This window comes from Salinisphaera sp. LB1 (assembly GCF_003177035.1).
Classification (GTDB): Bacteria; Pseudomonadota; Gammaproteobacteria; order Nevskiales; family Salinisphaeraceae; genus Salinisphaera.
Genome location: NZ_CP029488.1, coordinates 1,775,255 through 1,832,294, shown reverse-complemented (window position 1 = coordinate 1,832,294; position 57,040 = coordinate 1,775,255). Strand labels below are relative to the sequence as shown.

54 protein-coding genes and 3 pseudogenes (2 of these 57 cut by a window edge) are annotated in these 57,040 nt (G+C 64.1%); 29 read left to right on the top strand and 28 right to left on the bottom strand.

The window, feature by feature from the left end; translation table 11 throughout:
• Window positions 1-319 carry the 3' portion of a CopD family protein gene (locus tag SALB1_RS08285; protein ID WP_109993433.1) on the top strand. The gene continues 110 nt to the left of window position 1, outside the view, so only the last 319 of its 429 coding nucleotides appear in the window; its start codon lies off the left edge, out of view; its stop codon occupies window positions 317-319.
• Window positions 320-400: 81 nt separating this feature from the next.
• On the opposite strand, the gene bfr is transcribed toward SALB1_RS08285, so the two are convergent.
• From bfr to SALB1_RS08270, 3 genes are all read right to left on the bottom strand, one after another.
• On the bottom strand, window positions 401-898 hold the full coding sequence (gene bfr, locus SALB1_RS08280) for a bacterioferritin (RefSeq protein WP_109993432.1): 498 nt from the start codon (window positions 896-898) through the stop codon (window positions 401-403).
• Window positions 899-1,042: 144 nt separating this feature from the next.
• Window positions 1,043-1,264: a (2Fe-2S)-binding protein gene (locus SALB1_RS08275; RefSeq protein WP_109993431.1), complete on the bottom strand. Its 222-nt coding sequence runs from the start codon at window positions 1,262-1,264 to the stop codon at window positions 1,043-1,045.
• A gap of 115 nt (window positions 1,265-1,379) precedes the next feature.
• A complete protein-coding gene (locus tag SALB1_RS08270) occupies window positions 1,380-1,865 on the bottom strand; it encodes an RNA pyrophosphohydrolase (RefSeq protein WP_109993430.1) in 486 nt (161 codons plus the stop codon).
• Window positions 1,866-2,060: 195 nt separating this feature from the next.
• Between SALB1_RS08270 and SALB1_RS08265 the strand changes: the two genes are divergently transcribed.
• Window positions 2,061-2,738, top strand: coding sequence for an HAD family phosphatase (locus tag SALB1_RS08265; protein WP_109995345.1), 678 nt, complete (start codon window positions 2,061-2,063; stop codon window positions 2,736-2,738).
• 21 nt (window positions 2,739-2,759) lie between these two features.
• Here SALB1_RS08265 and SALB1_RS08260 read toward each other — a convergent pair whose 3' ends face one another.
• The 5 genes from SALB1_RS08260 to SALB1_RS08240 form a co-directional block, all read right to left on the bottom strand.
• Window positions 2,760-3,569: an inositol monophosphatase family protein gene (locus SALB1_RS08260; RefSeq protein ID WP_255414527.1), complete on the bottom strand. Its 810-nt coding sequence runs from the start codon at window positions 3,567-3,569 to the stop codon at window positions 2,760-2,762.
• A gap of 87 nt (window positions 3,570-3,656) precedes the next feature.
• Window positions 3,657-4,544: a regulatory signaling modulator protein AmpE gene (gene ampE, locus SALB1_RS08255; RefSeq protein WP_109993429.1), complete on the bottom strand. Its 888-nt coding sequence runs from the start codon at window positions 4,542-4,544 to the stop codon at window positions 3,657-3,659.
• Window positions 4,535-5,113, bottom strand: coding sequence for a 1,6-anhydro-N-acetylmuramyl-L-alanine amidase AmpD (gene ampD / locus SALB1_RS08250; protein ID WP_199678734.1), 579 nt, complete (start codon window positions 5,111-5,113; stop codon window positions 4,535-4,537). The genes ampE and ampD overlap by 10 nt, the downstream gene beginning before the upstream one ends.
• Window positions 5,113-7,041, bottom strand: a complete 1,929-nt coding sequence (locus SALB1_RS08245) for a DUF4105 domain-containing protein (RefSeq protein ID WP_158590683.1) — start codon at window positions 7,039-7,041, stop codon at window positions 5,113-5,115. Before SALB1_RS08245 ends, ampD begins: the two co-directional genes overlap by 1 nt.
• A 197-nt stretch (window positions 7,042-7,238) precedes the next feature.
• Window positions 7,239-7,562 carry a hypothetical protein gene (locus SALB1_RS08240; RefSeq protein WP_109993427.1) on the bottom strand — a complete coding sequence of 108 codons (324 nt, stop codon included), beginning with the start codon at window positions 7,560-7,562 and terminating at the stop codon, window positions 7,239-7,241.
• A gap of 93 nt (window positions 7,563-7,655) precedes the next feature.
• Between SALB1_RS08240 and SALB1_RS08235 the strand changes: the two genes are divergently transcribed.
• Both SALB1_RS08235 and SALB1_RS08230 read left to right on the top strand, forming a co-directional pair.
• Window positions 7,656-7,982 carry a DUF2007 domain-containing protein gene (locus tag SALB1_RS08235; RefSeq protein ID WP_109993426.1) on the top strand — a complete coding sequence of 109 codons (327 nt, stop codon included), beginning with the start codon at window positions 7,656-7,658 and terminating at the stop codon, window positions 7,980-7,982.
• Window positions 7,973-8,419 carry a tRNA (cytidine(34)-2'-O)-methyltransferase gene (locus SALB1_RS08230; RefSeq protein WP_109993425.1) on the top strand — a complete coding sequence of 149 codons (447 nt, stop codon included), beginning with the start codon at window positions 7,973-7,975 and terminating at the stop codon, window positions 8,417-8,419. The genes SALB1_RS08235 and SALB1_RS08230 overlap by 10 nt, the downstream gene beginning before the upstream one ends.
• Before the next feature lie 11 nt (window positions 8,420-8,430).
• Here the strand turns inward: SALB1_RS08230 and SALB1_RS08225 are convergent, their stop codons facing one another.
• From SALB1_RS08225 to SALB1_RS08205, 5 genes are all read right to left on the bottom strand, one after another.
• Window positions 8,431-9,087, bottom strand: coding sequence for an HAD family phosphatase (locus SALB1_RS08225; protein WP_158590682.1), 657 nt, complete (start codon window positions 9,085-9,087; stop codon window positions 8,431-8,433).
• Window position 9,088: 1 nt separating this feature from the next.
• The gene (locus SALB1_RS08220; RefSeq protein WP_158590681.1) at window positions 9,089-9,703 is read right to left on the bottom strand and encodes a CDP-alcohol phosphatidyltransferase family protein; all 615 of its coding nucleotides are present in this window, start codon (window positions 9,701-9,703) and stop codon (window positions 9,089-9,091) included.
• 434 nt (window positions 9,704-10,137) lie between these two features.
• Window positions 10,138-11,145, bottom strand: coding sequence for an NAD(P)H-dependent glycerol-3-phosphate dehydrogenase (locus SALB1_RS08215; protein WP_109993422.1), 1,008 nt, complete (start codon window positions 11,143-11,145; stop codon window positions 10,138-10,140).
• Window positions 11,146-11,171: 26 nt separating this feature from the next.
• A complete protein-coding gene (gene secB / locus SALB1_RS08210) occupies window positions 11,172-11,666 on the bottom strand; it encodes a protein-export chaperone SecB (protein WP_109993421.1) in 495 nt (164 codons plus the stop codon).
• Window positions 11,667-11,698: 32 nt separating this feature from the next.
• Window positions 11,699-12,124: a rhodanese-like domain-containing protein gene (locus SALB1_RS08205; RefSeq protein ID WP_109993420.1), complete on the bottom strand. Its 426-nt coding sequence runs from the start codon at window positions 12,122-12,124 to the stop codon at window positions 11,699-11,701.
• Between the two features lie 158 nt (window positions 12,125-12,282).
• Between SALB1_RS08205 and SALB1_RS08200 the strand changes: the two genes are divergently transcribed.
• Together SALB1_RS08200 and SALB1_RS08195 are read left to right on the top strand one after the other, a co-directional pair.
• Window positions 12,283-13,443 (top strand): murein hydrolase activator EnvC, encoded by a 1,161-nt coding sequence (locus tag SALB1_RS08200; RefSeq protein ID WP_109993419.1) that lies wholly within the window; start codon window positions 12,283-12,285, stop codon window positions 13,441-13,443.
• Between the two features lie 149 nt (window positions 13,444-13,592).
• Window positions 13,593-15,203, top strand: coding sequence for a S41 family peptidase (locus SALB1_RS08195; protein ID WP_109993418.1), 1,611 nt, complete (start codon window positions 13,593-13,595; stop codon window positions 15,201-15,203).
• Between the two features lie 79 nt (window positions 15,204-15,282).
• On the opposite strand, the gene ubiB is transcribed toward SALB1_RS08195, so the two are convergent.
• From ubiB to ubiE, 3 genes are read right to left on the bottom strand one after another with little or no spacing between them, the layout of a single operon-like run.
• Window positions 15,283-16,920, bottom strand: coding sequence for a ubiquinone biosynthesis regulatory protein kinase UbiB (gene ubiB, locus SALB1_RS08190; RefSeq protein WP_109993417.1), 1,638 nt, complete (start codon window positions 16,918-16,920; stop codon window positions 15,283-15,285).
• Window positions 16,920-17,546, bottom strand: a complete 627-nt coding sequence (locus SALB1_RS08185) for an SCP2 domain-containing protein (RefSeq protein ID WP_109993416.1) — start codon at window positions 17,544-17,546, stop codon at window positions 16,920-16,922. Before SALB1_RS08185 ends, ubiB begins: the two co-directional genes overlap by 1 nt.
• Window positions 17,543-18,316: a bifunctional demethylmenaquinone methyltransferase/2-methoxy-6-polyprenyl-1,4-benzoquinol methylase UbiE gene (gene ubiE, locus SALB1_RS08180; protein WP_109993415.1), complete on the bottom strand. Its 774-nt coding sequence runs from the start codon at window positions 18,314-18,316 to the stop codon at window positions 17,543-17,545. Before ubiE ends, SALB1_RS08185 begins: the two co-directional genes overlap by 4 nt.
• Window positions 18,317-18,706: 390 nt before the next feature.
• On the opposite strand from ubiE, the gene dsbG reads away from it, so the two are divergent.
• The 3 genes from dsbG to SALB1_RS08165 all read left to right on the top strand — a co-directional run bounded on the left by dsbG (window position 18,707) and on the right by SALB1_RS08165 (window position 22,481).
• Complete coding sequence (gene dsbG / locus SALB1_RS08175) at window positions 18,707-19,516, top strand: thiol:disulfide interchange protein DsbG (RefSeq protein WP_109993414.1); 810 nt, start codon at window positions 18,707-18,709, stop codon at window positions 19,514-19,516.
• 240 nt (window positions 19,517-19,756) lie between these two features.
• Entirely contained in the window at window positions 19,757-21,280 is a 1,524-nt protein-coding gene (gene lnt, locus SALB1_RS08170; protein WP_158590680.1) for an apolipoprotein N-acyltransferase, read from the top strand.
• 85 nt (window positions 21,281-21,365) lie between these two features.
• Complete coding sequence (locus SALB1_RS08165; RefSeq protein WP_109995342.1) at window positions 21,366-22,481, top strand: aromatic ring-hydroxylating dioxygenase subunit alpha; 1,116 nt, start codon at window positions 21,366-21,368, stop codon at window positions 22,479-22,481.
• Between the two features lie 93 nt (window positions 22,482-22,574).
• Here SALB1_RS08165 and SALB1_RS08160 read toward each other — a convergent pair whose 3' ends face one another.
• Window positions 22,575-23,555, bottom strand: a complete 981-nt coding sequence (locus tag SALB1_RS08160) for a DMT family transporter (protein ID WP_109993412.1) — start codon at window positions 23,553-23,555, stop codon at window positions 22,575-22,577.
• A gap of 101 nt (window positions 23,556-23,656) precedes the next feature.
• On the opposite strand from SALB1_RS08160, the gene SALB1_RS08155 reads away from it, so the two are divergent.
• Complete coding sequence (locus SALB1_RS08155) at window positions 23,657-24,565, top strand: LysR substrate-binding domain-containing protein (RefSeq protein WP_109993411.1); 909 nt, start codon at window positions 23,657-23,659, stop codon at window positions 24,563-24,565.
• Between the two features lie 9 nt (window positions 24,566-24,574).
• Here SALB1_RS08155 and SALB1_RS08150 read toward each other — a convergent pair.
• From SALB1_RS08150 to SALB1_RS08110, 9 genes and pseudogenes are all read right to left on the bottom strand, one after another.
• Window positions 24,575-25,387: pseudogene (locus tag SALB1_RS08150) on the bottom strand (acetyl-CoA C-acyltransferase); the annotation flags it as partial.
• 26 nt (window positions 25,388-25,413) lie between these two features.
• Entirely contained in the window at window positions 25,414-26,451 is a 1,038-nt protein-coding gene (locus SALB1_RS08145; RefSeq protein WP_109993068.1) for an IS630 family transposase, read from the bottom strand.
• Window positions 26,452-26,495: 44 nt separating this feature from the next.
• Window positions 26,496-26,858 (bottom strand): annotated as a pseudogene (locus tag SALB1_RS08140) (beta-ketoacyl synthase N-terminal-like domain-containing protein); the annotation flags it as partial.
• Window positions 26,851-27,498: a CoA transferase subunit B gene (locus SALB1_RS08135; protein WP_109993409.1), complete on the bottom strand. Its 648-nt coding sequence runs from the start codon at window positions 27,496-27,498 to the stop codon at window positions 26,851-26,853. The pseudogene SALB1_RS08140 and the gene SALB1_RS08135, both read right to left, overlap by 8 nt.
• A 1-nt stretch (window position 27,499) precedes the next feature.
• Window positions 27,500-28,201 carry a CoA transferase subunit A gene (locus SALB1_RS08130; RefSeq protein ID WP_109993408.1) on the bottom strand — a complete coding sequence of 234 codons (702 nt, stop codon included), beginning with the start codon at window positions 28,199-28,201 and terminating at the stop codon, window positions 27,500-27,502.
• 38 nt (window positions 28,202-28,239) lie between these two features.
• Window positions 28,240-29,172 (bottom strand): 3-keto-5-aminohexanoate cleavage protein, encoded by a 933-nt coding sequence (locus SALB1_RS08125; protein ID WP_109993407.1) that lies wholly within the window; start codon window positions 29,170-29,172, stop codon window positions 28,240-28,242.
• Window positions 29,173-29,184: 12 nt separating this feature from the next.
• Entirely contained in the window at window positions 29,185-30,129 is a 945-nt protein-coding gene (locus tag SALB1_RS08120) for a 3-hydroxyacyl-CoA dehydrogenase (protein WP_109993406.1), read from the bottom strand.
• A gap of 10 nt (window positions 30,130-30,139) precedes the next feature.
• The gene (locus SALB1_RS08115; RefSeq protein ID WP_199678733.1) at window positions 30,140-30,922 is read right to left on the bottom strand and encodes an SDR family oxidoreductase; all 783 of its coding nucleotides are present in this window, start codon (window positions 30,920-30,922) and stop codon (window positions 30,140-30,142) included.
• Window positions 30,923-31,190: 268 nt separating this feature from the next.
• Window positions 31,191-32,186: a LacI family DNA-binding transcriptional regulator gene (locus tag SALB1_RS08110; protein WP_109993404.1), complete on the bottom strand. Its 996-nt coding sequence runs from the start codon at window positions 32,184-32,186 to the stop codon at window positions 31,191-31,193.
• 374 nt (window positions 32,187-32,560) lie between these two features.
• Here SALB1_RS08110 and SALB1_RS08105 point away from each other — a divergent pair, with 374 nt between their 5' ends.
• The 12 genes from SALB1_RS08105 (at window position 32,561) to SALB1_RS08055 (ending at window position 45,162) form a co-directional block, all read left to right on the top strand.
• A complete protein-coding gene (locus SALB1_RS08105; RefSeq protein ID WP_109993403.1) occupies window positions 32,561-33,808 on the top strand; it encodes an ABC transporter substrate-binding protein in 1,248 nt (415 codons plus the stop codon).
• An 11-nt stretch (window positions 33,809-33,819) separates the two neighbouring features.
• Window positions 33,820-34,695, top strand: a complete 876-nt coding sequence (locus SALB1_RS08100; protein WP_199678732.1) for a branched-chain amino acid ABC transporter permease — start codon at window positions 33,820-33,822, stop codon at window positions 34,693-34,695.
• Window positions 34,692-37,178, top strand: a complete 2,487-nt coding sequence (locus SALB1_RS08095) for an ATP-binding cassette domain-containing protein (protein ID WP_109993402.1) — start codon at window positions 34,692-34,694, stop codon at window positions 37,176-37,178. The genes SALB1_RS08100 and SALB1_RS08095 overlap by 4 nt, the downstream gene beginning before the upstream one ends.
• 37 nt (window positions 37,179-37,215) lie before the next feature.
• Window positions 37,216-37,989 (top strand): SDR family NAD(P)-dependent oxidoreductase, encoded by a 774-nt coding sequence (locus tag SALB1_RS08090; protein ID WP_199678731.1) that lies wholly within the window; start codon window positions 37,216-37,218, stop codon window positions 37,987-37,989.
• A gap of 29 nt (window positions 37,990-38,018) precedes the next feature.
• Window positions 38,019-38,555 (top strand): carboxymuconolactone decarboxylase family protein, encoded by a 537-nt coding sequence (locus SALB1_RS08085; RefSeq protein WP_109993401.1) that lies wholly within the window; start codon window positions 38,019-38,021, stop codon window positions 38,553-38,555.
• Window positions 38,549-39,343 (top strand): SDR family NAD(P)-dependent oxidoreductase, encoded by a 795-nt coding sequence (locus SALB1_RS08080; RefSeq protein WP_109993400.1) that lies wholly within the window; start codon window positions 38,549-38,551, stop codon window positions 39,341-39,343. The genes SALB1_RS08085 and SALB1_RS08080 overlap by 7 nt, the downstream gene beginning before the upstream one ends.
• A 47-nt stretch (window positions 39,344-39,390) precedes the next feature.
• Window positions 39,391-40,710, top strand: a complete 1,320-nt coding sequence (gene hisD / locus SALB1_RS08075) for a histidinol dehydrogenase (protein WP_109993399.1) — start codon at window positions 39,391-39,393, stop codon at window positions 40,708-40,710.
• A gap of 48 nt (window positions 40,711-40,758) precedes the next feature.
• Complete coding sequence (locus SALB1_RS08070; protein WP_109993398.1) at window positions 40,759-41,784, top strand: LacI family DNA-binding transcriptional regulator; 1,026 nt, start codon at window positions 40,759-40,761, stop codon at window positions 41,782-41,784.
• Window positions 41,785-41,851: 67 nt separating this feature from the next.
• Complete coding sequence (locus SALB1_RS08065; RefSeq protein WP_158590679.1) at window positions 41,852-42,604, top strand: SDR family NAD(P)-dependent oxidoreductase; 753 nt, start codon at window positions 41,852-41,854, stop codon at window positions 42,602-42,604.
• A 351-nt stretch (window positions 42,605-42,955) separates the two neighbouring features.
• Window positions 42,956-43,426: an IS1595 family transposase gene (locus tag SALB1_RS08060; RefSeq protein ID WP_370453235.1), complete on the top strand. Its 471-nt coding sequence runs from the start codon at window positions 42,956-42,958 to the stop codon at window positions 43,424-43,426.
• 39 nt (window positions 43,427-43,465) lie between these two features.
• Window positions 43,466-43,606, top strand: coding sequence for a transposase (locus tag SALB1_RS19175; protein ID WP_222843063.1), 141 nt, complete (start codon window positions 43,466-43,468; stop codon window positions 43,604-43,606).
• 101 nt (window positions 43,607-43,707) lie between these two features.
• Complete coding sequence (locus tag SALB1_RS08055; RefSeq protein ID WP_109993395.1) at window positions 43,708-45,162, top strand: aminoacyl-histidine dipeptidase; 1,455 nt, start codon at window positions 43,708-43,710, stop codon at window positions 45,160-45,162.
• 25 nt (window positions 45,163-45,187) lie between these two features.
• On the opposite strand, the gene SALB1_RS08050 is transcribed toward SALB1_RS08055, so the two are convergent.
• Window positions 45,188-45,646, bottom strand: a complete 459-nt coding sequence (locus SALB1_RS08050; protein WP_145961281.1) for a hypothetical protein — start codon at window positions 45,644-45,646, stop codon at window positions 45,188-45,190.
• A gap of 206 nt (window positions 45,647-45,852) precedes the next feature.
• Between SALB1_RS08050 and SALB1_RS08045 the strand changes: the two genes are divergently transcribed.
• From SALB1_RS08045 to pgaD, 7 genes are all read left to right on the top strand, one after another.
• Window positions 45,853-47,565: a thiamine pyrophosphate-dependent enzyme gene (locus SALB1_RS08045; RefSeq protein ID WP_109993393.1), complete on the top strand. Its 1,713-nt coding sequence runs from the start codon at window positions 45,853-45,855 to the stop codon at window positions 47,563-47,565.
• Window positions 47,562-48,047, top strand: a complete 486-nt coding sequence (locus tag SALB1_RS08040) for a GNAT family N-acetyltransferase (RefSeq protein WP_109993392.1) — start codon at window positions 47,562-47,564, stop codon at window positions 48,045-48,047. The genes SALB1_RS08045 and SALB1_RS08040 overlap by 4 nt, the downstream gene beginning before the upstream one ends.
• A 59-nt stretch (window positions 48,048-48,106) precedes the next feature.
• Entirely contained in the window at window positions 48,107-49,579 is a 1,473-nt protein-coding gene (locus SALB1_RS08035) for an AMP nucleosidase (protein WP_109993391.1), read from the top strand.
• A gap of 1,327 nt (window positions 49,580-50,906) precedes the next feature.
• Window positions 50,907-52,856: a hypothetical protein gene (locus SALB1_RS08030; RefSeq protein ID WP_109993390.1), complete on the top strand. Its 1,950-nt coding sequence runs from the start codon at window positions 50,907-50,909 to the stop codon at window positions 52,854-52,856.
• Window positions 52,856-54,970, top strand: coding sequence for a poly-beta-1,6-N-acetyl-D-glucosamine N-deacetylase PgaB (gene pgaB / locus SALB1_RS08025; RefSeq protein ID WP_109993389.1), 2,115 nt, complete (start codon window positions 52,856-52,858; stop codon window positions 54,968-54,970). The genes SALB1_RS08030 and pgaB overlap by 1 nt, the downstream gene beginning before the upstream one ends.
• Window positions 54,970-56,253, top strand: a complete 1,284-nt coding sequence (pgaC, locus tag SALB1_RS08020) for a poly-beta-1,6-N-acetyl-D-glucosamine synthase (protein ID WP_109993388.1) — start codon at window positions 54,970-54,972, stop codon at window positions 56,251-56,253. Before pgaB ends, pgaC begins: the two co-directional genes overlap by 1 nt.
• A 12-nt stretch (window positions 56,254-56,265) precedes the next feature.
• Window positions 56,266-56,772 (top strand): poly-beta-1,6-N-acetyl-D-glucosamine biosynthesis protein PgaD, encoded by a 507-nt coding sequence (pgaD, locus tag SALB1_RS08015; RefSeq protein ID WP_158590678.1) that lies wholly within the window; start codon window positions 56,266-56,268, stop codon window positions 56,770-56,772.
• Window positions 56,773-56,891: 119 nt separating this feature from the next.
• Here pgaD and SALB1_RS08010 read toward each other — a convergent pair.
• Window positions 56,892-57,040: pseudogene (locus SALB1_RS08010) on the bottom strand (IS3 family transposase) (it continues 780 nt past the right edge of the window).

The window sequence follows — 57,040 nt, the reverse complement described above, 5'->3', positions numbered from 1 at the left end:
GGCCGACCGCGGTCGATTCAGCGCGCTGGAACGTCAGCTATCGATGCTGATGTCGATTGCCGCACTGGGAACGATTGCGTTCGGTGTCTGGATGCTGGCGATGCTGGGCGGCGGCTGGATCGCCGCCAATGGCTGGTTCCACGCCAAGCTCGCGCTGGTCGTGGTGTTGATCGGCTACCACGGCTGGTGTCAGGTCCAGGCCAAAAAGCTGCGTGAAGAGCGGGCCACCGGGACACCGGCGTTCTATCGCATGATGGGCGCGGTGCCGGCGGTCATTCTGCTGCTGATCATGCTGCTGATCTTCATCAAGCCGTTCTGAGCGCCGCTGCCGACATGAAAAAACCCGCCGCGAGCAACCCGCGGCGGGTTTTCTGCCGGGCCGGCAGAGCCATGCCGTCGCTTATTCGGCGTCCGGCGTCTGGTTGATGTTCGCACCGGTCTGAGACTGCAGGAAGTTCGCTTCACCCATGCTCTTGATCAGGTCGAGCTGAGTTTCGATATAGTCGATATGTTCCTCCTCATCGGAGAGAATCTCGACGAACAGATCGCGCGTGGCGTAATCGCCCGCTTCCTCGCAGACCTTGATGGCCTCCTTGTAGTGGGCGTGGCCCTCGTATTCGGCGGCGAGATCGCATTCGAGCATTTCCTGCGGCTTCTCGCCGATGCGCAGCTTGCCCAGGTCCTGCAGGTTGGGCAGGCCATTGAGGAAGAGGATGCGCTTGATGAAGCGATCCGCGTGCTGCATTTCCTCGATCGACTCGTTGTACTCGTGCTTGCCGAGCTCGAAGAAGCCCATGTCCTCGTACATGCGCGCATGCAGGAAATACTGGTTGATCGCGGTCAGCTCCAGCTTGAGCGCATCCTGCAAGTACTTGATTACGGTCGCATCGCCTTTCATTGCTCGTCCTGTGTCGGCCTGAACTCCAGTCAAGGTTAGCGGAGGTCAGGTTGGCATACAAACGAAGCACGTGTTCGCTGCCGGCCGCCGTGGCGTTGTTGCGATCCGTGCCGGGCAGCCGGCAGGCGTTCCGAAGACGATGAATCAGGCGGTCGCGGCCGCGGGCGCTTCGGCGGCGGCAATGGCCTCCGCGCGGTCGCGCTCCTGGCGACATTCGACGAGCAGGTCACGTGCGCAGGGCGCACAGCGGCCACAGCAACCGGCCACGCCGAGTTTCTGGCGCAGCAAGCGCATGCTGCAGGCGCCTTCGCAATAGGCTTGGCGAATCTGGCAGTCAGTGACCGCGTTGCACACACAAACGTACATGAGCGTTACCTCCGACGCGCAGTACAACGCTAATGAGAATTATTGTCAACTACGAATTTCGGCCCCGTCGCTGCCAGGCGATTTCCCGCCCGCGTGGGATTCGCTGTCGCCCCGGTCAGGAAGCTGCGCCCGTATTCAGATAGCTGGCCAGTTCGTCCAACGCGCGGCGGTAAACCTGGCGTTTGAAGAACACGACTTCATCGACCGGGTGCCAGTAATCGACCCAGCGATAACCGTCGAATTCCGGTTTTTCCGTGGCATCGAAGCGCACGCAGGACTCGGGCGCAAGCAGTTGCAGCATGAACCACTTCTGCTTCTGGCCGATACATAGTGGCTGTCGATGGCGCCGGATATAGCGCTTGGGCAGGCGGTAACGCAACCAACTGCGGGTCGCGCCGACGATCTCCACGTGCTCGGGCCGCAGCCCGACCTCTTCTTCCAGCTCCCGATACAGTGCCGCCCGCGGCGCTTCACCTTCGCGGATACCACCTTGAGGGAATTGCCACGACTGCTGGCCGATGCGCTTGGCCCAGAACACCTTGCCTTGCTGATTGCTCAAGATGATGCCGACGTTCGCTCGGAACCCTTGTGCATCAATCACGACGCCACCCTCGGTAAAACTACTGAATCAATTCTTTCATAAAATCGCAAGAAACGAAAAAACACAGGCTGAATCGACGGAAGCCATGCTTGGCCGGGCGCAATTCTATTGTGCTCTACTTCGGTCGCTTCCCACGGCTCCATGCAGGCGTCATCATTGGATGTCTGCCATTTCATTTCCAGCCGGGGCGCCGACGTGCGACTGACCTTTTTTGATCTCGACAATACGCTGCTCGCTGGCGACAGCGATTATGAATGGGGCCGTTTCCTGGTCGACGAGGACGTGGTCGACCAATCGACGTTCGCACGCGCGAACGACACTTTCAGGGCCCAGTACGAGGCCGGCGTACTGGATATCCATGCGTATCAGCGCTTCGTGCTGCAACCGCTGATCCAGGAGTCGGCGACGCGCATGGCCGCGCTGCGCGAGCGCTTCGTGGCCAGGCGAATCGCGCCGATCGTGGCTCGTCATGCGGCTTCGGCGATCGATTTTCACCGCCAGCGCGGGGATCTGATCGCGATCATTACCGCCACGAATCGATTCGTCACTGAACCGATCGCGCAATTGCTGGCGGTCGAACACCTGATCGCAACCGAGCCGGAGATCGTCGACGGCGCGTATACCGGCGCCATCGCCGGCACCCCGTCTTATCGCGAGGGCAAGATCACGCGCGCCCGCAGTTTCCTGGCGGCGCTGTCCATTCAACCCGAGCACGTGACCTTCTACTCCGATTCACACAACGACCTGCCGCTGATGCGGTGGGCCGACCGCGCGGTCGCGGTCGACCCTGACGAGCGGCTCGCGGCGGCGGCGCATGAAGCCGGCTGGCCGGTGATCAGTCTGCGCGGCGAGACCATGCCGACGCTCGCCTGAGCAGACCTGCCGGTGGACCGATCAACCGCCCGGCGCGTCGCGCTGTTCGTCCCACGCGGCCAGGTAGGGCACAAGCTGCGGCCGGAGCTGCCGATTGGTCGCCATGACAGTGCACGACTCCAGATCGATCGGGCCGCCGCCGAGTTCGGTGACATCGCCCCCCGCCTCGCGCACGATCACGGTGAGCGCGGCGATGTCGAGGATGTTGAGATCCGACTCGATGATCGCGTCGATCGCGCCACTGGCCAGCAAATGGTAGTGGTAGAAATCGCCGTAGCCCCGGATGCGATGGGCGTCGCCGGCCAACTCGCCAATCTTCGCCCAGGCCGGCGACGCGCCGAGCGCGGCGATGTTGCCCAGCGACAGGCTGGCTTCGGCGATCTCGTCGACGGCCGACACATGGATCGGCTCGCCGTTGAGGAACGCACCCTGCCCGCGCGCCGCCCAGGCCATATCGCCGTTACCGAAGGCCGGTGCATTGGATACGCCCACGATCAGTTCGCCCTGGTGCCGCAGCGCGATCTGGGTCGAGAAGAACGGATAACCACGCACGAAGCTCTTGGTGCCGTCAATCGGATCGATCAGCCAGACATAATCGGCGTCGATCGACTCGCGGCCGAGTTCCTCGCCATAAAAGCCATGATCCGGAAACGCGTCCGACAACACGCGCTTGATGGCGCGCTCGCACTCCACGTCGGCGATGGTGACCGGCGATGCATCGGCCTTGCGTTCGACCTCGAAATCGCCGTGATAGTACCGATTGATCACGGCCTCAGCGGCGCGCGCCGCCTCGATCGCGGTCTCCAGATAACGGCTCAGATCCTCAGCCACGGTCTCTCCTTGGTTGAATATAGGGGGCTTATGCTAGGGCTTGGTGCCGTTTCGTGCGACCGACCGACGCGCGCCAGCTGCCGCGCCCTAACGCAGGACGCCCGCCAGCGTGAACGCGGCAAATACGGCGAGCAGAATCAGCACTGCCCGCGAGATCAACGACAGCGCATCGATCAGGGCCTGGTTGAAGCGCTCAGCCGGCATGCCCGCGGCGTCGGTGCCGGTTTCGCCCAGGGCGCCACGCCCCACCGCAGCCAGCAGCCGCCAGCTGGCCACGCCACTGACATGCGTCGTCGCGCGCGCCGTCCGCCAGGCGGCGACCCCGTGCCGCGTCTGGCCGGCGATGGCATAGATCACGGCGACGATGCGCGCGGGGATCCAGGCGGCAATGCCGTGCACGTATTCAGCGACGCGGGCGGTGGCCCGGGTTGCTGGATCGCGCGCAGCCAGGGCCGGCAGCTCGCGCACCAGCCGATAGAACAGCGCCCCGGTCGGCCCGGCAACGAAGAACCACAGCAGCACACCAAGCACGCGTTCGTGCCCCTGCACCAGCACCGCGCCGAGAATGGTCGGCGCCGTGACATCGGCGGAACGGCGCCCGGTCGCCCGTCGGCACAGCGCGATCGCACGCGCCTCGGCTTCGTCGTGGGCCGCCTGGGTGCGCGCGTGGGCCAGCGCATACACGTCTTCCCACAGATCTCTCGGGCCCAGGCTGATCAACAGGCCGGCCAGTCCGAAAAGAAGCTGGGCGCCCAGCCAGAGATGGGTATCGACCGCCCATTGCGCTGCGCCGACGACGATCAGCGGCGGCAGAATGACCGCCACGCCAGCCGGCCGCGCCAGCCAGAGCCGCCCGATGCGGGTGCGCTCGATCAACCGCACGTAGGCCGCGAACGCATTGACCTGCCGCCAGCGCGTGAGCTGGCCCAGCGTGCGCTCGATGAGCAGCGCGACCACGATCACGATCAGATGCATGCGCGATCCAGTAAACGGTTGAAGGCGGCCCAGTCGAATGCCGGCCCGGGATCGGTCTTGCGACCCGGGGCGATATCACCGTGGCCGACGATGCGCGAACGATTCATGCCCGGATAATGAAGCAAAAGCGCGGCGGTGACAGCCGCCAGCCCGCGATACTGGGCGGGCGCGTAGGGGCAGGCGTCGGTCCCCTCCAGCTCGATACCAACGCTGAAATCGTTCACGCGCTCACGGCCATCGAATCGCGACAGGCCCGCATGCCAGGCCCGATCGTCGAAACCAACGTACTGAGTCAGCCGGCCGGTGCGCTCAACCAGCAGGTGCGCGGACACCTGCAGATGCGCAATCCCGGCGTAGAACGGGTGTGCAGCCGGATTCAACGTGTGGCTGAACAGTGCATCGACCTGGCCATGGCCGAAGCGCCCGGGCGGCAGGGTGATCCCGTGGACCACCAGCGTATCCACAGCGATGCCCGCCGGGCGTGCGTCGTGGTTGGGCGAGGCCACACGGCGTACGCCGCACAGCCAGCCGTGCTGGTCAATCCGCAGTCGGGTGCCGGGTTTGTCCATCAGAAATAAGCCTGAATGCCGAAATCCACGCGCAGACCATCACTTATCCGGGTGTTTTCATAGCCGACGGTGGAACGAAAAGCGAAATTATTCACGATCGGCACCTGTGCGCCGAGCGTCGCCCAGCCATAGTGCCCATCCGCGCCGGCGGCGTATTGCAGCCAGCCGGCCTCGGCCTTGAACTGGACAGCCGGCACGGGATAAGCCAGCAGTCCGGCGCTGCCGCCGGCGCCCAGCGCCCACGCCGGCTGCAATCCCGGATTGGCGTCGAAGGACATCAGGCCGAAGGTATAACCGATCAGATCGCGCCCGCCCCAGGCCAGCCCCGGCCCGCCCTGCAAGTAGTAACCGAGATCATTGCGCGCATCGGTGAACACATGGGCCGACGGCCGGCGCCGCAGGCCGGTATCGACCGTGAACGAGACCGGTTTGAACCAGGCATTGCGCGGTGACAACGAAGTAATCGACAGCAAACGCATGTCGTCGAGCCGGACGCGACCGTCGCTCGGATCCAGGCGCAGCCCGATGTCGGCGAAATCGATCGCCGCCCCGCGCGTGTAACCGCCCGGATTGTCGAGCAGATCGTGATAGGCGGGCCGGATACGAAAGCCGAGCGAAAAACGGCCGTCGGCATACACGCCCGAGGCATTCACGCGCAGCGAGCGATGCCCGTCCTCGGGCGAGATCTTCGGCGCCGGCACGCGTCCGAATGGCGAACGACGCGGAATCGAGGCGCGCACGGCGAGAATGTGATTGGCATAGTCGCGCCCGGACCGGCCGGGCACCGCCGCCTTCACTTCCTTGCTCGACAACTGGTAGTTCAACGCGTCGTAGGCGACTTCCAGCACCGCCGCCCGACGTTCCGGCTTCAGCGCCTGCACGGCCGGCGCATCCGGCGCGAGTTCGCGCCGCGAGATCCGGCGCGCCAACGCCTGCGCCGCCGGCGAGAGTTGCTCGGTCTCCCAGCGCAGCGTCGTTTCCATCGACGGCCGATAGGTCGCCGGCCCCATCAGACCGGGGACATCCGCCAGCGACCGGATCGTATCGGATGGAATCGCATACCAGTTGTACTGGCGCGTCAGATGCAGATGCGGCCGGGCGACATCGAGCAGGCTCAACAGCTGGTAAGCGCAGTTCTTGTTCAGGAAGTAGTAGACGAAATGGACGTGGTCCATCTCCCAGACATGGTCGACCAGACGCGACAGCTGCGCCCGGGTCAGGTTCAGCGGATACGACCAGACATCGCGATTCTCGATCCAGGCGTATTGCTTGACCTTCTTGTAATACGGAAACAGGCCGAACACACCGGGATAGCCACCGGTCAGCCCCTTCCAGACGAACCCGAGGCCACGCTTGCCCTGCGGCGCGGCCGCCGCGAAATTCACCGCGTACGACAACAACTCGGTCCCCGGGCCCTTGCGGGACGAATCGATGCGCAACAGCGTATGGCCGAACATCGACGAGGGACTGTTCGGAAACGCGGTGGGAAAAACCAGGCTCGCCGAAGACGGTGCGATCAAGGCGCGCCAGCGACGATAACCGGGGCAGTCGTGGACCGGCAGATGCGAAGTATCGATATCCAGCGCCTTGACCAGGAACTTGCGGCGCGCGACGAACAGGCAGTACGCCGGCAACTGACGCGGGCCGATCGGCCGCTTCGAGAACAACCCGGCCAGCGTGGCGCCGAGTTCCGCCGCCGGGTCGGTGCGGCCGTCGGCGGCCAGAAAGAACCAACTGGAGGCCACTTCGCTGTGGACGCCGCCGTGCAGCCAGTTCGGTTCGTAATGCAACAGCGCATGCCATTCGTCGGTCGCCGCCAGGTGCGCGCTCGCGGCGCGCGCCTGGAGCCGTTGCAGTTCGCCGCCCGGCACCTGCGCGGCGACGGTGCCGGCAACCAGTGACAGCACGGCAAACAGCGTCGCTGCCACGCCCTGCCGACACCGCCGCCCGAGGCGCACCGCAGTCGTCACTTTCAACCGACCGACCGCCGATCGATCGAGCGCTGAAGCCGGCGGACCACAGCGCACCATGCATCCGCTTGGCGCGTTCGCGGGGCGACGCGCGGCGGATCGCGACGAGTCGGGGGTGGCGCGCGATGCCGCGCCGGCAAGGCCGGCAACAGGCCCTAGTCGTTGCCCGGGGTCTGGGCGTCGAAATCGCCCAGCGGCCGGGTAAAGGTATACTTGGCCGGCTCAGCGACCAGACGTTCGCGTGCCTTGTCGGTGTTATGCCCGAGCAGCGAGAACGGCAGGGAGACGATGAACAACCCGGTGCCTGCCACCGTGGCCACCAGACTCAACGGGCGTACCACCGCAGCGTCGAAAGTCATGGCGGCGGCCGAGGGTGTGGCGGCATCATCGTTGCCCGCCGCCAACGCTGGGGTCGCGACCACCAGCGACAGGGCGACGACGCTTGCGACAAACGCGCGCCGGATCAGGAGAATAGACATGTGGCGACCCCCGGAGTGCTGCACAACTGGAAGATTAGGCGCTGGTGCCATTTCATACAAGCCCGTCAATTCGATCGAGCCTTGGGATCCCTCATGACCGCGCGCGAAGTCTATCTGGCCGCCGATCCAGTCAACGCCGAGATCGTCAAGGACATGCTCGTTGATCGGGGGATTCCCGCCCACGTTCGTCGCCAGCATCTCTGGGGCGGCATGGGCGAGCTGCCGGCCAACGTCTATCCCCAGGTCTGGATCGATAACCCGGCCGATTTCGAACGTGCGCGTGCGCTGGTGACCGCGTTCGAGCGGGGCCCGGTGGAGGGCGGTCGGGCATGGCACTGCCCTGGCTGCGGCGAAACCGTCGAGGGCCAGTTCAACGCCTGCTGGCACTGCCAGCATCCTCGCCCGCACCCATGCACCTGATCCTGCATCGACCCGAGATCCCGCCCAACACCGGCAACGTGATCCGGCTTGCCGTCAATATCGGCGCCGAGCTGCATCTGATCCATCCGCTGGGATTCTCGATCGACGACAAGCATCTGCGCCGCGCCGGGCTGGATTATCGTGAACGCGCCGTGATTCGCGAATGGCCGGACTACGACAGCTGGCGCACCGCCCATCCCGACAACCGCGTGTTCGCCGCCACCAAGCGCGGCAACATGCGCTACGACCGCCTGCGCTATCGCGCCGACGACGCGTTGTTGTTCGGCTGCGAAACCAAGGGGTTGCCCGCCGAGCGAGTGAACGCCGCGGATGCCGCGATCTATCTGCCCATGCAGCCCGGCAATCGCAGTCTGAACCTGTCGAACAGCGTCGCGGTGATCGCCTTCGAGGCCTGGCGCCAGCTCGGCTTCGCCTGAGCGGTCGCGCCTCAGGCCTTCGCGCCCGGGTCCAGCACTTCCCAGCCGGCGTTGTCCGCCTCGGCCGAGAGCTTGCGGTCGGGCGCGACCGCCACTGCCTGCCCCACCATGCGGAACAGATAGGCATCGTTGATCGAATCACCGAAGGCGACGGCGTCGGCCAGCGGCAACCCGGCCCGGCTCGCCAGGGTCTCCGCCGCGTCGATCTTGGTCGGCCCGTAGGGGTGGCGCCGCGGCGGCGCCGGGGTGAAGCGGCCATTCCGGGTACAGCAGGCCGCCCCGATGCAGAGTTCGATATCGAGCGCTTCGCCGAGTGCGTCGGCCAGAAACTGGGGCGTACCGGACAGCAGCACCACGGTGTCGCCGGCCGCCTGATGCGCCTTGAGGCGCTCGACCGCCGGCGCATGCAGCACCGGCACGAGCACGTCGGCCACGAACCGACGTGCGAGTTCGACAATATGCCCGTATTCGTGGCCCGAGAGATAGGCCTTGTTCTTCTGCATCACATGCTTGCCGAAGCGCGGCAGGTAACGCAGCGCGAACCCGGCGAAGGCCAGCAACTGGCGCGGCCCGAGTGCGCCCACCTGCCAAAGATAGCGCGCAAAGCGCATCTCCGAAGAGGCCCCCGGCACGAGCGTGCCATCGATGTCGAAGATGACCAGACGCATGTCAGCCTCTTTGTGCGGCAGGCCGCTCATTCACGCAGAACTCCACGATCACCGGCAGACCGCGGGCGACGCAGATCGCCGCCGAGGCCCAGGCCAGCACCAGACCGGTCGCCGACAGCGCACCGCCCCAGGCTGCCCAGAATTCGGGCGCAATCGCCGGGAACGGCTGCCAGAGCAGTATCCAGGCAAAGGTCACGGCCTTGAGCACGGCATAGAAGCCGCGCATGAAACGCCCGGCGACCAGGAAACGACCGATGGGCGACTGCATCATGTCGAACGCCGCCGTGCCGCTCGCCGCCCCCTTGCTGCGGATGGCGTCGACCAGGTTGCCGCGAATGATGAACAGCAGCGGCACCCAGACCCCGATGAAGCCCAGATGCGCAAGCACCACCCACAGCACCGTTTCCACGATGCGATCGATGGCGATATCGAAAGTGGCGCCGAACAGCGTTTCCTCGTTGAAACGCCGTGCGACCCAGCCATCCACGCCGTCGAGCGCGATGATCAGAATCGTGAGCGGCGCATTGACCAGCTGCAACGCGGGAACGCCCGAGTAGACGATGCCCAACAGCAGGAACAGCAACAGAAAACGCCCGAAAGTGACCCAGTTCGCCATATGCCCGTTTATGTCTCGCCGGGACTGGTCGATATATTGCACCGTGCCGTTGGGGCGAGGGCGCATCGACCGCCCCCGGGGCGGTGCTTCGTTTTCGATTCCTCGGCCATGCCCGCGCTGAACGCCGGCCGCACGATTTCACGATCCTGTCATACATATTCTACATGAGCGGCGCGTGCCAAGGGTTAGCACGGCTGCCTCCGAATCGGCGTGCGTACCGGCGTCAGCACCAGACGCGGGCGTCGAACGCGACCGAATCGCCGTGCCGACGCCCGCTGCCGGCCCATCGCTGTTCCGGGGCGTTCATCCCGGCAGATTGCGCCCGGGTCCGCTCCCGGAGCCCGGCGGCACCCGGCCATCTCGATCACCGGCAGCAACGCGGCAGCGGCACTGGCGCTGGCCCTCGACCGCCATATGGCGACGGCCGTGCGCCCCTATTCGGCCTCGGATCGAGACGGGCGATCGGTCAGCCGGCGCGCCGCGGCCTGCGGCGAATCGCCTTCGTGGAGCACGCGATACGCCTGCGCCGCGATCGGCATGTCGATGCCGTGCGCCTGGGCCATGCGGTGCACCTCGCGTGCCGCCCGCACGCCTTCGACCACCTGGCCGATCCGCGCCTCGGCCGTGGGCACGTCATCGCCGGCCGCCAGCGCCAGGCCCATGCGACGATTGCGCGACTGATCATCGCTGCAGGTCAGCAGCAGATCGCCCAGACCGGCCATGCCGGTCAGCGTATCGCGGCGGCCGCCGAGTTCCACGCCCAGGCGCATCATCTCCGACAGCCCGCGCGTGATCAGCAGTGCGCGGGCGTTGGCGCCGTAGCCCAGGCCATCCGACATGCCGACCGCGATCGCCAACACGTTCTTCACCGCGCCGCCCACGCCGACGCCGATCACGTCGCTCGAGGTATAGACCCGGAACACGCCGTCGTGGAACGCTCGCGCCATGTCGGCGGCCAATGCCGGGTCGGCCGAGGCGATGGTGACCGCGGTCGGCAGGCCCCGCCCCACCTCACCGGCGAAGCTCGGCCCCGACAGCACGCCGGTGGCGCGGGCAGCGCCCAGCACCGCGGTGGCGACCTCGTGCGGCAACAGGGCCGTATCGGGTTCCAGCCCCTTGGTCGCCCAGAGCACGCGCTGGTGCGGGGCCAGGCATGGCGCCAGCGCTTCCAGACCGGCCCGCAGCGCATGGCTGGGCAGCACGACCACGACATCGTCCGCGCCGTCGATCGCCGCGGCCAGATCGGCCACCGGCTCCAGCGTGGGCGGAAACGTCACATGGGGCAGGTAACGCGCGTTGATGCGCGTCCCGGCCATGGTCTCGATCGCCGCGGCGTCGCGGCCCCACAGGCGCACGGCATGGCCGCGCCGTGCCAGCTGGACCGCCAGCGCCGTGCCCCAGGAACCGGCGCCGACGACGGCGAAACAACGCGGCAGAGCCACCGACACGATCAGGCCTGCAGAAACGCCTAGTGCGTCGCCTGGCTGGCGTCGCTGGGCGTGCCGTCCTCGCTCGCCCGATGCTGGGCATACAGCAGGTCGAAGTTCACCGGCTGCAGCAGGAAGTGCGGAAAGCCCGCACGCTGCACCATGTCGCCCACCGACTCGCGGATATAGGGAAACAGGATCGACGGGCAGTAGGCGCCGAGCACATGATCGCGCTCATCGTCGGCCGAAAAGCCCTCGAGCTGGAACACGCCGGCCTGCTGCACCTCGACGATATAGGCCGTGCGCTCGCCCTGCTTGGCGGTGACCGTCACGGTCAGAACCACCTGATGCGTCTCCTCGGACAGAGACTGAATCTGCGTGTTCAGATCGACGTTGACCTCGGGGTTGTACTCCTCGGTGAACACGCGCGGGCCATCCGGCACCTCGATCGAGGCATCGCGGATGTATATCTTCTGCAGACCGACCTGGCGCTGGGCCTCGGTCTGTTCGGTCTGGCTGTCATTATCTTCGGCCATGATCCCTCCTGTGGGGCGCGAATGCGCGCCGCTTATTTACTGGTGACCGGCAGACCGTCGGCCCGCCAGCCGTTGATGCCACCCTTGAGCGCATAAACCCGGGTATAGCCCTTGGCCCGCAACTTGGCCGCAGCCGCCGGCGCCGCATTGCCGGCGCCGCAATAGACGATAATCGGCTTGTTCGGGTCGCGCGAGATTTCCTTGGCACGCTCGGCGATGCCGGCGGCGGGCACATGCTTGGCGTTGAGAATATGATGCTTCTTGTATTCCGACGACGAGCGCGTATCGACCACGACCGCGTCGTCACTGTTCATCAGCCGTACCGCCTCTCCTGACGAAATCGGCCCGCTGCCGGACAACGCCCGCCAGACCTCATTCGCGATGAAGGCGATGACGATGACGCCCAGCGCGGCCCAGAGAAACGGATGATGGACGACGAATTCCAGCAACTGATTCATAAACGATGTGCCGAGTCTCAATATATGCGTGCCCGAGGCGCGCGGACGGCGGGCCCGCGCGGGGTGAAGATCGCCCGGAACCCGGGCGTCGGCCGGGGATTATTGCATAGTCCGCCGCCCCCTGACCCGCACGCGGCCGCTTGTCTTACAATCGCCCGATGCGGTTGACCCACGTGCTCGGCGCACTATTGCTTGCGCTGTCCATTCTTGCCCCGGCGGCCGGCCTGGCCGACGGCGACTCGCGCGCCGCCCATGCCCGCGCCGAACTCTCGGCCTTGCGCGATCGCATCGCCAAGGTGCGCAAGCAGATCGCCTCCGACTCGAATCAGCGCAGCGACCTGTCGGACGCGCTGGCCAAGGCGCAATCGCGCATCAGCGCGACGCGCAAGCGGCTGGACACGCTCGACCACGCCATCGCCGAACACAAGAAACGCATCGCCCGCCTGAAAAAACAGCGCGACGCCGAACGCGACAATCTATCCGGCGAACTCGAGACGCTGCGCGCCCAGGTGCGCTCAGCCTACGAGACCGGCCGCATGAGCCGGATGCGCCTGCTGCTCTCGGGGGCGGCGCCCGATCGCATCGGCCGCATGCTGAATTACTACCAGTATTTTTCCGATGCGCAGAGCCGGCAGGTCGCGCACCTCAAGACCGTGCTCACGCGCCTCGCCTCGAAGCAGCAATCGCTGGAAAACGAACGCTCACAACTCGCCGACCAGCGCGCCGAGCGCGCCCGGACGCTGGATTCGCTGGAAGCCACCGAAAAGAAACAGAAGGCCACGCTGGCCGCGCTCGACCGACAGCTGTCATCGCACAAATCAACCCTGTCGGACATGCGCGACCAGGAACACCAACTCAAGAAACTGCTCGATTCGGTGCAGAACCAACTGTCGAACCTGCCACCGGTGCCCTCGGGCGTGCCCTTCTATAAACTCAAGGGCCGCATGCATCCGCCGGTGGCGGCCAAATCCGTGCTCGCGCGCTACGGCCAGACCAAGAACGGCGGCCCGCTGCACTGGCAGGGCGATTGGTTCGCCGCCGCGCAGGGGACGCCGGTGCACGCGGTCGCCGGGGGCCGGGTCGTCTACGTCGGTTACATGAAAGGCTATGGCCTGATCGTGATCATCGATCACGGCCACGGCTATTATTCGTTGTACGGGCATGCCGCGGCGAGTTATGTCGACGTCGGCGACGCGGTATCCACTGGCCAGCCGATCGCCACCGCCGGGCATAGTGGCGGCCACGACAAGAACGGCATCTACTTCGAGATCCGCCACGGCCAGGACCCGGTCAATCCGAGCCGCTGGCTGGCGGGCTGATTGGCGCGAGACCGCCGTATGCTATCGTCGACAGCCGTCGCCGCAGGCCGAGCCCGGCACCGGACCGAACCGACCGACCCGAGCCTGTCGAGCGCCTGACCGAACGCCTTCGGCAGCCGGAACCGACTGACACGACACTGGAAAAAGACATGGACCCCAAACTGCGCGGCGCATCCCTGATCGTGCTCGGCGTGATCGTCGGCACGGTCATCACGATCGGAGAGAACAGTTTCGCCGACAGCGCGCCCGGGGCGGCCGATGTCCAGAGCCTGCAAAAGGCCAGTGATGCCAGCCAGGCCAATCAGAAGCTGCCGTTGTCGGAACTGCGCAAGTTCGTCGCAATCATGCACCAGGTCAAACAGGGCTACGTCGAGAAGGTGTCGGACAAGACACTCCTGGACAACGCCCTGCACGGCATGGTCGACCGACTGGACCCGCACTCGGCCTATCTCGATCCGGACCAGTACAAGCAGCTCACGGTGTCCACCTCCGGCCAGTTCGGCGGGATCGGCGTGAAGGTGCAGATGGAAAACGGCTATCTGCAGGTGATCTCGCCGATCGACGACACCCCGGCTTCCCGGGCCGGCATCCAGCCCGGCGACATGATCATTCGCATCGACGACAAGCCGGTCAAGGGTATGTCGATGATCGACTCCGTGCACGCGATGCGCGGCAAGCCGGGCAGCAAGATCTCGCTGACCATTCTGCGTGATGGCCACGACAAACCGATCCATCTGCACCTGCAACGCGCCGATATCCAGGTCGCGAGCGTGAAGTCGCACATGCTGGCCCCGGGCTATGGCTACATCCGCATCAGCCAGTTCACCGACGGCACCGCCAAGGGCATGAACAAGGCGCTGGCCCATCTCAAGAAACAGGCCGACGGCCCGCTCAAGGGCGTCGTGCTCGACCTGCGCAACAACCCCGGCGGCGTGCTCAACGCCGCGGTCGACGTTTCCAACGACTTCGTCGGCAGCGGCACCATCGTCTCGATCCAGGGGCGCGCCGCCGATACCGAGCACAAGTTCAAGGCCACCGCGGGCGACAAACTCAACGGCGCGCCGATGGTGGTCCTGGTGAACCAGGGCACGGCCTCGGCCGCCGAGATCGTATCCGGCGCCCTGCAGGACGATCATCGCGCGGTCATCATGGGCACCCAGACCTTCGGCAAGGGCTCGGTGCAGACCGTCCTGCCGCTCAACGACGGCTCGGCGCTCAAACTCACCACCGCACGCTACTACACCCCGTCGGGCCGCTCGATCCAGGCCGAGGGCATCACGCCCGACATCAAGCTGGCACCGGTCAAGATCACGCCGGCCCAGGCCAGCGGCGGCTTCGGCTATACCGAGGCCGACCTGCCCGGCGCGCTCAAGAATACCGGCGCGGAAGCCGGCGCCGGCCCGGCGGCCAATAACGCCAACAACGACGCCGACAACAGCAGCGATACCGGCAAGGGCAAGGGCAACGACTCGAAACCCGAGTCGCAGAGCGACACGGGCGCCAAATCGTCCGATACCGGCGGGGACGCAGCCAGCACGCACGCTGCCGACTCCGGAAACCACGGCAACGCCGACCAGCCCCACTCCGGCAAGCCACTGGTGGAAAAGGACTACGGTGTCTATGAAGCCCTGAACCTGCTCAAGGGGCTCAACACGCTCAATCAGAACCAGACGCGGGGGGCGAAGCCGAGCCGGCCGATGGCCGGGCAGGCCCACAACAGCGCCCAGCACGATGGCAAGGCGACCGCGGCCGGCTCTTAGAACCGATGCCAACAGGGTAGCGCGCACGGCAGCGCTCGCCCGGGGTAACGCGGCCGCGTGGTCGCGCGGCGGCGTTGCCTTATCTCGACGGGCGCGGCTTACCGTGCCAGGCCTTGGCCCAGCTGATCATGCCGGCCAACCCGGTGATGATGGCCATCCACACCGGCAACGGCGGATAAGCCAGCTCCGCGGCCGAGACCACGACCAGACCGGTGCCCACCAGCGTCCAGCGCATGGCCCGCCGGGCAGTACGCAGTTCGTAGGTGATCTCGGTCAGCGCGGCTTCCAGCTGGTGTGCACCGGGCGCCTCGCCGGCACGGGTGCGGCGTACCAACGTGCTCACCAGATCGGGCAGGCCGTCCACGATCTGCGGCAACTGCTGCCGGATGCGTTCGGCCGCGATGCGCGGATCGGCCCGGCGACGCATCCATTCCTCCAGAATCGGCTTGGCCGTCGCCCACAGATCGAGCTGCGGATACAGATCGCGCCCCAAACCCTCGACATTGAGCACCGTCTTCTGCAGTAGCACGAGCTGCGGCTGGACCTGATAACGATAACGCCGGGCGATCTTGAACAGGCGCACCAGGAACAACCCGAAGGAGATCTCGGCCAGCGGCTTGTTCATGATCGGCTCGGAGACTGTGCGAATCGCGCCCTCGAAATCCTCGATGCGGGTATCCGCCGGCATCCAGCCGGATTCCACGTGCAGCTCGGCGATGCGCCGGTAATCCTGATTGAAGAAGGCCAGGAAATTCTCGGCCAGATAACGCTGGTCGTCGGCCGTTAGCGTGCCGACGATGCCGAAATCCAGGCCCACGTAACGCGGGCGCCCGGGATTGTCGGTCTGCACGAAGATGTTGCCGGGGTGCATGTCGGCATGAAAGAAATTATCGCGAAAGACTTGCTTGAAGAAGATCTCCACGCCGCGCTCGGCCAGCACCTTGAAATCCACGCCGGCCGCGACGAGCGTATCGACGTCGTCGATCGGCACGCCTTCCATGCGCTCCATCACCAGCACCGACTCGGTGCTGTAGTCGAAATAGATGGTCGGATGCACGATCAGGTCCGAGCCGTGCCAGTTGCGCCCGAGCTGGCTGGCGTTGGCACCTTCGCGCATCAGGTCCAGTTCGTCGTGGATGATGCGATCGTATTCGGCCACGATCTCCACCGGGCGCAGGCGCTCGGCTTCCGGATGGAAGCGCGCGGCCATCTTCGCCAGCGTGTAGAGCACCGCGATATCGCGCGCCACGCGCGCGTGAACCTCCGGGCGCAGCACCTTAACCACCACGGCCGCGCCGCGCGTCTCGCCCTCGGCCGGATGCAGGCGTGCGGCGTGCACCTGGGCGATCGAGGCTGCAGCCATCGGCTGTTCGTCGAACTCGGCGAAGAAGCGTCCCAGATCGTGGCCATAGGCCGCCTCGATCAACGCGCGCGCCTCGGCACCCGCGAACGGCGGCACATCGTCCTGCAGCTTCGAAAGCTCCTCGGCCATGCCGTCGGGCAGCAGGTCGCGGCGCGTCGACAGGGTCTGGCCGAACTTGATGAACACCGGCCCGAGCGCTTCCAGCGCCAGCCGCAGGCGCACCGCCACCGGCTGGTCGAAGTGCTTCGGCTTGCCGACCAGCCAGGTCGGCGCATTGTCGCCGAACAGTTCGCCCAGGCCATAGCGGCGCATCGTGCGCAGGATTTCCAGCACACGCCGGGATTGTCCGAGCATCAGCGTCGCCGCTCCAGTCTCTTGATTCGGGCGGCGGTGCGCTCCACCTCGTCGCGAAACGCCGCGACTTCGCCGGCCAGTTTCTCGTGCTCCCAGGCGCCGACGACGTCGCGGGTTTCCTCGCGCAGATACTCGGCCGTCTGCGCCGGCAGCTCGCGCCGCAGGCGCGAGAACAGCCCGGCCGCGCCCTTCGCGCCCTGCTCGAGAAAACGCCCGACCACCGGCCCGAAGCGCTGATCCAGCAGATCGCCGAGATCGAAATCCACGCCCGAGAACAGATCCGCGAACTGCTGGGCGATGCCGATATCGCCCTCGATGCGCAGACCGCCCCCGGTGAGCCCCTCGCGGCCGCCGGAAAAGAACACGCGGGCGAACACGGTGGAGCGCCCGGTCAGGCGCACGTCCGGCTCGCCTTCGGGCGAACCCGCGACCTGCAGGCCGTGCCGCTCGCCGATGAAGGTGACCGCCAGGCCCAGATCGGCGAAACACACGGTCAGCGAATGCCCGGACAGCGCCGCCGCGCGTTCGAGCGCGGTCGCGTCGGCGCCGATATAGCGATTGAGCGCCATTTCGGCGGCGGCCCGCGCCGGCCCCGGCAGGCCGCGAAACTCACCCGCCGGGCTCATGGCGCGTAACCGCGATGCACAGCGACGATGCCGCCGGTGAGATTGTGATAACCGCAGCGCACGAAACCCGCTTCCCCCATCATCGACTTCAGCGTGTCCTGATCGGGATGCATGCGGATCGATTCGGCCAGATAGCGATAAGCCGCCTCGTCGCGCGCCACGTTCTTGCCCAGCCACGGCAGCACCGAAAACGAATACACATCGTAGAGCCGCCCCAGACCCGGCACTGCCGGCTTGGAGAATTCGAGCACGATGGTGCGCCCGCCCGGTTTGGTCACGCGCGCCATCTCGTTGAGCGCGCCCTGCTTGTCGGTGACATTGCGTAGGCCAAAGCCGATGGTCACGCAGTCGAAGGCATCGTCGGCGAACGGCAATTTCTCCGCATTGGCCAGGCAATAATCGACGTTCGAGACCAGCCCACGCTCGATCATCCGGTCGCGGCCATTGGAGAGCATGGCGTGGTTGATGTCGGACATCAGCACCCGGCCGGAGGCGCCGACCTTGCGGGCGAAACCGGCCGCGAGATCGCCGGTCCCGCTGGCCAGATCGAGCACGCGCTCGCCCGGGCGGACCGCCGCCAGACTGATCGTGAACCGCTTCCATGCCCGATGGACGCCCATCGACATGAGATCGTTCATGATGTCGTAGTTGTCGGCCACCGAATCGAACACCGCGCCCACGCGCTGGGCCTTGGCGCCGCGCGGCACGCGTTCGTAGCCGAAATCGATGGTGTCGGAATCGTCCGACGGCGGCTGTCGGGAATCGACCATGGCCGGATGCGGTCAGTTGGGCGTGGCGGCAAGCTTACCGCACTGGCGGGCGTGGCGGCCAAGCATGCGCCGTTGGTACCGGCTTCGTTGTTCTGCGTCGGCGTGCGATAGCGTGAGCGGTTGGCAGGTGCCCGCACATCGCCCGGTGACGCATCCGGTTCGCAGAGAGGCGCCCGGGGCGCGTCGACACCAGCGAACGACCACCTCGTGCGACCGTTCCGCGTGAGGCAGCGGGCCGCACGCCCCGGCCGGCCCCGAGGCACAGGCTCGAGTGACGGCTTGCGTTCGTGCTCGCCAACTCGCGCCTCGGCTAGTACATTGCGTCCAGAGTCGCGCCCGGGCCGCCGCAATCACCGGGCCGAGCCGTTATTGTCATCACCGGAGCCCTGCATGACCATCGCCGTTTTCAAGCGCCTGGCCGCCGTGGCCGGCGCCGGACTGCTTGCCACCACCCTCGCCGCCAGCGCCCAGCCGACCCAGAAACCAGCGACAAGTGACCTGCCGCCGGTGCTCGCCAAGGCGGTCAAAAACGGCTCGCTCACGGTCGATCGGCAGTTCAAGACCGATGTCCCGGGCGTGACCGGCTATGTGCTGGAGAAAGACGGCCAGCATCAGATTGTCTATGGCGACCATGGTTATCTGTTCATGGGCCAGCTGGTCTCGCCCGAGGGCAAGAACATGTCGGCGCAGTACACCGACAAGTACGTGCCCAAGCCGGATGTGGGCAAGGTGGTCGATCAGCTCAAGAAAACCGGGCATCTGGTTCAGCAGGGCCCGGATGATGCGCCGGTGATCTATGTCTTCGCCGACCCCAACTGCATCTATTGTCATCGCTTCTACCAGCAGGCCGAATCGCTGGTCAAAGCCGGCAAGTTGCAGTTGCAGTGGGCCCTGGTCGGTTTTCTCAAGTCATCGAGCATGGGCCGCGCGGCCGCGATCCTGTCGGCCAAGGACCCGGTCAAGGCGCTGGTGGAAAATGAGAACGGGTTCAACGAGGATTCCGAAGAAGGCGGTATCAAGCCGGTCGCTTCGCCCTCGGCCAAACTCAAGCACGTGATCAACCGCCACTACAAGCAGATGTCGTCGGCCGGCGGCAACGGCACACCGACGCTGCTGTACAAGCAAGACGGCCACTGGGCGGCCAAGATCGGCGCACCGGGCAAGGCCTGGCTCAAGAATTACATCGACCACCAGAGCTGACCGCCTTAGGGCCTGTTGCCGTGGACGACCGGCCTGAATTGCCGGTTGCCACTCGACTCTCAGGATTGCCAGCGTGCCAGGACCGACCTTGCGCTCTCGTCCAGTGTCCGATAACGCAAGTTCACGGCATGGGTTTCGCGTGATTTTTCCTGCCGGACAAGGCGCGGTGATGAGCCGCATCGGGGAACACGGCGAATGGCCGCAACGCCGCGTGACGCGAAAAAGAGCCGAAACAGGGCGATGAACTTAGGTTACAGGACACTCGCTGCCGGCGGCTGGCCGGCGCTCGCCCTCGCCGCGATCATGGGCGCGATCTCGGTGACCGCGTTCGCCCCGTTCGGGGCATTCTGGGCCCTGCCCATCCTGTTGGCGGTGCTGTTTCGTCTCGCCGATGGGCTGGATATGCGGCGCGCCGGCGGCGTGGGGCTTGCCTTCGGCATCGGGCAGTTCGGCGCCGGCACGTACTGGATCCTGATCGCACTGTCGGGGGTGGGCGGCGCGCCCTTGCCGCTGGCCGTGGCCCTGCTGGTGGGGTTGATCGTCCTGCTGGCCGGCTTCATTGCCCTCACCCTCGGCGTTGCTGCGCGCGTCGCCCCGACCCCGGGCGCGCTGCGATACCTGGTCTGGCTGCCGCTGCTTTGGACGCTGGTGGAATGGCTGCGCAGTTGGGTCTTCTCCGGCTTTCCCTGGCTGTCGATCGGCTACTCGCAGATTGCCTCGCCGCTGGTCGGCATCGTGCCGATATTCGGCGTGTTCGGCGCCAGCTGGGCGGTCGCGCTTTCGGCCGGGCTGCTGGCCTGGCTGAGCGCGCGCCCCAAGCAGGCGCCGACGGCGATCGCGGCGCTGATCGTGCTCTGGGCGGGTGCGTTCGGGCTCGGCCGTATCGACTGGACGCATCCCAGCGGCAAGCCGCTCACCGTCACCCTGGTGCAGGGCAATATCGCTCAGCAGGCCAAGTGGTCGCCGCAGTCAGTCGACGATGCGATCCATCGTTATTCCCGACTCACCCACGGCCACTGGCACTCGGATCTGGTGATCTGGCCCGAAACCGCGATCCCGGACTACTACCGCGCGGTCAAACCGGCGCTCGACAATCTCGGCGCCCGCCTGGCCAAGCACCATACGACCCTGATCACCGGCCTGCTCAGCGCGAGCAAGAACGGACAACGCGTCTATAACAGCGTGGTGGCGGCCGGCGCCGGCAAGGGCCTGTACTCCAAGCGCCATCTGGTGCCCTTCGGTGAATACTTCCCGGTACCGGAATTCGTGCGCCGCTGGATGGCCGAGTTGGGCATGCCGTATTCGGACATCACGCCGGGCGCCATGCACCAAAAGCCGATCGTCGCCGGCCATGTCGCACTCGGCATCTCGGTCTGCTACGAGGACATATTCGGCGGACTGATCGCCCGGGATGTGCCGCCGGCCAATGTGCTGGTCAACGTATCGGACGATGCCTGGTTCGGGCGATCCATCGGGCCGAAACAGCATTTCGAGATGGCGCGCATGCGCGCGGTCGAAACCGGCCGCTATCTGCTGCGCGCCGACAACAGCGCGGTCACCGGCATCGTCGCCCCCGACGGCCGGGTGGTCGTGCGCGCGCCGGACTTCACCGCGACCGCCGTCACCGGCCACTTCCGGCCCTATGCCGGCATGACACCATTCGCGCGCTGGGGCAACGATGGCGTGGTGCTTGTCGCGCTGTGTGTCGCCGGCCTGGCCGGTATGGCACGCATTCTCGATCGTCGACGGCTCCGCCGACGGTAGGGTCAATCCCGGACTGTAGCTAAAGCGCAAATCCTGCTACAACGAGTCGAGTTGTATCTGCCGACCGCTTCGGAGGTTGTTGTTCATGTCATCGGTTTCCCCCACCCCCGTGGATCGTCGCGCGGACCGCGGCATCGCCGCCCCGCTGCCCCACGATATCCGCAAGACCGCCATCGACCCCGACTACTGGTATCCGCTGGCGCGCGCGCGCGATGTGCCGCGCGCCGGCACCAAGGGCGTGAGCTTTGCCGGCGAGCCGATCGTGCTCGCGCGCACCGAAACCGGGCATATCTTCGCGCTCGAGGATCGTTGCGCCCATCGCCAGGTGCCGCTGTCGCTGGGCGAAGTCCGCGGCGAGCGCCTGCTCTGCGGCTACCACTGCTGGGCCTACAACACCGCCGGCGCCTGTATCAACGTGCCCTATCTCGACCAGGACAAATCGCTGCCCAACGGGGTGAAAAGTTACCCCTGCGTGGAAGCCTACGGCCTGATCTTCGTCTATCCGGGTAACGTGAACGCCGCTGGCATCAATCGCTTTCCGGCCATCCCGACCTGGGGCGACCCCCACTACAAGACCCGCTACCTCGATCGGCGCATCGACTGCCACTACAGCTTCATGCACGAAAACCTGATGGATATGAATCATCAGTTCCTGCATCGCAGCCTGATGGGCAGTATCAACCCCACCGCGCTGGATATCCGTGAAGGCGACGGCTGGGTGGAAGTCGACTACACCTTTCATCGCGCCCGCGGCAAGCAGCCGATCGGCGAGAAATTCATGCTCGGCCGTCGCTCGAAGGCCCCCGATGCCAAGTCGGACGCGCGCGAGGACAAGGACATCATGACCATTCGCACGGGCTATCCGTACCAGACGCTGCAGTTCTGGACCGCGGGCTCGAGCGAACCGGCGCTGGATCTCTGGAACGCCTACGTGCCCATCGACGCCGAGCAGCGCAAGAACCACACCTTCGGTCTGATGATGGTGAGAAAACCCGGCATTCCGGGCGCCATCCATGTCCTGTGGCCGTTCATCATCGCCTTCACCAACGGCATCTTCGGCCAGGACGAGGATATCGTCGAAGCCGAGCAGCGCGCTTTCGACGCCCAGGGCGAGGACCGCAACAACGAGATCTTTCCCATCATCCAGAAGCTGCGCCATCTGCTGGTCGAACAGGGAAGGCCGCTGGGCGCCCGGACCTGACCATCGGCCGGCGCGGAGCGGCGGCCAAGATGACCGGGCCGGCCGGGGCGCATTGGCTTCGGCGCGTTCGCGTCAGCCAGCGTGGCCGCCGGGTTATCGGTGGCCTGGCTCGGACCGGCCCCTGTTCACCGCATGGCGGCCGCGTTCACCGCGCGTCGCTGCGATGCCCGCCAGCGCGATCAGCGCCATGCCGAGCACGGCCAGCCGGTCGGGAATCTGCCCGAACAACACCAGGCTCCAGAATCCGGAGAACGCGAGGTAGCTGTAATCGCCCGCTGCCACCATCGGCGCCGGCGCCATCTGGTAGGCCCGCGCCATGGCGATACTCGCCGTAACCGCGATCACGGCCAGCCCGACAATGAGCGGCGCCAACCGGACGAACACCTCGATATCCATGGCCTGCCAGCCATGCGCCAGGAAGGCCACGCCGGAGCCCAGGTCACCCGCGGGCGCGAGCATCGGCGCGATCACGAGCCCAATCCCGCCGACCACGAGAAACAGCAATTGCATGCCCAGCGCCAGACAAACGGGCGACTCCTCGCGGCACCGCGATGCCGTGATCACGGCCGCGAATGCATACAGCGCCGCCGCCACCAGCGGCAGCAGCAGCATCGGCGAGAACGCCGCCCCGCCGGGACGCAGCAGAATCAATACACCGGCGAAGCCGAGTGTCACGCCCACGGTTTCCCGCCTCGACAATGACCGGCCGGGGCGCACGGCCACCATCAGCGCGATGATAATCGGCGAACTATAGAGCCCGGCGGAGACGACCGGCAGCGGCAACCGGGTCAGCGCCAGATAGACCAACAGCCACATCAAAACCAGCAACAGGCTGCGCAGCGCCACCCATGACACACGTTTGGGCCAGACCCGGCCCCGGCTTGCGCCCGATGCCATCACGATGGCGATCAGCGGCAACGCCACCAACGCGCGCAGAAAGACCAGTTGCCATACACTGATCTCGGCCGAGGCGATCTTTACCAGACCGTCGCCCAGCGCCAGAATAACCGCGGCCAGGACAATACAGCCGACACCGCCGGCCGCGGGCGACGAACGCATTCCAGTCCACGACATGACATCACCTGCACGACACGGAGAGCCGATACTCGGTCAGTGCCGATGCGTCGTCACGCGATGAATACGCCGACTGCCATAATCTGCGGTAATGTGACGACATGAGCCGACTGCGCCACACCCTGCCGCCGCTGGCGACGCTGCTGCCCTTCGAAGCGGCCGCGCGGCTGGAAAGCTTCACCCGGGCCGCGCACGAACTGCACCTGACCCAGGCCGCGGTCAGTCGCCAGATTCGCGCGCTGGAAGACAACCTCGGGCTTGCCTTGTTCACGCGCGGGCATCGCTCGGTCGCGCTTACCGATGCCGGCGCCGAACTGGCCCGCGCCATCGGCCACGGCCTGGAAACGATCGCGACTACCGCCGAACGGCTGCGATCGCGACGCGACAGCGACGACATCGTGCTGCTGGCGGAAATGTACGTCGCGATGTACTGGCTCATTCCGCGCCTGCCGGCCTTTCAGGCCACGCACCCGGATATCCGCCTGCGGGTGAACGCCTCCACCCAGCCGCTCACCCATGCCGAGAAATCCTTCGATCTCGCCCTGCAGTGCAGTACCCGGCCCGCGGGCGCGCTGACGCCGCTGTTTTCCGTGCCCGACGAGGTCTTCCCGGTGTGCGCGCCGAGCGTGGCCGAGGCGGACTCGTTGACGGCGGCCGATCTGCGCGCGCATCGCATTCTGCATTGCCGGGACGACCCGCAAGACGGCTGGCTGAGCTGGGCGGACTGGCTGGCGGCGGTCGGGCTCAACGTCACTCTGCCCGAGGGGGTGATGTTCGACAGCTACCCGGTGGTCCTGCAGGCCGCCGTCATGGGCCAGGGTATCGGGCTGGGCTGGGGCCGCGGGCTCGAGCATCTGTTGGCGACCGCACAACTCGTGCGCCCGATGCGGGCGTCGCTGGCCCTGCCGCGCGGACTGTCGGTCTACGCCGCGGCCGGCCACGCCGACGAGGCACGCACCGCGACCGTGGTCGACTGGCTGTCCGAGGCGCTGACCGCGGCCACGGCCTGAGGCGACGGTTCAGCGCTCGACTGCGATCGCGATACCCTGGCCGCCGCCGATACACAGTGTGGCGATGCCCCGGCCGGCATCGCGGGCACGCATGGCATGCAGCAAGGTCACCAGCACGCGTGCGCCGGAGGCGCCGATCGGGTGGCCGAGCGCGATCGCGCCGCCGTTGACGTTCACGCGGCTGGCGTCCCAGCCAAGTTCACCGCCCACGGCCAGTGCCTGGGCAGCAAAGGCCTCGTTGGCCTCGATCAGATCGACGTCGGCCAGCTGCCAGCCGGCCCGATCCAGGCAGGCGCGCACGGCATGTACCGGCCCGATGCCCATATAGGCCGGATCGACGCCGGCACTGGCCAGCCCCGCGACCCGCGCCAGGATCGGGTGGCCTTGGGCGGCGGCGAAATCGGCGTTCATAAGCACCAGCGCGGCCGCGCCGTCGTTGAGCGCCGAGGCATTGCCGGCGGTCACGGTGCCGTCGCGATCGAAAGCGGGCTTGAGCCCGGCCAGCGATTCGACCGTGGTGTCGGCCCGCGGCTGTTCGTCGCGCGCGATCGTCACCGGGTCGCCGCGGCGCGGGCGCACGTCAATGGCGATCAGTTCGGCGTCGAAGGTACCGGCCTCGATCGCGGCCGTCGCCCGGCGGTGGGATTCAGCGGCGAAGGCGTCCTGAGCCGACCGCTCGATGGCATAACGCTTGGCCAGATTCTCGGCCGTCACACCCATGTGGTAGTCGTTAAAAGCATCCCAGAGGCCGTCGGAGATCATGCTGTCGACGAGCGACGCATGGCCCATGCGCAGCCCGGGCCGGGCTTTCGGCAAGACATACTAACCCGTTCAAAAGTAAAGCCACGTCACCTTGCGTATTGGCATTCGGGGTGACGGAAAAACGCAGCGACCTTGTCGGGCAGTTTTTGCAGGGAATGCAGGAGCGATCGCGCCTGCATCTTGAGTTCGTCCTTGCTCGCGATAGCACCGCGACCCAGCCGACTCTTCACATACCCCCACACCTGCTCATCCGGATTGAGCTCGGGCGAATAGCCCGGCAGGAAGAACAACTCGACGCGGCCGTCGAGGGCCTCCAGCGTCCGTCGGACGCGCTTGGCGCGATGCGTGGGATGGCCATCGACGATGAGAAAGACTTTTTCGTCCGCCGCCGTATCGGCGGCCAGGCGCTGGATGAATCCGGCAAAGACCTCGGCCGTGACCGTGCCCTCGACGAGCTGGAAACGCAGCGAGCCGCCGGGACTGATCGCCGACACGAGGTTGATCGAAAAGCGCGCTCCGGTGGCTTCAACAATCGGCGTTTCGCCTGTCGGCGCCCAGGTCGTGCCGGCGTGATAATCCGAGCGCACCCCGGATTCATCGGCAAAATAAATCCGCGCACGCTCGCGTTGGGCGCGCCGTCGAATCTCCGGATAGACCGTCTGCTTCCATTCGGCGACCGCCTCGGGTGATTGCTGCCAGGCCCGGCGTAGCGGGCGCTGCGGCGTAAAACCCAAGCGGCGGAGTACGCGGCCCACCGTCACGGCCGAAACCCGTACCCCACGCTCGCGACGCAGCAATTCCCGCACGATGTCGCGCGTCCACAAAGCAAACGCAAAGCGATACTGACGCGGGTCACTGTCCCGCAAGGCGCCGGACAGCCACTGTAGGTCGGCTGCAGTGAACTTGGTCGGCCGACCCGATTTCGCGCGATTGTAGAGCGCCTCTCGCCCCCCGTGATGGGCGCGTTCCAGCCACCGATACACGGTCCGGCGATTCACTCCCAACGCCTCGGCCATCGCCTCCGGACTTTCGCCTTGCGCGATTTGATCCACGGCCCGCAACCGAATCGCCTCTTTCGACTGCGCGTCCAGATGGCGGCCGTCATTGCTGCGCTTCGTGCTCATGATCACAGAACCTATCATATGAGGTTCTACTTATGAACGGATTAGTAAGCCGACTGACTCATGCTTTCCATGCCGCCGGCGACAATGGTGGTGGCATCGCCCGAGCGGATCGCCTGCACCGCGGCATGGACGCTCGCCAGCCCCGAACCGCAGACCTTGTCGATGGCCGTGGCCGGCACTGCCTCGGGCAGGCCGGCCACCATCGCGGCCTGGCGCGCGGTGTTCTGGCCACAGCCGGCGCGCAGGACATGGCCCATGAAAACCTCGTCGACCGCCGCCGCATCGAGACCGGCGCACGCCGCTCGAATGGCGGTCGCGCCGAGATCGACCGCCGTCAGCGACGACAGCGCCCCCTGAAATCGGCCGATCGGCGTGCGCCGCGCGGCCACAATGGCAACCTCAGGCATGGGCGGCCTCGCAATGGTCAAGCAACGGACAGCCGGTGGCCGCCTGGATTTCGCCGAAAGTCACGCCGGGCGCCATTTCGACCACGGCGACGCCGTCATCGGTGATATCCATCACACCCAGATCGGTGATGATGCGGTTCACCACGCCCACGCCGGTGAGCGGCAGCGTGCATTCGCGCAGGATCTTGGGCTCGCCCTTGGCGGTATGCGCCATAAGCACCACCACGCGCTTGACGCCGGCCACCAGATCCATCGCCCCGCCCATGCCCTTGACCATCTTGCCGGGAATCATCCAGTTGGCCAGATCGCCGGCGGCCGAGACCTGCATGGCACCGAGGATCGCCAGATCGATATGCCCGCCGCGGATCATGGCAAAGGATTCGGCATTGTCGAAGAAGCTGCTACCGGGCAGCGAAGTTACCGTCTGCTTGCCGGCATTGATCAGATCGGGATCGATCATCTTGTCGGTGGGAAACGGGCCGATGCCGAGCAGGCCATTCTCCGACTGCAGCCAGACATCAACGCCCTCGGGAATATGGTTGGCGACCAGCGTCGGCTGGCCGATACCGAGGTTGACGTAGAAGCCGTCCTCGAGCTCGCCGGCCGCGCGGGCGGCCATTTGTTCGCGTGTCCAGGGCATATCAGGCGGCCTCGCTCACGGTACGTTTCTCGATGCGTTTTTCGGGCGCGGCATTGACCACGATGCGGTCGACGTAGATGCCCGGCAGATGGATATCGTCCGGGCCGATCTCGCCGGCCGGTACCAGCCGCTCGACCTCGGCCACACAGACCCGGCCTGCGGTGGCCGCCAGCGGATTGAAATTGCGCGCGGTCTTGGCAAAGCGCAGGTTGCCGACGGTGTCGGCAACCTCGGCCTTGATCAGGGCGACGTCCACGGGAAGACCGCGTTCCATGACATAGTGATGGCCGTCGAACTCGCGGGTCTCCTTGCCCTCGGCGATCTTGGTGCCGTACGCGGTGCGGGTATAGAACGCCGCGATACCAGCGCCGCCGGCCCGCAGCCGCTCCGCCAGCGTGCCCTGCGGGGCGAATTCCAGTTCCAGCTCGCCGGACAGATACTGGCGCTCGAATTCCTTGTTCTCGCCGACGTAGGACGAGATCATCTTGCGGATCTGGCGCGACGCCAACAGCAGCCCCAGGCCGAAGCCATCGACGCCCGCATTGTTGCTGGCCACGGTCAATTCGCGCTTGCCGGTATCGCGCAGGGCCGCGATCAGGGCCTCGGGAATCCCGCACAGCCCGAAGCCGCCCACCGCCAGCGTCATGCCGTCGGCGATCAGCCCGTCGAGCGCGGCCGCCGCCGAGGCGTATTGCTTGTTCATGTCTCCTCCGATGGTTTTGTTTGCGTGCACGCGCGGGCCTAGAACTTGACCTTGTCGCCGCCCTTGAGCGCGAGCATCTCGCGGGCCTCGTCGGGCGTGGCCACGCGCAGACCGAGCGCCTCGACAATGGTGCGGATACGCTTGACCTGATCGGCGTTCGAGGCCGCCAGCCGGCCCGGCCCGTCCCAGAGCGAATCCTCCAGCCCGACGCGGACATTCGAGCCCATGGCCACCGACATGGCGCCCAGATTCATCTGATTGCGCCCGGCGCCCAATACCGACCAGCGATAGCCATCGCCGAACAGACGGTCGGCGGTGCGCTTCATGTGCATGAAGTCCTCCGGGTGGCCGGCGATGCCGCCGCGCAGCCCGAACACCGACTGGATGAACAACGGCGTCTTGAGCAGGCCGCGCTCGAGGAAATGCGCCGCAGTGTACAGATGGTTGATGTCGTAACACTCCAGCTCGAAGCGGGTGTCGTTGGCGCCGCAGGCATCCAGGATGTGGGCGATGTCGCGGAAGGTGTTCTTGAAGATCCGATCGTCGCTCTCGGCCAGATACGGATATTCCCAATCGTGCTCGAACTCCTTGAAACGCTTGAGCATTTCATAGAGGCCGAAATTCATGGAACCCATATTCAGCGACGCCAGCTCGGGGGCGAAATGATGTGCTGGGCCCATCCGCTCCGCGACCGGCATGGTCGGCGCGCCCCCCGTGGTGAGGTTGATCACCACGTCGCTTTGCGCCTTGATCTGCGGCAGGAATTGATTGAACAGGGCGGTATCCTGGCTGGGCTTGCCGGTGTCCGGATCGCGGGCATGCAGGTGCACGATCGCCGCGCCCGCCTCGGCCGCGCCCAGCGCCGCATCGCGGATCTCGGCCGGCGTAACCGGCAGGTGCGGCGACATCGACGGCGTATGGATCGCGCCGGTGACGGCACAGGTGATGATGACGGGGTTGGTCTTGGCCATTGTCTTGCTTCCTCAACGATCGGGGTCGGTGTTGTCCATGTCGCGTTTGTGCGCGGCAAGCGCCATCAGCCGGCGGTCGCGCCATGCCTGCCGGGCGGCGAGGTCGTCCTCGGCCAGAAGTTCGCGGCGTGCGCGTTCCAGTTCAGCCATCGCGGCCGGGCCCCAGTCGGGCGCGCTCGATTGTGTTTCCGCCATGCCGGCATACAGCGGCCCGTAGCGAGCACCGTAGTCGGCGATCCCGCCCGGCGCGTTCAGATCGATGGTTTCCAGCGGGCCCATGAACGACCAGCGCAGACCGAGGCCATGCTTGACCGTGTTATCGAGATCTTCGGCGCTCACATACCCGCCGCCCACCAGCCGCAGGGCTTCGTTGAGCAAAGCCCCCTGTAGACGATTGAGCACGAAACCGGTGATCTCCTGCCGCACGGTGATCGGCACCTGGCCGGCATCGACCATCAGCGCATGCACGCGTTCGGTCACATCGGCACGGGTAACTGCCGATGGCACGAGTTCGACTAGCGGGATCAGGTAGGGCGGATTGACCGGATGGGCGACCAGACAGCGTTCCGGATGGGCCAGCTTCGCAGCGAAATCGGAGGCGAGAATTCCTGACGTCGAGCTCCCCAGAATGGTGTCCGGCGTACAGGCGGCTTCCAGTTCGCCGAACAGCGCCTGCTTGGCGTCCAGATTTTCCGGCCCGCATTCTTGGACATAGTCCACGCCGGCCAAGGCGGCGGCCAGATCGGGTTCACGACGGATGCGTGCGGTGAATACGGTATCGGGCAACAGTCCGGCCGCGACCAGATCGGCGGCCGATGCCTCGATCGATTCGGCCGCCTTTTCCAGCGCCTCGGCCGAGATATCGTGCAGCACGACATCGAAGCCGGCCCGGGCGAATACGATCGCCCAGGCCCGCCCAATGAGCCCGGCGCCGACGACGGCCACATGATGACTCATGGCTGCCACCTCAGAGGGTTTCGACGTTGCCGCAGACGCTCAGCGCCTGCCCGGAAATGTTGCGGCCGGCCTCGCTGCACAGAAACACCACCATGTACGCCACATCCTCGGGGCCGACCATGCGCCGCAGCGAGATCCGTTCCAGATATTCGGCTTCCATCTGTTGGTACGACAGGCCGAGCGCCTCGGCGCGCGCGGCGATCACACCCTCCATGCGCGGCCCGCGCACGATGCCCGGCAGGATGGCGTTGACCCGCACCCCGGCCGGGCCGAGTTCCTTGGCCAGGCTCTGGGTCAGCCCGATCACCGCCCACTTGGTCGCCGAATACGGTGTGCGGTGGGCATAACCCAAGCGCCCGGCGACCGACGACATGTTGATCAGCACGCCCTGCGATTCACGCAGCAGCGGTGCCGTGTGGTGGGCGCAATAGAACTGGCCGTTGAGATTCACGTCGATGGTGTTGCACCAGCTCTCCGGCGCGATCTCCTCGACCCGGGCGGTGTCGCCGGCAATGCCGGCGTTGTTCAACACCACGTCCACACCGCCCCACTCGCGATGCACCTCGTCGACGAACGCGGCGACTTCTTTTTCGTAGCGTACATCGGCGATCGTGGCCCGTGCCTGGGGGTAGGTCTCGCTGAACTCGGTGATCGCCGCCTCCGATACATCGCAGATCCAGACCCGGGCATCGCGCGCGATCAGAGCATCGGCGATCGCCCGGCCGATGCCGCTGGCGCCGGCGGTGATCAGCACGCGCAGACCGGCACGCGGCTTGAATACATCGTCGTTCATCATTCGCTCCTCACGAATACGTTCTTGTTCGAAAGCAAAGGGCTCAAGAGGCGCGCTCGCGCAGGGCCATGACGGCGGCAAGAACCACACAGCCGTAGACATCACGCATCCGACGCGCCGGCGCCTGCAGTTACCAGTATTCACAGCCCTCCGAGCGGGCGTTTTCTCTCAACCTCCAGTGCTTGAGTTCAATCCCTTCTCCGGCCTTACGCTTTGTTTTAATGCAAGCGCTTACCCTAAACGAGCATTGCCCTCGGCCGCTACCTGTCTACGCCGAATGGCGTATCTGTAGATCGTACGGCAAGAGATACTGACGCGGCCTTGCTTGGCCGGTTAAAAGAAGCTCTGCAATCTGTTGGCCCATTGCAGTGCACGGTACCGCAACCGTGCTAAGCCAGGGCGCTAGCCATCTGTTGTACGGATTGTCATCAAATCCGAAAAGTGCGACATCTTCCGGCGACGCAAGCCCGAGCTCTTGGCAGCGATGGTATGCACCATAGGCCACTGCATCGTTCGCGCAGAAGATGGCACGGGGCTTCTCGCACCGATTCAGCACACGTGTCGCAGCACTATATCCAGACTCCATTGATAGGCCGCCGGCAATTGTGAATTCGTCACTCAAGGGCCGGCCGGCGACCTCCATCGCGTCGCGAAACCCCTCGTACCGTTCCAAGCTGGCGGATGAGTTCAGCGGGCCATGGATTACAGCTACAGGACTGTAATCACAGGCCACGAAATGACGCGCAACATCATGTCCGGCGCTGTAATTGTCGATTCCTACGAAGGTGTAGCCCACTCCATAGGGGCACTTACGGTTCACAAACACCAGAGGCACACCGCTTTCAACGGCCTTGGCGAGGCCGGGACTAGGTACTGCGCCGAGCAGCGCGATTCCAGCCACACCGTGCGACTGCATCTGTCGGAGATGGCGGTCCTGAAGGGCGGGGTCTTCACGTGTATGGCAGAGCACCATTGCTTTATTGCTGGCGCTGATAGCCAATTCGAGGCCGTCGGCGATACTGGCATAGAAGGCATTCCGCGTGTCTGGTGTAAGCAAAGCGACGATGTCGGACTCCATGCGACTCAAGGCTCGGCCGATCCGTATCGGCTCGTACTCAAGCTCTTCGATCAACTTGCTAATTCGTTCACGTGTCGTTTTCGAAACTTTGCGAGGCGAGCCGTTCACCACGCGCGAAACGGTGGCCGTCGACACGCCTGCAGCATGCGCCACATCGGCGAGCGTTGGTTTTTTGCGTGCATTCATTCTTATCTCAACTCTAATTTTTCAGGCAAAACAAGAACGCGCGACCGAAGTCACTGGAGTCTAGAACAAAGGCGATCATTCGTACGACATTAGGTTAATACGCGATGAGTTGTTGCGCGCACGCTGAGCCGACTTTGGACAGACTTCGCCCGAGCACGCTTGGCATAACGCAATGAAATAAAATGACTTATTTGAAATTAATTGGATCGATCTCCTTCGTTCCACCTGCAGCGCTTTGCTGGTGCAAAGGTTTGCATATTGTTGCTCTATAGATAACCCTCTGGTAACACCATCTCAAAGCTGTTTACACGGCTTTTTAGGAAATTAAAAAAACAAGCAGATAGCCATAAGGCTTTCCGGCGGAGGAGAAAACCATGACGAACACTATCCATAAACCGAAGCGCCGAGGGGCGCGCAGCCGCCGTGCGTTACTGGCGATGACTGTCTGCGGCTCGCTTCTGGGGGCTTTAACGGCCCATGCCGCAAATCCAATCCGTATCGGGCTATTGCTGCCCAAATCCGGGACCTACGCCGTGCAAGGTGCCCAGGGTCATCAGGGCGCGATGATCGCATTACAGGATTTCGGCGGAAAGATCAATGGCCGCCCGATCAAGATCGTCTGGTACGACGAGAACGGTCCGCAGACGACCCAGCAGAACATGCACAAGCTGATCGAGCAGGACCATGTGGTCGGCGTGACCGGCGGTATTTCCAGCGGCGACATACTGGCCGTGATGCCGATAGCCGAGCGAAGCAAAACGCCGCTCATCGCGACCGGCCCCAATGCGACAGAGATCACCGGCGCAAAGTGTAATCATTACACCTTCCGGGTCGATCTTCCCAACTATACGACCACGCGCACCATTTATCCGTCGTTGGCAAAAAACGGCAAGAACTGGTACTTCATCTCGGCTTCCTATGCGTGGGGCATCGACGGCTACAAGCAGATGAAAGGCCTGCTCGATGCGCACGGCGGCAAGGTGGTGGGGGCCGACGAAACCCCGCTCGGCACGTCGGATTTCAGCTCGTACATTCTCAAGGTGGTATCCAAGAACCCCGATGCGTTGTTTCTCGGCATCGGTGGCAGCGACCTGACGAACTTCCTGAAGCAGTTCCACCAGATGGGTTTGACCGGCAAGATCCCGGTGTCCTCGCTGGTGGCCAACGATACCGACCTGTGGGCGGCCGGCAAGGATGCGGCGACCGGCGTGTATCCCAAGATCTGGAATTACACCGGCGACCAGAACACTGAGAAAAGCAAGCAGTTCGCCAAGGCGTTCGAGGATAAATACGGCAAGCCGCCCGAGTCGGAAGCCTGGCAGGACTACTTCGGCATGAGCGCCCTGCTCACCGCAATCAAGCAGACCGGCTCGACCGATCCGGGCAAGCTCATCAGCTTCCTGGAAAGCCATAAATTCGAGGGCTACAAGCAGCGTCCGATCTATTTCCGCAAGTGGGATCACCAGCTCATCCAGCCGACGCTGGTCGCCGAGGTGCGCAAGACCATCCCCGATCAATATAACTACTTCGAGATCGACAGCGTCCAGCCCGCTGCGGGCAAGCCTCTGGAATCGATCTATCCGAACAAATCGGAAAGCAACTGCCATATGGACTCGAACTAGAGGGGCTCGGCATGGATGCGATGCTGCTGACTTCGCAGCTCGTCAATGGACTGGTCCTCGGCTTTCTGTTCGTACTAATTGCGGTCGGCCTGTCCATCATCTTCGGCATGCTAGGTCTGGTAAACTTTGCCCACGGCGCGTTCTTCGCGCTGGGGGCTTATTTCGCATGGACCCTCAGGCCGTATGTGGGCGACGTTGGGGTGCTGTTTCTGGCGCCGGTCTGTGTTTTTGCAGTGGGCGTGGTGGCCGAGCGATTGCTTTTGCGCCCGCTGTACGACAAGGAACCCTTGCTCAGTCTATTGCTGACGTTCGGGCTGGCGCTGTTCATCGAAGAAGCGATCCGCACCATCTGGGGCTCGATCGGCCATCCGTATGACGCACCGGACTTCCTATCGGGATTCGTGCACTACGGGCCGGTGTTCGTGACCCAGTATCGGCTCGCTGTTCTGGGGATCACCGTATTGTTGCTGATCGGCATTTGGCTGCTGCTGGAGAAGACCCGCTTCGGGCGGATCATCCGGGCCGGTAGCCGCGACGGTGAAATGGTCAACATGCTCGGCGTGAACCTGAAGCGGGTTTTTACGCTGGTGTTCGGCCTGGGCACGGCCCTTGCGGGTATCGCCGGCGTGCTGGCAGCTCCGCTCTGGAGCGTGGTGCCGTCGATCAGCGAACAGGCGATCATGCCGGCGTTCGTGGTGGTGACGATCGGCGGTCTCGGCAGTCTACGGGGCGCGATCGTGAGTGGGCTGCTGGTCGGTATCTCGGTAGCCCTGGCGATCCAGTTCTGGCCGGCGGCATCGAGTGCGGTGATGTATCTACTGATGGTGGCGATCCTGCTGGTCCGCCCGCGTGGCCTGTTCGGTGAAACGTGGGAGCGCTTCGAATGAATGCACTGCGTTCCTATGCCACCCATCCGCTGACCGTCATGGCCGTGGCCCTGGCGCTGCTGCCGATCATCATGCCCATGCTCGGCTCGACCCTGAGCCTGGCGACCCAGGTCGCGCTGTATGCGTTGTATGCCCTGGGCTTCAATCTGCTGCTCGGCTATGTCGGTCTGGTCTCGTTCGGCTCCTCGCTCTTCTTCGGGTTCGCCAGCTATGTCGCCGGTCTGACGGCTTTGCATGTCTGGGCGAACCCCATTTTCAGCATCGTTGCCGCCGTTCTTGCGACGGCTGTAATGAGCGTGTTTGTCGGGCTGCTCATCCTGCGCCGCCGCGGCATCTACTTCGCGCTGCTCACACTGGCCTTCACCCAGCTGTTCTACGAGATCGCTTTTCATTGGACGAACGTGACTGGTGGCGAGAATGGGCTGCAGGGCGTGACCCGACCGGGATTCGCCGATCCGCTGGCCTACTACATATTGACGGCGGTGATCGTGTGGCTGGCAGCGGCCGCGATGCTGCGGGTCGTGCATTCGCCGTTCGGGCGTGTCCTGCAGGTGATCCGCGACGACGAACAGCGCGCGCTGTCGATGGGCTACAACCCGCAGCGTTACAAGCTCGGCGCCTTCGTGCTGTCGTCAGCCCTGGTGGGCCTGGCCGGAGCGCTGCTGACGTTCCTGATTCGAGGCGCCTATGCCGAGAACATGAACTGGCAGCATGCCGGCGACCCGGTGATGATGACGGTCCTGGGCGGCATGCATCATTTCCTCGGCCCGCTCTGGGGTGCGATTCTCTACATCAACCTCGAAGATCAGCTCAGCGTGGTCACCGAGCACTGGTGGCTGATCTTCGGCGCGTTGATGATCGCGGTGGTGCTGCTCTCGCCGGAAGGGCTTTCGGGGCTCGTCAGCCGGCTCGCCGGTCATAACCGTTGGGCGCTGACGCGGGACCGGCTGCCGCCGCGGCCGACCTCTGCGGCGGCCGGCAGGGACACCGCGCCGCCGTTGTCCGGCACCATCCTCGAGGTACAGGGGCTGTCCAAACGGTTCGGGAAGATCGTCACCGCCGATCGCATCGATCTCAGCGTGGAAGCCGGATCCATCCACGGTGTTCTCGGGCCCAACGGCGCCGGCAAGACCACGTTCTTCAACATGCTCAGCGGCCTGCTGGCGCCCGATGAAGGCCGTATTTTGTTTGCCGGCCGCGACATCACGCGCCTGCCCACGAACAAGCGTGCCATGCAAGGGCTGGTGCGTTCGTTTCAGGTGGTTTCCGTGCCCGACAACCTCACGGTGTTCGAGGCGGTTCGGGTCGCTGCGCAGGCCAAGCATGGACGGCGGGCTTCGCTCTGGGCCCGAGCCTACGGGCTGGACGAAGTGAATGCGCTGGCCTGGCAGGCGCTCGATGAAGTCGGGCTCGATGCCAAGGCCGGCGATATCGTGATGAACCTGCCGCACGGCGAAAAAAGGTTGCTGGACATCGCGATCGCGCTCGCCGGCCAGCCCAGCATGCTCCTGCTCGACGAGCCGCTGGCCGGCTTGGCGGATGCCGAGCGCGAGACGGTCAGCCAGCTGATCCGTCGTCTGGCTGCGCAGCACACCATTCTGTTGATCGAACACGACATCGACCGCGTGGTGGCGCTGTCCAACCGTTTGAGCGTTTTCCATCAAGGCAAGCTCATCGCCGATGGCCCGCCTGACGAAGTAGTCAACCACCCGGACGTTGTTCATGCCTATCTTGGCGAGGGGCATGCAGACGATCGCGAGCGCACGGCCTTGCCAGAGGCCACCGAGCGCGGCGAGACGCTGATCAGCCTCGACAACGTGGCGTCGGGCTACCATGGCAGCCGGGTGCTCAGCGGGCTGTCCATGGAAGTCGACGTCGGCGAAACCGTGGCCCTTCTGGGTCGAAACGGGGTGGGCAAGACCACGACGTTGTCGACCCTGATCGGCATTCTGCCCGTGGACGATGGGCAGATCCGCTTCGACGGTCTGGACATCACCAAACTGCCGGCCCATGCCGTCAATCGGCTGGGGATTTCCATCGTGCCGCAGGGGCGGCGAATATTTCCCAACCTGACGGTGGCCGACAATCTACGAGTGGCCCAACGCAGTGGCGGATGGTCGCTGGAGGAGGCTTACGAGCTGTTTCCCAAGCTACGCACCCTGGCTTCGTCGGCGGGTGGGAATCTGAGCGGGGGCGAGCAACAGATGCTCGCGATCGCGCGCGCTCTGATGGCGCCGACCCGGCTGTTGCTGCTCGACGAACCATTCGAAGGGCTCGCCCCGTCGATTGTCGCTGAAGTGATGCGGGCAGTCGAGCGGCTACGCGGACAGGTCGCGATCCTGCTGATCGAGCAACGGGTGGATCTGGCGCTGCAGATCGCAAGCCGTGCCTATGTCATGGTCAACGGTTCGATTGCGTTAACGGCCCCGACCCGGGAGCTGAGCCTCGGTGACGAGCGGCTCGGCAAGTTGCTCGGCGTATGAGGGCATACCCGAGCAGGCATCACCGTTCGAGGTGGCCATGAGCATTTCGTCGCTGTTCGATGTATCGACACGCAGCGCGCTCGTGACCGGCTCGACGCGGGGGCTCGGCTTCGCCATGGCCCGGGGCCTGGCTGAAGCCGGCGTCCGGGTGACCGTGCACGGTCGCACCCGCGCCTCGGCCGAACAGGCAGCCGAAAGACTGGCCCGGGCCACGGGAACGGAAGTCGAGGCCTGTGCCTTCGATGTGTCGCAGGCCGACGCGATCGAGGCCGCGCTGAGCGAACGGGTCGACCGAGCCGGTGCGCCCGATATCCTCATCAACAACGCCGGGTTCCAAAAGCGCGGCGAACTGGCCGATTACCCGGCCGCCGACTGGCAGACGCTGATCGATACCAACCTGTCCGGCGTTTTCCATGTCTGCCGCGCGCTGGCGCCGGCCATGCGGGCCCGTGGCTCCGGTAAGATCGTGCTGGTCGGCTCGAGCCACAGCGCGCTGCCGCGTAAGACGGTCGGACCCTATGCGGCCAGCAAGGCAGCCGTGGCAATGCTGGCGAAATCGCTGTCCTGCGAGCTGGCCGGCGACGGCATTCAGGTCAACTGTCTGTCGCCGGGCTTCTATCGCACCGACATCACGCGTGGGCTCTGGGAAGACCCGGAGTTCGATAGCTGGCTGCGCGAACGAACCCCGGCCAGGCGCTGGGGCGAGCCGGACGATCTGATCGGCACGCTGCTTTATCTCTGTGCGCCGGCTTCGGATTTCGTCAGCGGCCAGAATCTTTTCGTCGACGGCGGCCTGACCACCTCGATGTAACCATCAAATGCTGCAAGGAACGATCACCGATGGCGCGAATTCCCTACGCCGATATCGAGGCCGATGCAACGAAACCGCTGGTCGAGCGAATGACGGCGCAGCGCGGCAGCGTGCTGCATCTGTACCGGATGCTGCTGCACAGCCCGCCGGTGGCCGAAGGGTGGCTGGGATTTCTCACGGCCATTCGCCAGCATGCCGATCTGGACGATCGCACGCGCGAGCTCGTGATCATGCGCATCGCCGTACTCAATCAGGCGAGCTACGAAGCCGATCAGCACCGCCCGATCGCGCTGGCTGCCGGCCTGACCGAAGCCCAGCTCGATCAGCTTGCGCAGCCGGACCCGTCCTCGTTTTTCGACGCCAGACAAAGCGCGGTCCTTGCGTTGACCGATGCCATGACCCGAGAGGTCCGGGTCGCGGAAGCGACCCTGTCGCGCGTGCGTGAATATTTCGACGAGCGCGGCGTGGTCGAGCTGGTGGCCACGATCGGCGCCTACAACATGGTCTCGCGGTTTCTGGTCGCTCTCGATGTCCAGAGCAGCGACCAGCCCGACGACCCATGCTGAGTCTGGAAGACAAGGTCGCCTTCGTCACCGGCGTCGGCAACGCCGGCGGTGGCTGGGGCAACGGCCAGGCCATCGCCACGCTGTTTGCGCGCCAGGGCGCATGTGTGTTCGGGCTCGACCGCGATGCGCAGGCACTCGAACGCACGGCCGCGATCGTGCGCCAGGAAGGCGGCACGATCGTGCCCTACGTCTGCGATGTCACCGATGAGGCCCAGGTCGGCGAAGCCGTTTCCAAGTGCATGGCGGCATTCGGGCGGCTGGATATCCTCGTCAATAACGTTGGGCGCTCGGAGCCCGGCGGCCCGGCCGAGCTATCACCCGCGGTCTGGCATGAACAGATCGCGACCAATCTCGACAGCGCCTATCACTGCTGTCATCACGTGTTGCCGATCATGGAAGCGGCCGGCAGCGGCAGTATCGTCAGCGTATCGTCGGTGGCAGGTCTGCGCTATATCGGCAAGGATCAGGTCGGCTACGCTTCGGCCAAGGCCGCGCTCATGCAGATGACGAGCACGACGGCCGTGATCTATTCCGGACGCGGCGTACGTCTGAACTGCGTGGTGCCCGGGCTGATCGATACGCCGCTGGTACGACGGCTGGCCGACAAATACGCCGCCGGCGAATACGATCATTTCGTTGCGCAGCGCCGCGCCCAGGTGCCCATGGGCCGCATGGGCGATGCCTGGGATGTCGCCCATGCCGCGCTTTATCTGGCCAGCGATGAAGCGCGCTATATCACCGGGCAGTCCCTCGTCGTCGACGGCGGGCTGACCTGTCGAACCCCCTGACGCACAGTGGCCGCCACTGTTCGCGTACGCCAAGTAAGGACAACATCATGGCAAAAATTCTGAAATCCGGATTCGATCAGGGCCAGATCAAGGCGGCCGACCAAAAGGTCCGACAGACGGTTACCGACATACTGGCGGATGTGGAAGCGCGCGGCGACGAGGCGGCACGCGAGTTGTCCGAGCATTTCGACAACTGGTCGCCGGACAGCTTCCGGATGACCGAGGACGAAATCGCCGATGCGATCGCAAAGGTCGATGAACGCGATCTGGAAGACATTCGCTACGCCCAGTCCCAGATCCGCTATTTCGCGGAACAGCAGAAAGCTTGCCTCAAGGATCTGGAGGTCGAGACCCAGCCCGGCGTGATTCTGGGGCATCGCAATATCCCGGTCAGCGCGGTCGGCTGTTACATCCCGGGCGGCAAATACCCGATGATTGCTTCGGCCCATATGAGCGTGCTTACGGCGAAGGTGGCCGGGGTCAAGCGAGTGGTGGCTGCAGCCCCGCCGTTCGAGGGTCTGCCGCATCCGGCGATCGTGGCGGCCATGCATTATGCCGGAGCCGACGAAATACTCGTGCTCGGCGGCGTCCAGGCGATGGCGGCCATGGCGCTGGGCACTGAATCGATCGAGCCCGTGGACATGCTGGTTGGGCCGGGCAATATGTTTGTGGCCGAAGCCAAGCGCCAGCTGTTCGGTCAGGTGGGCATCGATCTGCTTGCCGGGCCGACAGAAACCATGGTCATCGCCGACGACAGCGTGGACGCCGAGCTCTGCGCGATCGATCTGCTGGGCCAGGCCGAGCACGGCCCGACGTCGCCGGCGGTGCTGATCACCGACTCGGAGACTCTGGCCAACGAGGTGCTCGCGGCTGTCGAAGAACAGCTCAAGGTGCTGCCGACCGCCGAGGTAGCAGCCCAGGCGTGGCGCGATTACGGCCAGGTGATCGTCTGTCGCGATCGCGACGAGATGCTCGAACAGGCCGAGGAACTGGCCTTCGAGCATGTCCAGGTCATGACCCGCGAGCCGGATTTCTTTGCCGACAACCTGAACTCTTACGGCGCGCTGTTCGTGGGGCCGCGCACCAACGTGGCGTTTGGGGACAAGGTCATCGGCACCAACCACACCCTGCCGACCCGGCGTGCCGGGCGCTATACCGGCGGTCTGTGGGTTGGCAAGTTCATCAAGACCCATACCTATCAACGGATCACAACGGACGAAGCCTCGGCGCGGGTTGGTGCGGTCGCCTCCCGACTCTGTATGCTCGAAGGATTCCGGGGACATGCAGAACAGGCGAATGCAAGAGTGCGCCGCTATGGCAATCGCGATGTCGAACCCTATACGGCCGCGCCGCGTGACACGGACTGAGACTGAGCCACAGCTGCGTGGCCTGCAGGCGAACCGAAGGCTTGCCGCGTGAGTGTCGATCACGGCTCGTCGGCAAGCGTGGTCGCACGCCAGGTTGCCGAGGCGCTTGGCGTGTCGATTTCGACCGTGTCCCGGGCCTTCACGCCCAATTCGGTGATCGCTGATTCAACCCGGCGCCGGGTACTGCGCAAGGCGGCGCAACTGGGTTATCAACCGAATCCGCATGCGCGTTCGCTGAAAACGAACCGCAGCCGCATCGTGGCCATCGTTGTCTCCGATCTGGCGAACCCTTTTTACCCCGAGGTATTGACTGGGCTGAGCGAGGCTCTTGAGTACAATGGCTTCAGCGTCATGTTGTTTTGCCGACATCGTGCGAAGACCCTCGACGATACTTTCCACAGCGCGTTTCGATATCAGCCGGACGTACTGGTTGCTCTCGCCGCCACCATGTCCTCGGCTGCGATCGATTCCGCAGTTGCCGCCGGAATCGCAGTAGTCCTGTTCAATCGGTATGTTCCCGGCAACTCATCGATTGCCGTTACCTGCGATAACGAAGCGGGCGGTGAGGCAGTAGCGAACTATCTCGTCGACCGTCAGCTAACCCGGCTAGCTTATGTAGCCGGTGATCTCGATGCAACAACCAATCGCGATCGCGAAATCGGGTTCATCCGGGCTTGTCGGCGACGCGGCCTATCAAAACCCAAGTCCATACAGGCGCAGCGTTTCACTCATGATGCCGGGCTCGCTGCGGGCCGCCTGCTCATTGACAGGCACCGTGGCGACATCGATGGCGTATTCTGCGCTAATGACGTCCTGGCACTGGGTGTACTCGACGCCATGCGAGAGCAAGGAATCGGCGTACCCGACGAGCTTTCGGTGATCGGGTTCGACGACATCGCGATGGCTGGGTGGGCTTCTTACCAATTGACGACGTATCGACAACCCGTCGAAGAAATGATCGCTGCGACCGCCGATGTTATAAGCGAAATGTCTCGGGCCGGTTTTTCGGCCGGCACGCGAATCAATATTCCTGGGCACATCGTTAGCCGACACACGGTTAGCGAGGTGATGTGAAGGGCGAGAAAAGCGCGCTGATAGTGCGGCGCCAACCGTAAACGCTATGGGGGAAGGCAGCCTCATCATGACCTATCGATCGAATTCCGAACCCCGAATAGTCCTCATTACGGGCGGGCTGAGCGGCATTGGTCTCGCCTGCGCACATCGGTTTGCGGATGAGGGCGACCAGGTATTCGTGACGACGCGTAGCGAGAAACGCGCGGTGGAGTTCGCGGCCAAACCTGGTTCATTTCCAGGTTCAATCGATCCCATTGTTGCCAACCTTGATACGCCCTCGTCCATTGCAGCGTTATTAAAAGAGGTTGGAAGTATCGACGTGCTCGTAAATAACGCAGGCTTGAATCGCCCTCGACCATTTCTCGAGTTCGAGATCGAGGATTTCGATGCGATTATGAGCGTGAACCTCAGATCGGTTTTCATGGTCACACAAGCGGTGGCGAAAACGATGATTGAGGCAGGATGTACCGGAAAAATCGTGGTGATATCCTCACAGGCTGGCTTCGTCGGCCTCCCGGAGCGCACTGCCTATTGCGCTAGCAAGCACGCCGTCGAAGGACTGATCAAAGCTGTGGCTGTCGATCTGGCCGGCACGGGAGTACAGATCAATAGCGTGGCTCCGACTTTCGTGGAGACAGAAATGACCCGTGAGACGCTTGCCCGCGACGAGTTTCGAGAACTTATCAACCGCAAGCTTTTGACCGAGGCGTTACCGAAATTGAGCGATGTGGCTAATGCTGTGCATTTCCTCGCATCGGACCGGCTGGGAAGTATCACGGGGACTACTCTGCGTGTCGATGGTGGCTGGACAGCACACTAGACACCATGGATTGCATCTCAATCCATGGTGTACTTGGGATAGGCCAAAATCAGCGCCCAAAAAGTCTTTTTGGCACAGATGCTTACGATGCAATCCATATCAGGAGTCTGTCGGACTGAGCCCGGCGGTGTGACTGGTTGTCGCGTGTCGGACGTTGCGCCCCGTTTTTTTCGCGATAACGCGGATCAGATCGTTGGGGTTAAAAGCGACAGGGGGGATCGCTCCTTACGCGCTCAGGGTATACAGTTTCAGCTCTTCTGCACTGATATGCGCTAAAAAGGGATGAATGCGAAGCCGCATTGATTAGTCGCGCTGGCCGCGCTGCTTTGCCTATCTGGCGGTCGCTGTAATTTGCACATCACATTCGAACGGGCCGGAGCGCCCACTGGCAGTGCCCTCGCTGTCGGCATCAGACGACGGCAACGGCCGGCACAATCTTCGCGTCCACCAAAATTGCCGCTTACGATATGGTTTCTGGCTATGCATCGGCTAACCCAGGCCCAGAACAACGTCTCGGTACTGAAACTCATTCTTCATCTGGGCGTGGGCTATCGTGCGGCGTGGCGGGTCAAGCATAAGCTGCTGCATACCATGGACGAGCGTGAATCGCGCCGTCAGCTGGCCGGTGGGGTCGAGATCGACGGTGCCTATCTGGGTGGGGAGCGTACCGGCAAATACCGGCGTGGCTCGCCCAACAAGGCACCGTTTGTCATCGGCGTCTCTACCATGGGCGACAACCCGCCGCACCAGTTCGCCATTCACCTCAGGCCATTTACCAAAGACGCGATCAGCGCATGGGCGGCGCTGCACGCCAACACGTAGGCGTGGTCGGACGGCCTGTCAGCGCCCGGTGCACTAGCCGTGGAATTGACCGCACATCATCCTGTGATTACCGGTTCCGTACAGGCAGCGGCGGAGCACGCCGAATTCCGTTGTGTGAATAGCGTCCTCGGGAATCTCAAGACCACCATTGTCGGCACCAACTACATCTTCAAGGGTTGACCGATCCAGAGTCTGGCTTCTGATCAACGCGCCACCACTGCCAGAGTCACGGCCCATACGCTAGGATTCTTGGGTTTTCATAGACTCAGAGGGCCGACGCCGTGAACACACACCTCGAACAACTCGAACCGACGCTGCTGTGGCAGCATTTCCGTACCTTCTGCGACACCCCGCGCCCGTCCTGGCACGAGGACGCGATCCTGTCGAAGATCGAAGCCTGGGCGGATGATCGCGGCTTCGCGCATGAACGCGACGAAGCCAATAACCTGCGTATCGTCAAACCCGCCACGCCGGGCCACGAAAACGCGCCGGGCGTGGTGCTGCAAGGCCATGTCGACATGGTCGCCGAAACCGATGCCGGCGTGGACCACGATTTCCAAAGGGATCCGATCGAAACCTTCGTCGAGGACGGCTGGCTGAAGGCGCGCGGCACCACGCTCGGCGCCGACAATGGCATCGGCGCCGCCGCCGCGCTGGCAATCCTGGACGACGACACACTCGAACATGGCCCCATCGAGGTGTTGCTGACCGTGGCCGAGGAAGTCTCGCTGGTGGGCGCGGCCAACCTCGCGTCCCAATGGCTGGACGGTCGCCTGCTGCTCAACCTGGACACGGAGGAGGAAGGCGAGGTCTGCATCGGCTGTGCCGGCGGCGCCAACGTCACCACCGAAACCGAGCTGGCCGAGCACCCGCTCGAAGGTAACCTCACCGTGTTCAAGGTCGGTGTGCGCGGCCTGACTGGGGGCCATTCGGGCATGGACATCCACACCGGGCGCGCCAGTGCCAACCGTCTGTTAGCGCGTGCGCTGCATCAACTGCTCCCGCTCGGCCTGCGCCTGGTCGACTACGACGGCGGGCGCATGGACAACGCCATCACCCGGGCGGCCTGGGCGACCGTGGCGCTGCCGGATGCCGCCTTCGACGAAGCCACCGCGGAACTGGTGGAGCTGGAAGCGATATTCAAGAAAGAGTTGGCCGGCGTGGATGGCCATGTCAGCGTCGACCAGGATCGCGCCGACGCCGACAAAGCCTTGTCAACCAGCGACACCAAGCGCCTGGTGCGCCTGCTCTATGCCCTGCCCTACGGCGTGGAACGCATGAGCCTGGCCGCGCCCGGCGTGGTCGAAACCTCCAACAATATCGGCGTGGTGCAGGTCGCCGACGGCTTGTTCACTGCCGCGCTCATGGTGCGCTCGCTGATGGATTCCGCGCGCGACTCGCTGGCCGACCGGATTGCCACGATGTTCGAGCTGGCCGGCTTTCCGGTGACGCGCGAACGCGGCTACCCCGGCTGGGCGCCGAACCCGAAGTCCTCACTGCTGGCGCGCTTCGTGGCCGTGCATGAGCGCGTGACCGGGCAAAAACCTCAGGTCAAGGTCATCCACGCCGGGCTGGAATGCGGGCTGATCGGAGCGCGTTACCCGAAGATGGACATGATCTCGTTCGGGCCGACCATTCGTGGCGCGCACTCGCCCGCGGAGCGGGTGGATATCGCCGCGGTCGGCAATTTCTACGAGATCCTGCGCGCAACCCTCACCGAACTGGCCCAAGCCTGAAACAACGGTTCGGGGCGCCCGGTTCTTACGCCGGGGCGCCCCGGGCCATTGTGCGCAGCGCCAGGGCGTGCCGCTCGACCGCGGACAGGCGCCGCCGGGCCCGGGCGAGCAGCTCCGTTTCCTCGTGCTGCATCGATTCCGCGCCGTCGCGCAGGGCCGCCGTGAGTTGATGGCGCAGATCCAACCGGGCCGCGCCCCCGGTGGCCGACACCAGCCATTCGCGGATCGTGGCCCAGTCATGGGCCGGCTCGCCGGACCCGGGCGGCACCTCGGCCCCGTCGCGCGCGGCGAGATAGGCACGCAGCCAGGCCTCGCGCGGCTCGTGCACGCGCTGTTCATACTCGACATAGCCGGCCACCAGCGTGCGAAGCCGTGCCGCCGAATGCGGGCGGGCACGTACATAGCGCGGCAGCTCATCCACGATCCGGCGCGCCAGACTCGTGAGATAGCCATGATCGGCACTCAAGGTGTCGACAATATCCATCGCCTTACTCTCCATCGTGTCCGGGAGGACTTCCAGCACAGCCTGTCCGATCGCCGGCCGGGGGTATTTGATGCAGATCAACGGCATTCCGCCGATGGCTGCGCAGGCCTCGTCAGCCCAGGCCGCGCAACACAACGGATGGCACCCGGGCCCGACCCAGGTTGTATGATCGAGCGATCGAGAAACCCGTGAACCCGAGCCGTGCAATGAGTCAGAACGTCGCAGAAATCATGGTCGCCACCCTGCTTGAAGCGGGCGCCAAGCGCTGCTACGGCGTGGTCGGCGACACCATCAACCACCTCACCGATGCCATCCGCCGCTCGGAAATGGACTGGGTCCACGTCCGCCACGAGGAAGTCGGTGGCTTCGCGGCCGGCGGCGAGGCCTATCTGACCGGCGAGCTGGCCTGCTGTGCGGGCACCTGCGGGCCGGGCAGCACCCATTTCATCAACGGCTTGCTGGAATCGCACCGCAACGGCGCGCCGGTGGTGTTCATCGCCTCGCAGGTGGCAACCGCCGAGATGGGCGTCGGCTTTCCGCAGGACGTGGACCAGCGTCCACTGTATTCGCAGTACAGCGTGTTCTGCGAATACGTCGCCAGCCCCGAGAATGCCAGGCGTCTGACCGCCATCGCCGCGCAGAAGGCGCTCAACGAAGGCGGCGTCGCCGTGTTGATCGTGCCGGGCGATATCTTCACCGCCAGGCCCGAGAATCCGCTGCCCTGGCGCACGATGCGCTTCGATCCGGTCATCCGCCCGTCCGAGTCCGAACTGGACGCCGTGGTCGCCGCGCTCGACGCGGGCAGGAAAGTCTCCATCTATGCCGGCTACGGCTGCGCCGACGCCCACGACGAAGTGATCGCGCTGGCCGACAAGCTCGGCGCGCCGATCGCCTGGACTTCGCGCGCCAAGGACTTCATCGAATACGACAACGAACTGGAAGTGGGCATGACCGGCGTGTTCGGGCTGGCCGGCGGTTATCGTGCGGTCTCCGAATGCGACACCCTGCTGCTGCTCGGCTGCAGTTTCGCCTGGGCCCAGTTCTATCCCGAGGACGCGACCCTCATCCAGGTCGATATCGCCGCCGGCCAGATCGGCCTGCGCCACCCGGTGGATATCGGCGTGATCGGCTCGGTGCGCGATACCTGTGCAGCGCTCCTCGAACGTATCCAGCCCCACGACGACCGCGACTGGGTCAACGCCTGCCGCCAGACCTATCTCGAATCACTCGATGACGCGGCGGTCGAATCGGAGGACGACGGCCTGATTCATCCCCAGGAACTCACGCTCGCGCTCGATCGGCACGGGGCCGACGATGCCGTGTTCACCGCCGACGGCGGCAGCCCGATGGTGTGGTGTCTGCGTCATATCAAGGCCAACGGCAAGCGCCGGACCCTGCCGAGCCTGGTCCACGGCACCATGGCGAATGCCTATCCACAGGCGCTCGGCATCAGCCGGGCCTATCCGGGCCGCCAGGTGATCGCCATGTGCGGCGACGGCGGACTGTCCATGCTCATGGGCGATCTGCTCACGCTGGCCCAGTTCGAAATCCCGCTCAAGATCGTGATCTTCAACAACAGCTCGCTCGGGTTCGTGGAACTGGAACAGAAGGTCGACGGCCTGCTGGATGCGTATACCGAATTGAAGAACCCGGATTTCGGCGCGCTGGCGCATGCCATCGGCCTGTGGGGCCGCAAGATCGAGGCCAAGCACGAACTCGACGGCGCCGTGGCCGAACTGCTCGCCCACGACGGCCCCGGCATTCTCGATGTGAAGGTCAATCGCATGGAACTGGTGATGCCGCCGCATATCGAATTCGGCCAGGTGGCCTCCACCGCACTGTATTCGACCAAGGCCGTGCTATCCGGGCGCATGGGCGAAGTGGTCGACCTGGTACGCAATAACTTCTGGACGCGATGACCCCGACCGTCGACGCCCGGTTTGCGCTGCGCAAGCCCGAACCCGGCGACTATGCGCAACTGACCCGCTGGATCTCGGATGCCCATGCCGCGCAGCGTTGGGCCGGTCCGAATACGCCCTGGCCGCTGGACGGTCCGGGCTTGGCGCTCGCGTTGCATCGCGAACAAGCCCGCCCCCATGCGCTGGTGGACGCAACCGGCAGCTTGATCGCCTTCGGCGAATACTATTTCAAGCCGCCCGCCATCGTGCGCTTCGCCCGCCTGATCGTGAACCCGGCCCGGCGAGGCCAGCGCATCATAGATACACTGATTCTCCGGCTTGCCGCAGAGGCCGACCGGCATGGCGCGGCGAACACGCTCGAACTGGCCGTATTTGCCGACAATGCCCAGGCCGTTCGCGCATACAAGCGGCTCGGTTTTGGCGTCTGCAAGGGGATACTTGGCGACGACATCATGACCTTGCAGCGCGCCGCGTTCCACTGACGCTTCGAGCTGCTAATCTCGCTCCGACAACGGAACCGACGCACAAGGATCACCACGAAATGCCCGGCACCGCACACGGCAACGCCCGCGATCTGCAATCCTTCGACACCGCCGAGGCCGCCCTTGCCCGGATCGAATCGCTGTATGCGGCCGCGCATGCGCAGATGGCCGACCGGCATCGTCGGTTCGTGGCCGGTGAGCACGCGCCGGAACCCCTGCCGGCGGCCTACTACCCCTACGTCGGCATCGAAACCACGCCGGATCGACTGGTCAGCCCGGTGCGGCCGACCTACGGCTCGCTGCGCAAGGGCGGTGTGCACGGCACCACGGTCACCCGGCCGGATCTGTTCCACGATTACCTGCTGGAACAACTGTCGTTGCTGATCGAAAACCACGGCGCGCCGATCCAGGTCGGCCTGTCGGATCAGCCGATCCCGCTGCCGTTCATGATTGAACAGGCCACGGCCAATCTCACGCCGGCGGAGGTACGGGCGATGGAACAGGCCTTCGATCTGCCGGATCTGGCCAACATGAACGACGCGATTCCCAACAGCACGCATCGCACCCAGCCCGGCCAACCGTTCCCGTTGGCGCTGTTCGATGCCCAGCGCACCGATCTGGCCCTGCAACGCCTGGCGCACTACACCGGCACCGACCCATCGTATTTCCAGGGCTTCGTACTGCTGACCAACTACCAGCGCTATGTCGACGATTTCGCCACTTATGCCCATGAACAGATCGCCCACCACGACGAGTACACCGGCTTCATCTCGCCGGGCGACGTGGTCGAGCCCAACCCCCGCTTCGATCATCTGAGTGCCGGCGGCGAGACGCCGAAGCATCTGCCGCCGATGCCGGCCTATCACCTGACCCGCGAGGACGGCCTCGGCGTCACGCTGATCAACATCGGCATGGGCCCGGCGAATGCCAAGACCATCACCGATCATGTGGCCGTACTGCGCCCGCACTGCTGGCTGATGATCGGCCACTGCGGCGGCCTGCGCCGCTCCCAGCAACTGGGCGACTACGTGCTCGCCCACGCCTACGTGCGCGAGGATCATGTCCTCGATCAGGACCTGCCGCCGTGGGTGCCGATCCCGCCGATCGCCGAAATGCAGATCGCGCTCGAACAGGCCGTGTCCGGCGTGACCGGGCTGTCCAAACGCAACCTTAAAAATCGCCTGCGCACCGGCACCGTCGCCAGCACCGACAACCGGAACTGGGAATTCCGCTACGACGAACTCTACGAACGCTTCTCCCAGTCGCGCGCCATCGCCATCGACATGGAAAGCGCGACCATCGCCGCCAACGGCTTTCGCCTGCGCGTGCCCTACGGCACCCTGCTGTGCGTATCCGACAAGCCCATGCACGGCGAACTCAAGCTGCGCAGCATGGCCAACGCCTTCTACCAGAGCCAGGTCCAGCAGCATCTGGCCATCGGCCTGGAAACACTCAAGCTGATCCGCGAATCGGGCGTCGAAGCCCTGCATTCACGCAAGCTGCGCTCGTTCGACGAGCCGGCGTTTCGCTGACACCGGCACCCTCGGAAAACGTCTTACCCGCCAGCGGTCCGGTTGCATTTCGAGCGCGGGCCCCCGCTGTTCCGACTCGCGCACGCCATCACCGAAGGCCACGAACTCTTTCGTTCCGTCGGGCAGCACGCCAATGATGACCAGCCTACAGGCGCGCGTATCGTCGCCTGGTAGGTTGAACTGCATGCCATCCGCCCAACCATACAGATGACGATGAGCGCTCAGCTCCCGGGGGACCGAGGCGTCGTGTTCGGTGCGCCCCTACTGTTTCAATCGGGATAGCGTCGCCGCCGATACGCTCGCCGCGCCGTCACGCAGCACGACCGTCAGCGCTTAGCTGAAGTCGCCAGTCGAAAAAATGCCTTTGAGATACAGCCACGGCAACCGCGCTTCGATCCAGGGCGTGCGGCGCCGCAGGATGGTCCGTGGATCGTCGGTCTCGGTTGCTGGTCTCGTCGTCGAATCATCGGTATCGATTCTTACTTCGTATTCTTCAGGACTGGTTAGTTGGTGGCGCTTCCACTCCAGCGGGATACGCCGTCTTTTTCAATCCTGCCTACACACCGCGTTCAAGCATGGTTCTGGAGTGGCGTCTGGCCCCATAAATCCTGGATGAAGCCGATGGCGACGTGGCGGCGACCTTGGTCTCCGGCGATTGGGCTTACGAAAGGCAACGGTGTTATATTAATTGTGCAAAGCTAAACGTGCTGTCACGATCCCGTCCCCAACGCGGCACCGGATCGCGCAGTGAGACGACATTTGCGCTGCGCTGCGCTGGACAGAACCCGACGAAAATCTGCGGTTTACCGGCCGGCACTGGTCGGGGGGCAGGGAAGCATGCCTGCAGTGACCGGCGGCGGAGCTTTGCGGAGACAGTGGTGTTCCGGATGGAAACGAGGTTCGGCGATCGCATCAGAGCACGGCGCGTCGACGCCCAAAGCCGCGAACGGTTCATCTGCTGCGCGACAGTCAACCGGATGACACAACTGGAGATGCCTGACCGCTACGCCGTCCGAGCTTATCGGGTCGCCGGTGGGTCTGTCCGGTCCGACTTTATGCACCAAAGACCAGTCCATTCCCGCGCCTTGGCCCGCCGTTGATGGTTGGCGAGGCTATGCCACGCGACCGAAAGCGTTTACCGGTTGCCCCGGGTGGCTGCATAGCCGTTAGTGCCTTGTATCTTGTGCTTGTGTGCGGCTGTGCTCAGGCCTCGGCGAATTCGGGCCTGGGTGGTTTTGGATCGGACGGTTTTCCGTTGCCCGGCGCGCCCGCGTCGGCCTACGGATCCAAAGTCAGGCCCGGATCGGGGCACCCGAATCTGGCGGATATGGCCGGCATTTCAGCGCGCCTGCGCGATCAGGGCCACCCAGCCGAGGCACTGCATCTGGCCAATCGGGTGCTGGGCTATGCACCGAGTAACCAGCAGGCGTTGCAAACCCAGCTTTCCTCGCTTTCGGACCTGGGCGCGGCTGACTATGCGTTCGAGCTGAGCCAGAACAAGGCAGAGGGCTTGCCCGTCGCGGTGCGCCGGCGGCTGCGCGCCGACCGCGCTGCAGCGGCGATCCGGCGTGCCATCACCAAACGCCAACGGCTGGATAGTCAGCATCGCTATGCCAGACGCAACGAGGCGCTGAAACACGCGCTTGGGCTGGTCAATGTCGATCTGGCACTGTTGCCCGCGGGGAGTCCGGCGTATCAACGCAGCCGCTACGATCGCATTTATGTTCTGCGTCAACTGGGGCGCGCCAAGGCAGCGGTGCATGCCTTTCACGCTTTGGGCCCCAAGCGCCATGACACGCCGGCCTATGTTCGCCATGCGGCGGCGGATGCATTGCTGGATATTCATGAATGCGCGCCGGCCGGACGGATATATGCTCGGTTGATCGCCAATAAAAAACATCCGGATACCGGCTTGTTGATGGCGCGTTATTACACGCTCGTCGACTGCGAGCACTACGGGCACGCCCGGCAAATCCTGGCCCGTCTGGTGAAGAACACGCCGGTGTGGCGCTATGTCCGCGGGCAAAAGCGCAAACGCAAGCCCAACTGGCAACGTCTCGACGTTGACCGGCTGCGTGTTCTGGATGCGTATTTCCGGCGGCATCACAAAACCGCCCAATCGCGGGCCTTTGCGCTGTATAACGCGGCGCCGCGTAACGTCGGGCTGATCAATCTGGCGGCCAAGTCGCTGCGCTGGCGCGGGTTGCCCAACCACGCGCATCGCGTGGCCCGGCGCGCGGCAGCCTATGCCCCGCTTGATTCCGGGCTTCGTTTTAACGAGGCGAAGATCGCCCACGATCGCGGCCATTACCGATATTGGCGCCGACACGTCAAGCACTTGGCGAGGCTGTTTCCGCAAGATGATCACATCCAGCTTGCTCGGGCAGGAGTGCGTGATCGGCGGCGGCCGTCGGTCAGTGCCACAAGCCAGTATGGAAGCAGCAGCGGCAGCACCGGGAGTGCCGGCTCGAAGGATTTCCAACTCAAGGCCCGTGCTAATTCGCCGTGGACGAAAAACGGCTTTCGTGCCTTCGCCGAGCAGTATTATCAATACGCGAACTACGGCAGTTACAGCGCGCGCACATGGCGCCCCGGCCTGGGCGTGGAATGGGCCTGGGGCCGCAAACACGCCAGCGCACTGATCAGCGACGGGGTTTATAAAAGCCCGGCCGGTGTGCGCTTGAACTGGTCGCAGTGGGTGAGCGACCGCTGGCAATACGGGTTCACGGTGGCTACCGCCGCCCGCGAAACGCCGCTACGAGCCACGCGCGCCGGGCTTACCGGGCAACTGTACGGCGCCCATCTGACCTGGCGACAGAACGAGTCGCGCAGCGCCAGTTTCAACCTCAGCGAGCTCCATACCAGCGACGGCAATCTGCGCAGCTCGGTGTCGGGACAGTTTTCGCAGCGTTTGTTCGCCAGTGCGCATCACCTCACTGGGCTTGGTCTGTACGCCGGATTCGAGAACAACACGGTCAACAACACGCCGTACTACAACCCGAGACGCTCCGGCTCGGTCGAGGCAACCATTCGCCACGACTGGATAACCTGGCGCCACTATCGGCAGACGTTTCATCAGATATTCAAGGCAAGCGCGGGCAGCGATTTCGAGGCCGGCTACGGGGCTTCGCCTGCCTATTCGATCCAGTACGGCCACGAATGGGATCTGTCGCGAACCTGGTCGCTGCATTACGCCGTGGGCTACGGTAGCCACGTTTATAACGGCAGCCGCGAAGGGCGCGTCTTCGGCATTTTCGGTTTTTCGGGGACATTCTGATGAACTTGTCACGGCGCGGTGCCAGTTTTTTTCCACTACTGTTTTTGCTGGCCTTTCTGGTGGCCCGTGCGGCCAACGCGTCTGATCCTATTCATTTCACGATTCCGCCGGGGCATTTCGTCACGTTGAATTTTCACGACGTCCGTAAAAACGTGGTGCCGGTTGCCGACCATGACCCTTACGCCATAAGCACCCAGCGTCTGGCGAAGTTTTTCGACTGGATGAAAACGCACGACTGGCATCCGGTCTCGCTGGGCCAGATTATCGCCGCGCACAAGGGGAGGAAAAGCCTGCCGCCCAACGCCGTCTTGCTGAGTTTCGACGATGGGCTGGAGAGCGTCTACAGCAAGCTTTTCCCGTTATTGCAAGCGTTTGACTATCCCGCTCTAGTCGCGGTAGAGACACGCTGGATCGAGCACGTCCACGGTTCTTCCAAACACAAAACCAGCCGGATGGAAAAAGCTTATATCCGGGGCGCGCCGACCACCGCATTGAAAAAAGAACTCAAACGTGAAAACAAATCGCCCAATATCCGCAAGCCGGGCAAGGTGTTTTACGAAGGTCAGGAACTGGGGGGCGGCTCGTTCCTGACGTGGGCGCAGATTCGGGCCATGCAGCGCTCAGGACTGGTTGCGATTGCCGTGCATACGCAGAACCTGCACCACGGCGTACTGGCGAATCCCCAGGGCAATAAAGAGCCGGCAGCCATCACGCGCATATACAACCCGGCGACCCGAACCTACGAGTCGAACACGCTGTTTCGCCAGCGTATTCGCTATGACCTGAAGTTCAGCAAACACATAATCACAGAGCGCACCGGCCGCGTTCCGCGCGCGGTGGTATGGCCTTACGGCGCGTTGACGCCGGAAGTGACGCGCATCGCCCATTCGGTTGGGTTGGCCCTGTCGTTTGGACTGGGCGACCGGCATATATCCTCGGTCAAGCATATCGGGAGTCTCGGGCGTTTCTTGATCAGCGAAGATCCGAAGCCGGAGGCGATCGAAGCCCAGGTGCGCCGCGCACTTCATCCGCCAAAGCGAGTCAAGCGCGCGGTACAAGTCGATATGGACGATATCTATTCGCCCGATCCAAAGCAAGTCAACAAGAATCTCGGTGCGTTGCTGGATCGTATCAAAGCCATGCATATCAATACGGTCTATCTCCAAGCCTTCGCCGATCCCGACGGCGACGGCACGGCCAATGCGCTGTATTTTCCGAACTCGTACCTGCCCATGCGGGCGGATCTGTTCAACCGGGTCGCGTGGCAGCTAAGTACCCGGGCCGGCGTCAAAATCTATGCTTGGCTGCCGTTGCTGGCTTTCAAGCTGCCGAACGCAGCGCAGGAGCGCGCGCTTTCCGTGGCGCGCCGAAACAAAAACGGCACCATTACGCCGGTCAAAACCCAAGTACGGCGGCTGAGTCCATTCCGCCCGAAAGCGCAACACATCATCCGCGGCATCTATGCTGATCTGGCCCGGAACTACTCGGCGCTGCATGGCGTTTTGATTGGCGACGATGCCACCCTGCACGCACACGAAGGCGCCCGCGCGTGTACCCCCGGCGCGCGCTGGCCGGGCCCGCGCCAGCAATCACTGAACTGCCCGCTCCAACCACGAACCAAGACCAACGCCCTGATTGCGCTCGACCATGCGGCGACTGGGGCCATGCACCCCTATCTCAACAGCAGCAATCATTTCGGTGTGACACGCAATCTGTTCGCACGCGTCGTCACGCACCCCATGGCTGAAGGACGTTTCGCGCAGGCGCTGGGGCCGTTTCTGAAAAACTACGGCCACGTCGCTCTGATGGCCATGCCCTATCTGGATGACACGCAACAGGCGCCTAAAGCGTGGTTGCGCCAACTCGTCAAGGATGTCGCCGCGAAGCCGCAGGGCCTGAAAAAGACCGTGTTCGAACTCCAGACGCGGAACTGGGCGCGAAATCGCTGGATACCGGCATCGACACTCACCGGCTGGATGCACGAATTGATTGGCCTGGGCGCCGTCAATCTAGCTTATTACCCTGATGATTTTCTCAGTAACCGCCCGCCGTTCAAGCCCATTTTCCAGGCCTTCAGCCTGAACCAGTTTCCGCACCTCCAATCTGAACCGTAATGGGGCTGATCCACCAGATCATCAGGAACTTCGACTTGTCTGGACTGGTATTTGGTCTGGCTTTTAATTATCCGCTGTTCATGGCCTGGATCTGGATAATTGGCGGAGTCTTTTATTACGCTCGCCGCGAACGCGGCCGGCGGCATTGTCACCATGAACCGCCGGAAGTCCCCGGTTATCCGCTGGCCAGCGTCTTGATTCCGTGCATGAACGAAGAAGACCGGATCGAGGAAACGGTTCGCTACGCGCTGGCCTCGCGCTATCCGACGCTCGAGGTGATTGTGGTCAACGATGGCAGCACCGATCGCACCGGTGAGCTACTCGACGCCTATGCCGATCGCGAACCGCGCGTGCGGGTGATTCATCTGGCGAGCAATCAGGGCAAGGCCATCGGACTGCGCGCGGCGGCGCTGGCCGCACGCTCGGATTATCTCGTGTGTATCGACGGCGATGCGTATCTGCACCCTCATGCGGTGCAGTGGCTTGTCTATCACCTGGTGACCGGTACCCGCGTCGGGGCGGTGACGGGCAACCCTCGGATCATCAACCGATCCACGCTGCTGGGCAAGATTCAGGTGGGTGAGTTTTCGTCGATCATCGGGCTGGTCAAGCGGGCACAGCGGGTTTACGGGCGCCTCTTTACGGTTTCCGGCGTAATCGCTGCCTTCAACCGGGCCGCGCTTCACCGCATCGGATTCTGGGATGAACGCATGGCGACCGACGATATCGATGTTTCGTGGCGCTTGCAGATCGATCATTCGGAGGTGCGTTTTGAAGCCAACGCGCTCTGTTACATCTTCATGCCCGAGACACTGCGCGGCCTCTGGAAACAACGCCTGCGCTGGGCGCAGGGCGGGGTCGAGGTGTTGATTGAACAAGGCTTGCGGCTATTTCGCTGGAGACAGCGACGGTTTTGGGGGGTGGCGATCGAGTATCTGGTCAGCGTTTTCTGGTCTTATGCCATGTTGACCGTTTTCATATTGTTCTTCATCGGCCTGGTCATCGACCTGCCGGCGCGTTGGCAGGTTCAAACGCTGATGCCGCAATGGCACGGCGCCGTACTCGGCATGACCTTCCTGATTCAGTCGCTCGTCAGTTTGTGGATGGATCGTCGCTACGAGCGTGAATCTTTCCTCGGAATTTATTATTGGATTATCTGGTATCCGCTGGTGTACTGGATGCTGTCGATGTTTACGATAATCGTGGCGGTGCCCAAGACACTACTCGCCCACGGGCGCAATCGACGAGCGACGTGGGTTAGCCCCGACCGTGGCGTCGGATGAATAGGAGCGGCCGTGGCAAATAGAAAAGAGTGCAACAGCGACCAACTCGAACTGCCGATCATCATCAACAAACCGCAGTTGCAGCCGCGCTGGCAACGGGGTTTGCTTGCTGTCGCTGCGACCTTTGCGTGGTTGTTATGGTTTTATCTGCTCATGCCAGTGCTCACGATGGTTGGCTGGTTTTTCAATCTCAATCTTTTCGGCCAGACCATGGCGGGCGAGCTCGTCAAGCGCTCAACAACTTTATTCGACTATAGCTTGATTATCGGGGCGCTTGGTTCGATCTTGATAATTTGGGCTTTTTACAACTATTTTCGTTTCAAGGGGCGAGATCAGCGCTCGTCTCCGCCGCCTCTCCGGGTCGAAAACTTGTCCCGGTCGTTCCACTTGCTGCCTGAGCAGGTACGACTCATACAAAAAGCGCAGGTGGTTCGTGTCTGGCACGACGAAAACGGTGACATTGCACACGTTGAAAGGCTTTGTTGCATAAACGTCCACAGAGGCCGGTTGGGTTGTTAAGGCCTGTCAGACTCAAGGCCAGTCTAGTGCGCCAGTGGGATAATGGCTCAAATCGCCTGCTTTTTTCGTTAAATAGAACCTGAACTGCCCCGAGTTTACCGGAGACTCGTGGGTTTGAGTCACGCCACTCTGGCAGACTCGGCGATTGTGTCATAGAAGTTCGCTTCAGCCTCGGCCGACGGCATATCGCCGATCGGCTCGAACAGCCGTTGATGATTGAACCCGTCGACCCAGTCCAGCACCGCGAACTCGACGGCGACAAGATGAG

Coding starts and splice junctions, on each gene's coding strand:
- bfr (WP_109993432.1), bottom strand. CDS start 898: ATGAAAGGCGATGCGACCGTAATCAAGTACTTGCAGGATGCGCTCAAG.
- SALB1_RS08275 (WP_109993431.1), bottom strand. CDS start 1,264: ATGTACGTTTGTGTGTGCAACGCGGTCACTGACTGCCAGATTCGCCAA.
- ampE (WP_109993429.1), bottom strand. CDS start 4,544: ATGCATCTGATCGTGATCGTGGTCGCGCTGCTCATCGAGCGCACGCTG.
- ampD (WP_199678734.1), bottom strand. CDS start 5,113: ATGGACAAACCCGGCACCCGACTGCGGATTGACCAGCACGGCTGGCTG.
- SALB1_RS08240 (WP_109993427.1), bottom strand. CDS start 7,562: ATGTCTATTCTCCTGATCCGGCGCGCGTTTGTCGCAAGCGTCGTCGCC.
- SALB1_RS08235 (WP_109993426.1), top strand. CDS start 7,656: ATGACCGCGCGCGAAGTCTATCTGGCCGCCGATCCAGTCAACGCCGAG.
- SALB1_RS08230 (WP_109993425.1), top strand. CDS start 7,973: ATGCACCTGATCCTGCATCGACCCGAGATCCCGCCCAACACCGGCAAC.
- SALB1_RS08225 (WP_158590682.1), bottom strand. CDS start 9,087: ATGCGTCTGGTCATCTTCGACATCGATGGCACGCTCGTGCCGGGGGCC.
- SALB1_RS08220 (WP_158590681.1), bottom strand. CDS start 9,703: ATGGCGAACTGGGTCACTTTCGGGCGTTTTCTGTTGCTGTTCCTGCTG.
- secB (WP_109993421.1), bottom strand. CDS start 11,666: ATGGCCGAAGATAATGACAGCCAGACCGAACAGACCGAGGCCCAGCGC.
- SALB1_RS08205 (WP_109993420.1), bottom strand. CDS start 12,124: ATGAATCAGTTGCTGGAATTCGTCGTCCATCATCCGTTTCTCTGGGCC.
- SALB1_RS08200 (WP_109993419.1), top strand. CDS start 12,283: ATGCGGTTGACCCACGTGCTCGGCGCACTATTGCTTGCGCTGTCCATT.
- SALB1_RS08195 (WP_109993418.1), top strand. CDS start 13,593: ATGGACCCCAAACTGCGCGGCGCATCCCTGATCGTGCTCGGCGTGATC.
- ubiB (WP_109993417.1), bottom strand. CDS start 16,920: ATGCTCGGACAATCCCGGCGTGTGCTGGAAATCCTGCGCACGATGCGC.
- SALB1_RS08185 (WP_109993416.1), bottom strand. CDS start 17,546: ATGAGCCCGGCGGGTGAGTTTCGCGGCCTGCCGGGGCCGGCGCGGGCC.
- ubiE (WP_109993415.1), bottom strand. CDS start 18,316: ATGGTCGATTCCCGACAGCCGCCGTCGGACGATTCCGACACCATCGAT.
- dsbG (WP_109993414.1), top strand. CDS start 18,707: ATGACCATCGCCGTTTTCAAGCGCCTGGCCGCCGTGGCCGGCGCCGGA.
- lnt (WP_158590680.1), top strand. CDS start 19,757: ATGAACTTAGGTTACAGGACACTCGCTGCCGGCGGCTGGCCGGCGCTC.
- SALB1_RS08165 (WP_109995342.1), top strand. CDS start 21,366: ATGTCATCGGTTTCCCCCACCCCCGTGGATCGTCGCGCGGACCGCGGC.
- SALB1_RS08160 (WP_109993412.1), bottom strand. CDS start 23,555: ATGTCGTGGACTGGAATGCGTTCGTCGCCCGCGGCCGGCGGTGTCGGC.
- SALB1_RS08155 (WP_109993411.1), top strand. CDS start 23,657: ATGAGCCGACTGCGCCACACCCTGCCGCCGCTGGCGACGCTGCTGCCC.
- SALB1_RS08145 (WP_109993068.1), bottom strand. CDS start 26,451: ATGAGCACGAAGCGCAGCAATGACGGCCGCCATCTGGACGCGCAGTCG.
- SALB1_RS08135 (WP_109993409.1), bottom strand. CDS start 27,498: ATGCCCTGGACACGCGAACAAATGGCCGCCCGCGCGGCCGGCGAGCTC.
- SALB1_RS08130 (WP_109993408.1), bottom strand. CDS start 28,201: ATGAACAAGCAATACGCCTCGGCGGCGGCCGCGCTCGACGGGCTGATC.
- SALB1_RS08125 (WP_109993407.1), bottom strand. CDS start 29,172: ATGGCCAAGACCAACCCCGTCATCATCACCTGTGCCGTCACCGGCGCG.
- SALB1_RS08120 (WP_109993406.1), bottom strand. CDS start 30,129: ATGAGTCATCATGTGGCCGTCGTCGGCGCCGGGCTCATTGGGCGGGCC.
- SALB1_RS08115 (WP_199678733.1), bottom strand. CDS start 30,922: ATGAACGACGATGTATTCAAGCCGCGTGCCGGTCTGCGCGTGCTGATC.
- SALB1_RS08110 (WP_109993404.1), bottom strand. CDS start 32,186: ATGAATGCACGCAAAAAACCAACGCTCGCCGATGTGGCGCATGCTGCA.
- SALB1_RS08105 (WP_109993403.1), top strand. CDS start 32,561: ATGACGAACACTATCCATAAACCGAAGCGCCGAGGGGCGCGCAGCCGC.
- SALB1_RS08100 (WP_199678732.1), top strand. CDS start 33,820: ATGGATGCGATGCTGCTGACTTCGCAGCTCGTCAATGGACTGGTCCTC.
- SALB1_RS08095 (WP_109993402.1), top strand. CDS start 34,692: ATGAATGCACTGCGTTCCTATGCCACCCATCCGCTGACCGTCATGGCC.
- SALB1_RS08090 (WP_199678731.1), top strand. CDS start 37,216: ATGAGCATTTCGTCGCTGTTCGATGTATCGACACGCAGCGCGCTCGTG.
- SALB1_RS08085 (WP_109993401.1), top strand. CDS start 38,019: ATGGCGCGAATTCCCTACGCCGATATCGAGGCCGATGCAACGAAACCG.
- SALB1_RS08080 (WP_109993400.1), top strand. CDS start 38,549: ATGCTGAGTCTGGAAGACAAGGTCGCCTTCGTCACCGGCGTCGGCAAC.
- hisD (WP_109993399.1), top strand. CDS start 39,391: ATGGCAAAAATTCTGAAATCCGGATTCGATCAGGGCCAGATCAAGGCG.
- SALB1_RS08065 (WP_158590679.1), top strand. CDS start 41,852: ATGACCTATCGATCGAATTCCGAACCCCGAATAGTCCTCATTACGGGC.
- SALB1_RS08050 (WP_145961281.1), bottom strand. CDS start 45,646: ATGGATATTGTCGACACCTTGAGTGCCGATCATGGCTATCTCACGAGT.
- SALB1_RS08045 (WP_109993393.1), top strand. CDS start 45,853: ATGAGTCAGAACGTCGCAGAAATCATGGTCGCCACCCTGCTTGAAGCG.
- SALB1_RS08040 (WP_109993392.1), top strand. CDS start 47,562: ATGACCCCGACCGTCGACGCCCGGTTTGCGCTGCGCAAGCCCGAACCC.
- SALB1_RS08035 (WP_109993391.1), top strand. CDS start 48,107: ATGCCCGGCACCGCACACGGCAACGCCCGCGATCTGCAATCCTTCGAC.
- SALB1_RS08030 (WP_109993390.1), top strand. CDS start 50,907: ATGGCCGGCATTTCAGCGCGCCTGCGCGATCAGGGCCACCCAGCCGAG.
- pgaB (WP_109993389.1), top strand. CDS start 52,856: ATGAACTTGTCACGGCGCGGTGCCAGTTTTTTTCCACTACTGTTTTTG.
- pgaC (WP_109993388.1), top strand. CDS start 54,970: ATGGGGCTGATCCACCAGATCATCAGGAACTTCGACTTGTCTGGACTG.